We start from the raw sequence: 54,813 nt of genomic DNA, 5'->3' as shown, positions 1-54,813 counted from the left end.
GTGCTGCGTGCTGTCGGTCCGCGCCACGCGCTGCGCTTCTTCCAGAGCGCCGAGCGCATCGACGCCCGTCGCGCGCTCGAGATCGGGCTGGTGGGCGAAGTGGTGGCGGTGGACCGGCTCGATGCCGCCGTCGCCGCGCTGGCCGAAACCCTGATCGGCTGCGCACCGCAGGCCCAGAAAGCCGCCAAGGATCTGATCGCCGCGGTCGATGGCCGTCCCATCGACGCGACCCTCTGCGAGGAAACCGCCCAGCGCATCGCCCGCCGGCGCGCCACCGACGAAGCGAAGGACGGCGTCGCCGCCTTCCTCGAGAAACGCACGCCGGCCTGGCTTCTCTGACCGTTCCGACGGTCCAACCCCACAGGAGAGAGCACCATGTATACCCAATCCTTCAGCGTCTCGGACAAAGGCCCCAAGCCCACCGTCTCGACCACCGAAGACCCGGAACTGATGGCCCGCTTCGATGCCCGCATCGACGCCGACGGCCGCATCGAACCCCAGGACTGGATGCCCGAGGCCTACCGCCGCACCCTGGTCCGCCAGATCAGCCAGCACGCCCACAGCGAGATCGTCGGCATGCTGCCCGAAGGCAACTGGATTTCCCGCGCCCCCAGCCTCAAGCGCAAGGCCATCCTGATCGCCAAGGTGCAGGACGAGGGCGGCCACGGCCTCTACCTCTACTCCGCCGCCGAGACCCTCGGCACCAGCCGCGACCAGATGCTCGAAGGCCTGCACTCCGGCCGCGCCAAGTACAGCTCGATCTTCAACTACCCGACCCTCACCTGGGCCGACGTGGGCGTGATCGGCTGGCTGGTGGATGGCGCCGCGATCATGAACCAGATCCCGCTGTGCCGCTGCTCCTACGGCCCCTACGCCCGCGCGATGGTGCGCGTGTGCAAGGAGGAGTCCTTCCACCAGCGCCAGGGCTACGAGGCCCTGCTGGTGATGATGAAGGGCACTGACGAACAGAAGGCCATGGTGCAGGACGCGGTCAATCGCTGGTGGTGGAAGTGCCTCGCCATGTTCGGGCCGCCGGACGCCGACAGCCCCAACAGCGCGCAGGGCATGCGCTGGGGCATCAAGCGCATCAGCAACGACGACCTGCGTCAGAAGTTCATCGACGCCACGGTGCCCCAGGCCCAGGTGCTCGGCGTCACGCTGCCCGACCCCGACCTCAAGTGGAACGAGGAACGCCAGCACCACGACTACGGCCAGATCGACTGGCAGGAATTCTGGGACACCGTCGAAGGCAACGGCCCCTGCAACAAGGAACGCCTGTCCACCCGGGTCAAGGCCCACAACGACGGCCAGTGGGTCCGCGACGCGGCCCAGGCCTACGCACGCAAACAGCAAGAACGCGCCAACAAGGAGGCAGCATGACCACCCCCGCACTCAAGGAATGGCCCCTCTGGGAAGTTTTCGTCCGCAGCAAGCAGGGCCTCGAGCACAAGCACTGCGGCAGCCTGCACGCCGCCGACGCGTCCCAGGCGCTGCACATGGCGCGCGACGTCTACACCCGCCGCCAGGAAGGCGTGAGCATCTGGGTCGTGCCGTCCGCCGCGATCACCGCCAGCAACCCCGACGACAAGGGCGAGCTGTTCGACCCCGCGGCCGACAAGATCTACCGCCACCCGACCTTCTACGAGATCCCGGAAGAAGTGGGGCACATGTGATGAGCACGATCGTCGACTACCTGCTGCATCTGGCCGACAACGCGGTGATCCTCGGCCAGCGCGACGCCGAATGGTGCGGCCACGGCCCGATCCTCGAGGAAGACCTGGCGCTGGCCAACGTCAGCCTCGACCTCATCGGCCAGGCCCGGCTGCTCTACCAGCGCGCCGCCACGCTGAAGGGCGGCGGCGCCACCGAGGACAGCCTCGCCTACTTCCGCGACGCCGCCGAGTTTCGCAACTACACGCTGCTGGAGTTGCCGCACCACGGCCCGCTGGTGGGCTATGCCGCCTCCGACCGGGATTACGCCACCACCATCGTGCGCAACTTCCTGTACTCGGCGCTGATGGTGCACCTGTGGGACACGCTCACCCGGTCGTCCGACGGCGAGCTGGCCGCCATCGCCGCCAAGTCGCTGAAGGAGGCCACCTACCACCTGCACCATTCCCGCGACTGGCTGCTGCGCCTCGGCGACGGCACCGACGAATCCCACGCCCGGGCCCAGGCCGCGGTGGATCACCTGATGCCCTACACCGAGGAGTTCTGGCTCCCCAGCCCGGTCGAGACGGCAGCGGTGGAGGCGGGCGTCGGCGTGGACGTGCGCACGCTCCGCGCCGGCTGGGACGCGCTGGTGAACGACGCGCTGGCCGAGGCGACCCTGACCCGCCCGGCCTTCCGCGGCTACGTCACCCAGGGCAAGCTGGGCCTGCACTCCGAGCACCTGAGCTACCTGCTCGCCGAGATGCAGAGCCTCGCCCGCGCTCACCCCAATGGCTGCTGGTGACACAGTGAGCGCCGCGCCCGACGATGCCTGCGCCCGAGTCTGGGCCGCACTGGAAAGCCTGACCGACCCGGAGATTCCGGTCGTCACCCTGCGTGAGCTGGGCATCCTGCGCGCGGTGCGCGCCACGCCGGATGGCCTCGAGGTGGTCATCACGCCCACCTACAGCGGCTGTCCGGCGATGGGGCAGATCGAGGACGACGTGCGCGCCACGCTCGACGCCGCCGGCATTCCGGCGCGGGTCGTCACCCAGCTGGCGCCGGCCTGGACGACCGACTGGATGAGCGAGGCCGCCAAGGAAAAGCTGCGCGCCTACGGCATCGCGCCGCCGCACACCCGCCCGGCGCCGGACGTCAGCGTGATGCGCTTCATGCGGCGCCCGGTGGCCGACGCGGTGAGCTGCCCGCACTGCGGCTCCAGCCATACCGTCGTCTCCAGCCAGTTCGGCTCCACGGCCTGCAAGGCGCTCTACAAGTGCCTCGACTGTCAGGAGCCCTTTGATTACTTCAAGCCGTATTAGGCTTACCGGAGCCCACGAAAAATGTCAGCCCTCCGTTTTCACGATCTCACCGTCAAGCGCGTCAGCCCCGAAGCGGCCGGCGCGGTGGCGATCACCTTCGACATCCCCGCCGACGCGCGGGAGCGCTTCGCCTTCGAGCCCGGTCAGTTCCTGACCCTGCGCGCCACCATCGACGGCCAGGACGTGCGCCGCAGCTACTCGATCAGCTGCCCGCGCAGCCGCCTCGCCAAGGCCGGCGAGCTGGAGGTGGGCATCCGTCCGGTGGACGGCGGCCTGTTCTCCAACTGGGCGGCTCAGTCGGTCAAGGCCGGCGACACCATCCAGGTGATGCCGCCGGACGGCCGTTTCGTCGTCAAGAAGCAGCGCGCGATCCATCGCGTGGGCTTCGCCGCCGGTTCGGGCATCACCCCGATCCTGTCGATCGCCGCCACCACGCTCGAAGAGCAGCCGGAATCCAAGTTCACGCTGGTGTATGGCAACCGCCGCATGTCGTCGGTGATGTTCAACGAAGCCTTGCAGGACCTGAAGGACCGCTACCGCGACCGCCTCACCCTGATCCACGTGCTGTCCCGTCAGGCGCAGGAAGTAGACCTGCTCCAGGGCCGCATCGACGGCGACAAGGTCAAGGCCATCGTCGCCGCGCTGCTGCCCGCGGCGAGCATGGACGAAGTCTTCATCTGCGGCCCCGAGGCGATGATCGAGGCCACCGAGCAGGCGCTGCGTGAAGCCGGCGTGCGTGAGGACCGCATCTACACCGAGCGTTTCACCGCCAACACCCCGCTGCCCGCCGGCAAGGTGCCCACCGGGCCGCGCGACGCGGTGTCCGAGGCCGCCAGGACGGTGGCGCTCACCGTCGTGCTCGACGGCAAGGAGCACGAGATGGCGATGGCCCCCAACGAGCACGTGCTTGACGTGGCCCTCAACGCCGGGCTCGATCTGCCGTTCTCGTGCAAGGCCGGCGTGTGCTGCACCTGCCGCGCCAAGGTGCTCGAAGGCAGCGTCGAGATGGACAAGAACTTCACCCTCGAAGCCGCCGAGATGGCCCAGGGCTTCGTGCTCAGCTGCCAGGCCCGCCCCACCAGCGGCCGCCTGCTGGTGAGCTTCGACGAGCGCTGAAGCGGCCCGTCCTCCAGCGTGCGGCGCCCCGGCGGACGAGCCGGGGCGTTTTTTTCCGGCGGGCTCAGGCCCCCACGCGGAAGCGGCCGACCGCCTCGCTCATGCGGTGGGCGACGCGCTCGAGGGCTCTGGCCGCGGCCAGCGCCTCGCGGGCCGAGGCGTCGTTCTGCTCCGACAAGCGGCTGATCCGCTCCACTTCCTCGCCGATGCCGTTGCTGGCCGAGGCCTGCTCGCGCAGGGCCAGCGACATGTCGGCGGTAATCGTCGCCACGTCGCTGGCGCCGGCCTCGATCTCGACCATCGTGCGCCCCGACGCCTCCACCTTCACCGCGCCCTCGGCCACCCGCCCGCGGGCCGATGCCATGCCCTGGATCGCCTGGGCCGCCCCAGCCTGGATCGAATTCACCACTTCGGCGATCTCCTGGGTCGATGCGGCGGTGCGTTCGGCGAGCTTGCGCACCTCGTCCGCCACCACCGCGAAGCCGCGCCCCTGCTCGCCGGCGCGGGCGGCCTCGATGGCGGCGTTGAGGGCCAGCAGGTTGGTCTGGTCGGCCACCTCGCGGATCACCGACACCACCGTCGAGATCCGCTCCGACGCCTCGCCCAGGTGCTGGATGCGCGTCGCGGCATCGGCCACGGCATCCGCGATGGTGTTCATCTGGGCGATCGCCGCGTTCGCCGCCTCCCGGCCCAGCCCGGCCTGACGGCGCGTCTGGTGGGTGTAGTCGTCGGCACTGTGGGCGTTGTCGCTCACGTGGTTGATGCTGACCGCCATCTCTTCGACGCCGGCGGCCATGGCCGACGAGGCCTCGCTCTGGGTGGCGGCGGCGCTGGCCAGGGCGTCCGAGGTGCGAGAGAGGGCCGCCGCGGTGTGCTCCACCTCGACGGCGTGCTCGCGCAGTGCGCCGATCAGCGCGCCCATGTTGGCCGAGGAGGCGTCGATGCGGGCGGCGATGACGTCCAGTTCGTTGCGGGTGTCGGTGGGGTGGGGCGTGCTGCGGGTGCGGGCCTGAAGGTCGCCGGCACCGATGCGGTCGAGCACCTCGACGATGCCCCTCACCGGCCGCAGCTGGCGGGTGATGAACAGGTACAACAGCACCGCCAGCACCAGGGCCGCCGCCGCCGCCGCGCCCAGGATCATGTTGCGCAGCGTCGTGCTCTCGGCGGTGAAGTCCTCCTGGTAGCCGCTGCCCGCCACCACCAGGCCGCCCAGGCTGTCGGTCTGCTCGAAGAACGCGACCTTCACCCGCGCCGAGCCGTCGGCCTCCTTCCACGGGTAGTTGAGATGGCCGGACGGCGAGCGCAGCATCGCCTCCATCGGCCGGCCGCCATCGGCGTCGATCACGTCGGCGGCGTTGCGCCCCACCAGCAGCGGGTGGAACAGCATCAGCCCCTTCTCCTTGCCCGCCGAGCGGAACGCGAAGGCGTAGCCGGTGGTGCCGAACTTGATGTCGTCCAGCGTGGCCTTGAGGCTGGCGATCACCGGTGTCAGGTCGAAGCCGACGAACAGTGCCCCCACCACCCGGCCGTCCTTGTCCCGGGCCGGCGTGTACTTGGTCATGTACTGGCGTCCGAACAGCTTGGCGACGCCCAGGTAGGGCTCGCCCGCCAGCAGCCGCGCGCGCGCCGGGTGGTCGGCGTCGAGCTGCGTGCCGATGGCCCGCTCGCCCTTTTCGGTGGTCAGCGAGGTGGTCACCCGCACGAAGTCGTCGCCCTTGCGGGCGAACAGGGTCGCCACGCCACCGGTGGTGCGGGCGAAGGCGTCGGGCACGCTGAAGTCGAGGTTGAGCGGTTTGCCGTGGTATTCGAGCGTCGGCGTGTCCGCCGCGCCCACCCGGACCACGCGATCCGGCTGCAGCACGAAGGGCTCGGGAAACTGGGAGAGCAGGATCGACGACACCTTGTCGGTCAGCCCGACGCTGATCTCGTGGGTGGCATCCACCATCCGGCGCAGGCTGTGGATCTGGCCCGAGACCTCCCGGTTGGCGTGATCGAGGCTCAGGCGGTAGGTGTAGGTCGAGACGAAGATCGCCAGCCCGAGGATCACCAGCCCCCCGAGCAGGATCGACGCCCCGACGAACTGGTGACTCAGGGACATGCGCTTGATCGATTTCATGGTGTTCCCCTCGGGCGGCCGCCTGGGCTCGCCGATCTACTACTAAAGTTATAGGCAAGGGGATAGATCGGCGGCCGGGCGAAAACCTCTAGGTCGAGCCGATGCAGGGGAAGACCGACGAATGCGGGCGCACCGGCAGGGGGCGTGACGGGCCGGGCGGCCCTGCGCCAGGGATTCCTCCGCCGTGCTTCGGGCGGGGCCGGGGCGGATGGGGCTGTTGCTTTCGCAGCAGTGACGCCCGCAGCGCTGCTGCGAAAGCAACAGCCCGGCGCCGCGTCTTGCGCCTGACGCACTGATTTTCAAGGCTTTTTTTCGCTGGCACGAATTCTGCCAACGCTGTGGACGAAGCCATCCCATGCCGCCCCGGCGGCCGCCGAAGGATCTCAGCGCCAGTTCGCTCCTGTCGCCGGCCGCGCCGGCGCGGACGACGGCCCCCCGTATTTTTCCCATCCAGACGAAAGCGCATCCGATGAAAGCCTTTTTCAAGCGCGTCACCGCCACGCTGGCCGGCCTGCTGGCCGCCGCGGGCGTCGCCCATGGCGCCGACCATCCCAAGGAAATCCGCGTCGACTACGCCTACTACTCGCCGCCCAGCCTGGTGCTCAAGCGCTTCGGCTGGCTCGAGGAGGAGTTCAAGGCCGACGGCGTGCCGATCAAGTGGGTGCTGAGCCAGGGCAGCAACCGGGCGCTGGAGTTCCTCAACAGCGGCAGCGTGGATTTCGGCTCCAGCGCCGGCCTCGCCGCGGTGCTCTCCAAGGCCAACGGCAACCCGATCAAGAGCGTCTACGTGTTCTCGCGCCCGGAATGGACGGCGCTGCTGGTGGCGAAGGATTCGCCGATCAAGTCGCTCAAGGATCTGAAGGGCAAGAAGATCGCCGCCACCAAGGGCACCGATCCCTTCCTGTTCCTGCTGCGCAGCCTGCACCAGGAGGGGCTCGCCAAGAGCGACGTGGAAATCCTCGCGCTGCAGCACGCCGACGGCCGCGCCGCGCTGGAGCAGGGCCGGGTGGACGCCTGGGCCGGCCTCGATCCGCTGATGGCGGGCAGCGAGCTGCAGGCCGGCTCGCGCATCCTGCACCGCAACGTGGCCTTCAACACTTACGGCTTCCTGAGCACCACCGAGCGCTTCGCGACGCAGTATCCCGACGACGTGCGCCGGGTGATTGCCGCCTACGAGAAGGCCCGCAAGTGGATCATCGCCAACCCGGGCAAGACCGCCGAGCTGATCGCCGAGGAGGCCAGGCTGCCCCTCGACGTGGCGAAGCTGCAGCTCAAGCGCAACGACTTCAGCAACCCGGTGCCGGGCGCCGAGCACGTCGCCGCCCTCAAGGCCGCCGCGCCGATCCTGGTCGAGGAAGACCTGGTGCGCAAGAACACCAACGTCGTTGGCGTGATCGACGCGCTGGTCGAGCCGGGCTTTGCCAGGGCCGTGGTGAAGTGAGGCGGGGGCGGTCATGAGCAAGGCAATCGAGATGCCCGCGCCCCGTGGCGCGGCGCTCCCCCGGCCGGGGCGGGCGCTGGCGCTGGCCCGTTTCGCGGCTCCGGCTCGCGGCTGGGCGCTGCCGGTGGCGCTGCTGGTGCTGTGGGAGCTGGCGGTGCAGGCCGGCTGGGTGGCGCCCAACCTGCTGCCGCCGCCCTCCGAGCTGATCCACACCCTCGCCGATCTGGCGGCCGGCGGCGCGCTGCTCGGCCACATCGCCATCAGCAGCCTGCGGGTGCTGGCGGGCTTCGCGATCGGGGCCGGGCTGGCGCTGGCGGTGGGCGCCCTGGTGGGCCTGTCGCGCACGGCCGAGGCCTATCTCGACCCGACCTTCCAGGCCCTGCGGGCAATCCCGTCGCTGGCCTGGGTGCCGCTGCTGCTTCTGTGGCTGGGCATCGACGAGGCGCCGAAGATCACCCTGATCGCCATCGGCGCCTTCTTTCCGGTCTATCTCAACTTCGTCGCGGGCATCCAGAACGTGGACCGCAAGCTGGTGGAGGTGGGCGGCATCTTCGGCCTCAAGGGCTGGGCGCTGGTGCGGCGCATCTTCCTGCCGGCCACCTTGCCCAACCTGTTCACCGGTCTGCGCAGCGGCCTGTCGCTGGCGTGGATGTTCCTCGTCGCCGCCGAGCTGATCGCCGCCACCCGCGGCCTGGGCTACCTGCTCACCGACGGCCGCGAGACCGCGCGGGCCGATCTGGTGATCGTCGCGATCATCGTGCTGGCCCTGCTCGGCAAGCTCAGCGACACCGTGCTGCAGTCGGCCGAGCGGCGCCTGCTGGGCTGGCGCGACGTGTTCGACGGCCGCGCCAATTGAAGGAGCCCGCCATGACCCAATCCCTGCTCCGCCTGCGGGTGGACGAAAAACGTTTCCAGTCGCGCCGGGTCATCGACACCCTGGCGCTCGACATCCACGCCGGCGAGGCGGTCAGCCTGGTCGGCCCCAGCGGCTGCGGCAAGAGCACGCTGCTGCGCCTCGTCGCCGGGCTCGACGCCGACTACGCCGGTGAGGTGCGGGTGAAGGGCGCGGCGCCCCAGCTGCACTCGCCCGACGTGGGCTTCATCTTCCAGGAGCCGCGCCTGCTGCCCTGGCTCAGCGTGGCCGACAACGTCGGCTTCGAGCTGGGGCCGGGCGGCGGCGGCCACCCGCGGGTGCGCGCGCTGCTCGAGGAGGTCGGGCTGGCCGACTTTGCCGACGCCTGGCCCAAGCAGCTTTCCGGCGGCATGGCCCAGCGAGCGGCGATCGCCCGCGGGCTGTTCACCCAGCCGGCGCTGCTGCTCCTGGACGAGCCGTTCAGTGCGGTGGACGCCTTCACCCGGATGCGCCTGCAGGATCTGCTGCTGTCGGTGGCCGCCCGTCACGGCACCACACTGCTGCTGGTCACCCACGACATCGACGAAGCCGCCTACCTGAGCGACCGGGTGGTGGTGATGGGCAGCAACCCCGGCCGCATCGTCGGCGAGGCGCGCGTGCCGCTGTCCCGCCCGCGGGACCGCCGCGACCCGGCCCTGGCGCGGGTCGAGGCCGAGGTGCTGGGCCTGCTCAACGGCGGCCTGCCCGATCCGCTCGATCTCGCCCCCGACCTGGCCGCCGCGCCGCCGCCCCTCAAACCCATCGACTGGGCGTCGCTGCAGTTCGCCCTGTGACGTTCGCCCGGTGACGCCTTTCCTCCACCTGTTCAAAACACGGTCATGAGTCTCGACATCTTCTGGTTCCTGCCCACCTCGGGCGACACCCGCTACCTCGGCAAATCCAATTCCGGCCGCCCGGTCACCAGCGAATATCTGCAACAGATCGCGGTGGCCGCCGACACCCTGGGCTACGACGGCATCCTGATCCCCACCGGCAGCGGCTGCCTCGACCCGTGGGTCACCGCCTCCCGCATCGCCGGCGTGACCCGCCGCCTCAAGCTGCTGGTGGCCCTGCGCACCGCGCTCACCAAGCCCACCGCCGCCGCCCGCATGGCCGCCACCCTGGACCAGGCGACCCACGGCCGGCTGCTCCTCAACGTGGTGGCCGGTGGCGATTCCACCGAGCTGGCCGCCGACGGCATCTTCCTCGACCACGACGCCCGCTACGCCGAGGCCGCCGAGTTCCTGGCCATCTGGCGTCGCCTGCTGGCGGGCGAAAGTGTCGATTTCCACGGCGCGCACCACCGCGTCGAGGGCGCTCGCAACTTCTTTCCGTCGGTGCAGCGGCCGCACCCGCCGCTGTATTTTGGCGGCTCGTCGGAGGCCGCCCACGAACTCGCCGCCGAGCACGTGGATGCCTACCTCACCTGGGGCGAGCCGCCCGCCGCGGTGGCCGAGAAGATCGCCGACGTGCGCGCCCGCGCGGCCCGCCGGGGGCGCACGGTGCGCTTCGGGGTGCGCCTGCACGTGATCGTGCGCGAAACCAACAAAGAAGCCTGGGCCGCCGCCGACAAGCTCATCAGCCGCCTCGACGACGAGACCATCGCCAAGGTGCAGGCCCGCTATGCGGCGATGGATTCGGAGGGCCAGCGCCGCATGGCCGCGCTGCACGGCGGCCGCCGCGACCAACTCGAAGTCAGCCCCAACCTGTGGGCTGGCGTCGGGCTGGCCCGGGGCGGCTGCGGCACCGCGCTGGTGGGCGATGCCCGCACGGTGGCCGCGCGGCTCAAGGAATACGCCGACCTGGGCGTGGACAGCTTCGTGCTCTCCGGCTACCCGCACCTCGAAGAGGCCTACCGCTTCGCCGAGCTGGTGTTCCCGCTCTTGCCCGGCAAGCAGCCGGTGACGATCCAAGACCAGGTGATGACCGGCGGCCCCTTCGACGCCAGCACCGTGGCCGCCACCCCGCAAGCGAAGGAGGCCGCATGACCCGCGTCATCGACATGCGCTGCCGGCCGGCCTTCCTCCACGACTTCTTCGGCGCGACGCCGGGCTCCACCGCCAACGAGGCCGCCCGCTGGCTCAACCGCCGGGTCGGCACCCGGGGCGACGACGAGCACTACGCCCGCTCGCGCACCCAGGAGGGCTTTCTCGCCGAGGTGCGCGAGGCCGGGCTCGACAAAGCGGTGGTGGTGGGGCGCCACACCCCCGGCCAGCACCTGCCCATCGAGCTGATCCACCGCATCGTCAGCGGCCACGATTCGCTCCTCGGCATCGCCGGCGTCGACCCGCAATTGCAGGGCCACGCGGCGGTGGACGACGCCGAGCGGGCGATCCGCGAACTGGGCCTCGCCGGCATCGACATCGAGCCGGGCTTTGGCGTGCCGGCGCGCCACCCGGACGACCCGGCGTATTTCCCGATCTACGAGGTGTGCGCCCGGCTCGGGGTGCCGGTGTTCCTGATGAGCGGCCCCACCACGCCGGACCCGCGCTTCAACGACCCCGCCGGGCTGGCGCGGGTCGCCCAGGCGTTTCCGACGCTGCCCATCGTCTGCTACCACGGCTACTGGCCCAACGTGGCCCAGGCGGTGGGGGTGGCGTTCCGCTACGAGAACATCCACCTGGTGCCCGACATGTACCTGTTCGTCGCCGGCAGTCAGCCTTACGTGGAGGCGGCCAACGGCTTTCTGGCCGATCAGCTGCTGTTCGGCTCGTCCTACCCGTTCCGGCCGATCCGCCAGAGCATCGACGACTTCCTGCGGCTGGGTTTCCGGGAGGCAGTGCTGGACAAGCTGCTGTACGCCAACGCGGCGCGGCTGTTCGGGCTGGACTGAGCCGCCCGCCCCGCGCCGCCGGGGCGCTCAGAAAGCCACCCGCAGCCCCAGGCGCAGGGTGCGCGGCTCCAGCGGATGCACCAGGCGCCCGTCGATGCCGCCGCCGCAGGTGCCGGACGCGCTTTCGCCGCGGGTGCAGGCGCCGCCCCAGTATTCGATGTCGTTGGCCTTGCGGTCGAACAGGTTGAGCACGTCGAGGGTGATGCGCGTGCGCGCATCCACCCGGTAGCCGAGCTTGAGGTTGGCCATCAGGAAGGGCGTGGATTTCTCGCGCCCGGTTTCTTCCAGCGGATAGGCGCCCAGATAGCGCAGGCGCACCCCGCCAAACCAGCGCCCGCCCGGATCGACGGTGGCGCCCAGCGACGCGGTGAGCGGGATCGCGTTGGGCACCCGGGTGCCGCCGTTGTCGACGTTGGGGTGGGTGAAGCGGGCGTGGGCCAGGGCCAGGTCGCCGTCGACGATCAGACCGTGGGCGGCGGTGTAGTAGTTGGACCACTCCAGCCCGTGGCGGCGCGACGCGCCTTTGGGCTCGGTCACGCCCTCGTCGCCGACGAAGACCAGTTCCGACGCCAGATCCATGCGCCACAGGGCGAGGCTGCTGTGCCAGCCGGGCAAGGGCATCGCCCGCAGCCCGATCTCGCTGCCGCGGGCGCGCACCAGCAGCGGCAGGCGGTCGACCGCGCTGCCGTCCACCGGGTTGGCGGTGCTGGTGGCGCCGCGGGCGTCGTTGCTGTGGAAGCCGTGGCCCCAGTTGGCGTAGAACTCGCTCTGCCCGAGTGCCTCGAAGGGCCCCAGCACGATACCCAGCTTGGGGCTGGTCTGCCCGGCGCGGGCCTCGCCGCCGTTGCCCAGGTTGAAGGCGCCGCCGGTGGCGGTGACGCGGGCGTCCACCGCGTCCCGACGCAGGCCGACGGTGCTGCGCAGCCACGGCAACCAGTCGGTGCGCGCCTCGACGAACAGGCCGGCGGCGGTTTCGGTGATGCGATCCTGACGCACGGTGTCGCGGCGCTGGCGGTCCTCGGTGGCGTACAGGCCGACGCTGCGGATGCGGTCCTGGCGCAGCTGCACGCCGACGGTGAACAGGGTGTGGCGCAGGGCCGGGCCGGCGGACGCGCTGCGGCTGGCCTGGCCGCCCCACACCGTGCGGGCGTCGGCCTGCTCGTGCTGGTCGCCCTGCGGCCCGCCGATGAAACCCGACGGCGCCGAGAACAAGTTGAGCCCGTAGTCGATGACATAGGCGCTGGCCCGGCTGCTGCCCGCGCCGTCGCGCCGCGCCCATTCGCCGGACAGGCTGTAGCGGTGGGTGCGGCCCCCGTCGTTGGGGGAGAGCGCGCCGTAGCGGCCGATCTCGCCGCTGTCGATGGCCCGCTCGGGCACGTGCTCGGTGGCGGTCCAGCGGGCGTCGTAGGCCATGGCGGTGAGGGCGAAGCCGTGGCTGGCGCTGCCTTCCGACAGGCGCAGCACGGCGTTGTGCTTCTTGAGGTGCTCGGGCTGGTCCCACGGGCCGTCGTTGCCGGCGAGTTCGAGGGCGCCCAGCAGGGTGAGGCCGTCCAGGTCGCGGCTGCCGGCCAGCAGGGCGCGGCGGTAGCCGTTCTGTCCGATGCCCAGGTCGGCAAACGGCGCCGCGAGCTGGCGCAGGTAGTCGATGCGCGCCGCGCCGGCGGTGGCGAAGTCGCCGTCCTCGGCGCTGTAAACCCCTTTGCGGTATTGCACGGCGCCGATCAGCTCGGGGATCAGGAAGTTGAGGTCCATGTAGCCCTGGCCGTGGGCGTGGCTGGCCATGTTGGCGGGCATGCCCATGACGCTGGTGGCGAAGTCGCTGCCGTGGTCGAGGTTGAAGCCGCGCAGGAAATACTGGTTGGCCTTGCCGTCGCCGGAGTGCTGGGTGACCACCAGGCCGGGGATGGTCTCCATGACTTCGGCGGGCCGCAGCAGCGGCCGGTTGGCGAGCTGGCGGGCGGTGACCGTGCCTTCGGTGGCCGAGTCGGCGAGGCCGATCTCGCCCTGACCGCCGGCATTGACGGTGACTTCCTGCAGGGTGGGCACGCCCGCCGCAGGGGCGAGCGCGGGCAGCGCCGCGGCGAGCAGCGCGAGGGAAACGCGAGGGGGCATGGGCTCAGTCTCCGCTGGGGGCGTCGTCGGCCTGGTGGAAGACGTGGGCGTCCACCGGGCGGCCGCCGACCAGGTGCTCGGCGACGATGCGGTCCATCACGGCATCGGTGACGCCGTAGTACCAGGTGCCGTCGGGCTGCACGCAGAGGATCGGCCCGCCCTTGCAGGCGGCGAAGCAGGCGGCGCGGGTGCGCTTGACGCGCAGCGCGCCGGCGTCGAGCCCGGCGGCCTTGAACTTGGCGCCGAGGCTGTCGAACAGCGCCTGGGCCTGGCCGTCGGCGGTGCAGCGTGGGCCGGTGCACACCAGCAGGTGACGGCGGTAGCCGCCGATCTTCGGTTTGACGACGTCGCTCATGTGTCGGCCTCCGTGACCGGTTCAGCCAGCAGGGCGGCGATGTAGTCCTCGGGCAGGCGGTGCCGGGCGGCCAGCTCGGCGGCGCCGAGGCCGCTGGCGTGCAGGCCGGCGAGCCAGCCGTCGAGGCCGCTGGAGAGGGAGCGCCCGGCCTGCTCGCCGGCGCGGGTGGCGCCGCTGTCCACCTCGTACTTGTTGGCGTAGCCCCGCGGCGTGACCATCAGCCCGTGGCGCACGAAGGTGTTGGAGTTGCCGATGAGCACGGTCGACAACATGCCGATGTCGCAGTCGGTCATCTTCTCGAGGGTGGTGAACTCGATGCGCTGCTTGGGCCGGTAGGCCGACTTGACGATGGCCACCGGGGTGTCCGGGCGGCGGTGGCGCAGGAACAGGCGCCGCGCCTCGACGATCTGGCGCGTGCGGCGGCCGCTCTTGGGGTTGTACAGCGCGACTACGAAATCCGCGGCGGCCACCGCGTCGAGCCGTCGGGCGATGGTCGGCCACGGGGTCAGCAGGTCCGACAGGCTGATGGCGCAGAAGTCGTGGGTGAGCGGCGCGCCCACCAGCGCGGCGCAGGTGTTGAGCGCCGAGGCGCCGGGGATGATTTCCACATCGATGCCGCTGTCGGGCGTCCATCCGGCCTGGAACAGCACCTCGAAGGTGGGCCCGGCCATGCCATAGACGCCGGCGTCGCCGGACGAGATCAGCGCCACCTTCTTGCCCGCGCGGGCGCGCTCGAAGGCTTCGATGGCGCGGTCGAGCTCCTCGGTCATCGATTTCTTGATGACCTCCTTGCCCTCGACCAGGTCGGCCACCAGGCGGATGTAGGTGACGTAGCCGATCACCGTGTCGGCCTCGGCGATGGCGGCGCGGGCGCGGGCGGTGAGGTGGTCGTGGCTGCCGGGGCCGAGGCCGACCAGCATGATCTTGCCGGTGGCGGGCGTGGCGGGGGTGTCGCTCATTGGGGAATCCTCGCGATGGAAACGGTGGCGTTGCGGCCGTCGGGGCCGCGGTATTTGTGTTTTTCGACGAGCAGGTGGTCCATGCCGGCGCCGGCGGCGAGCAGGGCGGCGGCCTCGGATACCGACGGCGTGCCGGTGTACTTGCGCACGGTTTCCGACGGGTGCGGCACCGGCACCGCGGCCAGCTCGGCGGCCGGATAGAAGCGGATCGTCCAGCCCTGCCAGCGGGCCAGCTCGGCAAGGCCGGCCTCGTCGGCCTTGAGGTCGATGCTGGCCACCGCGCTCACGTCGCCGAGGCGCGCGCCGCAGCTGGCCAGCGCATCCACCACCGCCCACACCAGGGTGGCGGCGGGGGTGCCGCGGTCGCAGCCGAGGCCCAGGGCGATCGGGCGGTTCATGGCGCCACCGGCGGACGGTAGATGACGCGCTTGCCGGCCAGGGCGGGCGCCAGCGCGGCGGGCAGCGCGCGGTGGCTGACCCACAGCACGGCGCCGAAGCGCTCGGGTTCCACGTCCTCGAGGCGGGCGAAGCGGTGCAGGTTGGCGGGCAGCGGGCCGTTGCGGCCGTTGGCGTGGCGGGGCCACCAGTCGGGGCTGCCGGCTTCCTGGACGAAGGCCACCGGCTCGTCGTTCACCATCGCGGCGCTGGCGCGGACGATCTCGTCGTGGCTGGCATCGAAGGTCCAGCCCAGCTCGCGGCCGAGCAGATCGACGGCGAGGGTCTGGCGGGCGTCGGAGGCGGTGGTGAGCACCGGCGTGGCGTCGAGCGCCTGGGCCAGCATGCCGGCCAGGGCGTTGGCGCCGCCCAGGTGGCCGGAGAGCATCGGGATCACGAAGCGCCCGGCTTCGTCGATGACGACCACGCCGGGGTCGGATTCCTTGCGCACCAGGTAGGGCGCGACCAGCCGCACCATCGCGCCGAGGGACACGATGGCGACGATGCCGTCGAAGTTGGAGAACAGGATCGGGATCTGCTCGGCGGTCTTGCCGGCGTAGCAGCTGGCGGCGCCGGGCGCGGCGGCTTCGGCCTCGGCGGCGAACTTCTCGGGGGCGAACAGGCGGGCGCCGGGCAGCGAGGCGATCACGTGGCCGGCGAGCGCGATGCCGTGGCGGGTGATCGAGACGACGGCGATGCGCGCGTTGGGGAAGGGCAGGTGCTGGGTCATGGCGAAAATCGTGGCGAAGCGGTGGAAGGGGCGGGCCGGGGCGTCAGGCGGCGCTGGGTTCGGCGCGCTTGCGGCAGCCGCGGCGCAGCTCGCCACGGGCCCGTTTGGGGTTCTGGACGAGCAATAGGGAAAGGTAGTTGACCTTTTCTCCGGCGAGGCAGGCCACGTCGCGGACGATGCGCTCGTCCGGCGCGCCGACTTTTTCGACGAAGCAGCTGGTGGCGGTGAGGCCGCGCCGCTCGAGCAGCGCCAGCACCTCGTCGAGCAGCGGCTTGACCTTGAGCAGCACCAGGGTGTCGAACTCGTCGAGGAGGCGCTCGATCACCGGCACGCCGTAGGCGGCGGGGATCACCGCGAAGGTCTCGTCCTCTTCGGCCAGGGTGAGCCCGGTGCCGGCCGCGGCGGCGGCGAAGGACGACACGCCGGGGATGGTCTCCACCTCCACCTCGGGGGCGAGCTCGCGCACCACCCGGGCGAGGTGGCCGAAGGTGGAGAAGGTGGAGGCGTCGCCCTCGACGAGGAAGACCAGGTCGCGCCCTTCGCGCAGCAGCGCGACGGTGCGTTCGGCGGCGCGGGCCCAGGCCTTGGCGAGGGCGACCGGGTCGCGGGTCATCGGGAAGACCAGGGCTTCGGCGTCGGCGGGGATGGCGAGGCCGCCGCGCTCGACGATGCCGAGGGCGTAGGAAGATTCCTCGGCCTTCTTGACCGGGTAGAGCCAGCGGGCGTCGCCGTTGAGGCAGGCCCAGGCGCGGCGCGTGATGAGCGCCGGATCGCCGGGGCCGAGGGAGGCGCCGATCAGGCGGCCACAGGTGGGTGCAGTCATGGGGCGTCCTTGCGAGTGGAGACGATCCACACCGGGTTGTGGGCGGCGAGGCGGTGCATGTCGAGGATGGGCTGGCTGCGGGAGGCCTGGAGCTGGATCACGTCCCAGGCGGCGCCGGCCTCGGCGAGGGTGGCGGTGGCGGTGGCGAGGTTTTCGAGGGTCACGAAGTTCATCACCAGCCGGCCGCCGGGGCGCAGTCGGGCGAGGACGAGGCGGATCAGCGCGGCCAGCTCGCCGCCCGACCCGCCGACGAACACCGCGTCGGGGTCGGGCCAGGCGTCGAGGCCGTCGGGCGCCTTGCCCTCGACCAGGGTGTAGTTGGTGGCCTTGAGGCGGTGGGCGTTGGTGCGGGCGTTGGCGGCGTCGCCGGGGTTCTTCTCGATGGCCCAGACGTGGCCGGCGTGGGCGAGGCGGGCGGCTTCGAGGCCCACCGAGCCGGCGCCGGCGCCGATGTCCCACACCAGGCTGTCGGGCCGCAGGCCGAGCCGCGCCAGCGACAGGGCGCGGGCCTCCTGCTTGGTGATGAGGCCCTTCTCGGGGGCGCGCTGGATGTAGTCGGCGTCGTCGAAGCCGAAGATCGCGTGGGTGTCCGGCGGGGCGATGCGTTCGAGCACGACGATGTTGGGGTCGGCGAAGTGCATCCCGGCGGCGTTGGTCAGGGCCAGGGCGGTGTCGAGGCGTTCGTCGGGCAGGCCCAGGCGGGCGGCGACCGAGAGACGGAAGTCGTCCCCGTGGCCCGCCGCGACCAGCGCCCGGGCGATGCGGTCGGGGCTGTTGGCGGGGCTGGTGAAGGCGCCGATCGGCGCCGGCCCGGCGGCGGCGCGCAGGAGCGGGTAGAGGCCGTGTTCGGGCGGTGCGCCGTCGAACCATTCACCGCTGTCGCGCCCGTGCACCGAGACGATGCGCGCGCCCTGCCAGCTCAGCTTGAGGCGGGCGAAGGCGAGCTGCAGCGTGGAGGGGGCGGGGAGCACGTCGATGGCGTCCGCCCCGAGCTTGCCGGCGAGGAAGCCGCCGATGCCGTGGCACAGCGGATCGCCGGTGGCGAGCACGGCGCAGGATTGGCCGGCGCCGCGCGCCGCACGGACCCATTCCGGGACACGGCCGAGGAGGCCGTCCATCGCCCGTTGTTCCACCCGGGAGGGAAGGTGGGGGGCAACGAGCTCCAGCGTGCGGCGGGCGCCGATGACCAGGTCGCAGCCGGCGAGGCGGGCGCGGGCAAGTTCGCCCAGGCCGGCCCAGCCGTCGTCGAGGATGCCGATGAGTCGGCAGGGTTCAGGCGAGTTCATGTTCTTCCACGGTGACGATGGGCACGCCCTCGAAATTGCAGGCGAGCACGGTGAGGCGGTGGGGGCCGGGGTAGCGGGCGCGCAGGCTGCGGATGGCGCGCTCGGCCAGGGCCCGGTGAAAGGCGACGGTGAGGTCGAGTTCGGCGAGGCGTTCGGCGGCGAAGCGGGCGGTTTCGGCGGCGCGGATCTCGTCCACCAGATCGGGCGGCGCGCCCACCTCGGCTGCGGCGGCGGCGATCAGTTCGCGGTCCACCTCCTCGCGCCAGGCGTGGGTGACCGACAGCCCTTGGGCGATCTTGGTGAGCTTTCCGACCATCGCGCCGACAACGATGTGCTGCATCTGCTGCTTCACCGCGGTCTGGAAGGCGGCCTTGACGAAGTCGCCCATCTGCACGAAGCAGGCTTCGTCGAGCTCGGGGAAGCAGCGCATCGCGCATTTTTCGGTGCGCCCGCCGGTGGTGAACACCACGCTGGTCTGGCCCTGGTTGGCGGCCACGTCCACCGCCTGCACCACGCTGGCCCGGAAGGCGGCGGTGGAGTAGGGGCGCACGATGCCGGTGGTGCCGAGGATGGAGATGCCGCCGAGGATGCCGAGGCGGGCGTTGAGGGTTTTCTTGGCCATCTCGTCGCCGCCGGGCACCGAGATGGTGACGGCGAGGCCGTCGCCGGCTTCGAGGATGGGGCTGCCGACGCTGCGCACGTTTTCGGTGATGCTCCGGCGCGGCACCGGATTGATCGCCGGGCCGCCGACGTCGAGACCGAGCCCCGGCTTGGTGACGATGCCGACCCCCGGCCCGCCGCGCAGCACGATCTCGCCGCCGCCGCCGGGCTGGCGCTCGACGTAGGCGGTGAGGTGGGCGCCGTTGGTGGCGTCCGGGTCGTCGCCGGCGTCCTTGATGCTGACGGCGCGGGCGCGCCGGCCGTCGGTCCAGCCGTCGGTGATCGTGAAGCGGACTCGCTGGGTGTTGGGCAGCACGCAGTCGACGAACTCGGGCACCCGGCCGTGGACGAGGCCCAGCGTGGCGGCGGCCGCGGCGGCGGCGGCGTTGGCGCCGGTGGAAAAGCCCGTGCGGCTGCCGCGATCGCGCTTGGGGTCGCCCTTGCGGACTTTTTCGGGGAGGGCGTGGCCTGCTGCCATGGGGTGCCTCAGGCGGCGTCGCGCTGGTGGGCCTCGGCGAGGCCGAGGAGGGCGTGCACGGCGGCGACGACCAGCGTTGAGCCGCCCTTGCGGCCGCGGATGGCGACCCACGGCACCTCGTCCAAGGCCATCAGCAGGTCCTTGGATTCCGCTGCCGAGACGAAGCCGACCGGCATGCCGACGACCAGCGCCGGGCGCACACCCTCGTCGCGGATCAGGCGAACCACCTCGATCAGCGCGGTGGGGGCGTTGCCGATGCCGACGATGGCGCCATCGAGCAGGCCCAGCCGGTGGGCCTTGCGCATGGCCTGCACGGCGCGGGTGGTGTCGTCGCGGCGGGCGGCGTCGATCACGTCCGGGTCGGAGATGAACTGGTGGGTGGCGATGCCGAAGTGCGCGAGGCGCGGCCGCGAGAGGCCCACGCAGATCATTTCCACGTCGGCCACCAGCGGGGTGCCGCCAGCCAGGATGCGGGCGAGGCCGGCCTGCATCGCGCGGGGGTGGAAGGCGGTGAGGCCGTTGAACTCGAAGTCGGCGTTGGCGTGGATCATGCGGCGCACCAGCGGCCATTCGTCGGGGGCGTAGGCGTGGGGGCCGGCCTCGGCGTCGATGATGGCGAAGGAGTCGTGCTCGATGGCGCGGCCGGCGGCGGTGAGCTGCTCGGTGACGGTGTTGGCGTGCATGACGGGCTCAGGCGGGGGCGTGGTCGTGATGGGGGTGGTCGTGGTCGTGGCCGTGGTGATGGCTGGTGGCGGTGTGGCTGTGGTCGTGCAGGTGCTCGGCCTCGGCGGCCTGGCGGTATTTGCAGCCATCGCATTCGAGCAGCGCGCCTTCGGGGAGCTCGTGGCCGCCGACCTTGGCGTCGAGCAGCGCGAAGATGCCCGGGTCGAAGCCGAAGTGGCTGCCCAGCGCGAAGGCGACCTGCGGGTACTGGCCGCGCAGGCGGGCGAGCTGGGCCTGGATGCGGTCCATCAGCACGCCGCTGAAGAGATACACCGGCACCACGGCGATCTGCGTCATGCCCAGGCGCACCTGGCGCTGGACGACGCTTTCGAGGCGCGGCCAGGTGACGCCGGTGAAGGCCAGGTCCACCAGTTCGAAGTCGTTGTCCTCGAACAGCCAGCGGGCCATCTTGGCCAGTTCGCCGTTGGCGCCGGCGTCGGACGAGCCGCGGCCGAGGAGGATCACGCCGGTGGTCCGCGGGTCGGGCACGTCGAGGGCCTTCATCAGGCGGTCGAGCTGACCTTGCAGCACCGTGAGAATCTCGCGGCCCATGCCCAGGTGGCGGACGCAGCCGAAATCCACCGTCGGGTGGCGCGCGCGGGCGGCCTCGATGGCGGCCGGCAGCTCCATCTTCACGTGGCCGGCGGCGTTGAGGATGAAGGGGATCACCCGCACCCGGCGGGCGCCGGCTGCGGCGCGGTCGAGGCCTTCGTCGAGGAGCACGTCGGCGTGTTCGATGAAGCAGGTCTCGATGCGCCAGGTGGGGTGGCGGTCGCGCCACTGGGCGGCGAACTGGAGGATTTCGGTGTTGCCCTCGCGGTTGCGGGAGCCGTGGCCGACCAGGAGGATGGCGGTGTCGTTCATGCGGGGTTCTCCGGGGCGCGGACCGTCGCCTTGCGGAAACGGTGCGTGAAGGCGGGGTCGTAGAGCTTGGAGCGGACGAGGGTTGGCCAGTCGGCGGCGCCCAGGGCGGGGCTGGCGACGATCATCGCCTGGCTGGCGATCTTCTCGGCCTGGCAGCGCTGCTTGATGTCGGCGAGGGTGCCGCGGACGATCTTTTCCTCGCCGGGCCAGCTGGCCTTCTGGACCACCAGGATCGGCGCGTCCTCGGGCCAGCCGGCGGCGCGCAGGGCGCGCTGGACTTCGTGGAGCAGGGTGATCGACAGGAAGATGCACAGGGTCGTGCGGTGGGCGGCGAGGGTTGCGAGCTCCTCGCCCGGCGGCATCGGGGTGCGCCCGGCCACGCGGGTGAGGATCACCGTCTGGGTGACTTCCGGCAGGGTCAGGGTCTCGCCGGCGGCCGCGGCCGAGGCGAAGGCCGAGGACACGCCGGGCACCACCGCCCAGTCGACGCCGGCGGCGGTGAGGGGCCGGGTCATCTCGACCAGCGCGCCGTACAGGCCGGGGTCGCCGGTCTGCAGGCGTACCACAGTGGCGTGGCGGGCGCTCTGTTCAACGAGCCAGGCGGTCATTTCCTCGAGGGTCATGTCCTTCGAGTCGCGGATCTCGCAGCCGGGCGGTGCGAACAGCGTGGCCGCCCGATCCACCAGCGAACCGGCGAACAGGATCGCGCCGGCCGTCTCAAGCAGCCGGCGGCCCTTCACGGTGAGCAGTTCGGGGTCGCCGGGGCCGGCGCCGACGAACCAGACCTTGCCGGCCATCGCTCAGACCGCCTGGGGCTGGAAGCAGAAGCGCACCGCGGCGCGGTGCTGGCCGCGGGCGATGGCGGCGAGCGCCAGCAGCGTGACGAGCGGTTCGAAGGCCACGACAGCGGCGTAGGACGAGGCGAAGGCCAGCCATGCGGAAAGCGGCGTGGCCGTCTCGCCGATGGCGAGCCAGAAGCCGACCATCAGGGTGACGCCGGTGTAGAAGACGGCGTCGAGCGCGAGGATGCGGCGCACGTCGAGCCGCGCCCGGGCGGCCAGCATCCGCTTGCCGAGGGTGGCGTGCACGGCGATCAGCGGCAGCGCGAGGGAGAGCGTATTGACACCCAGGTGGAGCAGATCGGCGGGCTCGAACAGCAGCCCCTGGGCGAAGAGGCCGATGGCGAAGCCGAACAGCGCCGGCACGAAGCCGAGGGCCAGGTAGATCGGCATCGCGCCGAGGAAGTGCAGTTCGGAGGGGCCGACCGGCAGGTGGAAGGCTTGCATGAACAGCGTGAAGAACACGCCGGCGATCAGGCTGCGGACGATCAGTGTGGGCTGCTTGAGGAGCTGGACGGACTGGCTGCCGAGGAGCGCCACGGCGGCGGCGTTGGCGGCGAGGACTTTAACGGTGGCGATGTGCCCGGGTTCGATGTGCATGATGCTTTCCTTCGTGCTGGATGGACGAAGTGCGGCAGGACATCGGGGGCGCGCAGAAACCGCGTGAAACGAGAGGACGGACCGGTGACGGGGCAGGCGTCGATCAGAGGCGCGGACGGTTCCGGGGATACGGCGATGGCGGCGGAACGGACGTCAGTGGTCGGGCAAGCCCATCGGTCGGCTCTGCCCACACCCCGGGGCCAATACCACACCATAACGTCACAGGCCGGTCTTCTGGCTCGCCTTCATCCTCTTCTGCCGACCTTCCCACGTGCAGGGCACGCAGTGGCGTTGGACAGATTCGTCTGGCTTACAGCAGCGGGGGCTGCGCCGGAATGGTCGGGGAGCGCGTGCTCCCGACGTCACCGGACTTCCCGTTTCACCTTCCCCGCAGACGCGGGGTCGGCACCCGTAACGGCGCGCAGTCTAACTGCATGTCGGCGACGGATGCAAGCGGCGTAGCACAGGCCGCCCCTGTCCGCGTCGCCGCGCGATGGTGCGGCGCTGGCGGTGGCCGGAGAGCGGGCGACGGCGCGGATCAAACGGAAAAGGGAGCCTGTCGGCTCCCTTTCCGGGGTGTCGCGGGGTGTGGTCGGATGGGGCTTACCAGTGGGTCTCCCGGTCCGGCGTCGCGGTGATCTTGTGGATCGTCAGGTCGGCGCCGTCGAACTCCTCTTCCGGATCGAGTCGGATGCCGACGAGCTGCTTGAGCGTGCCATACACGATGGTACCGCCCGCCAGCGCGATCGCGATGCCGGCCAGGGTGCCCACCAGCTGGGCGACGAAGCTCACCCCGCCGATGCCGCCCAGCGCGGTGCTGCCGAAGATGCCCGCGGCGATCCCGCCCCAGGCGCCGCACAGGCCGTGCAGCGGCCACACGCCGAGCACGTCGTCGATCTTCCAGCGGTTCTGGGTGATGGTGAAGAGCTGCACGAACAGCACGCCGGCGACGGTGCCGGTGGCCAGCGCGCCGATCGGGTGCATCAGGTCGGAGCCCGCGCAGACCGCGACGAGGCCGGCGAGGGGGCCGTTGTGGATGAAGCCCGGGTCGTTCTTGCCGAGGATCATCGCGGCGAGGGTGCCGCCGACCATCGCCATCAGCGAGTTGAGGGCGACGAGGCCGCTCACCTTGTCGAGGGTCTGGGCCGACATCACGTTGAAGCCGAACCAGCCGACGGTGAGGATCCAGGCGCCCAGCGCCAGGAACGGGATGTTGGAGGGCGGATGGGCGGCGACGTTGCCTTCCTTGGTGTAGCGGCCGCGGCGGGCGCCGAGCAGCAGCACCGCGGGCAAGGCGATCCAGCCGCCGACGGCATGGACCACCACCGAGCCGGCGAAGTCGTGGAACTTGGCGCCCAGGGCGGCTTCGAGCCAGGGCTGGATGCCGAAGTTGTCGTTCCAGGCGATGCCCTCGAAAAACGGATAGACGAAGCCGACCAGCATGAAGGTGGCGATGCTCTGGGGGTGGAACTTGGCGCGCTCGGCGATGCCGCCGGAGATGATCGCCGGGATGGCCGCCGCGAACGTGAGCAGGAAGAAGAACTTCACCATCTCGTAACCGCTCTTCTGGGCCAGCACGTCGGCGCTGGTGAAGAAATTGACGCCGTAGGCGACGGTGTAGCCGATGAAGAAGTAGGCGATGGCCGAGACGCAGAAGTCGGTCAGGATCTTGACCAGCGCGTTGACCTGGTTCTTCTTGCGCACGGTGCCGACTTCGAGGAACGCGAAGCCGGCGTGCATCGCCAGCACCATGATGGCGCCGAGCAGGACGAAGAGGACGTTACTGGCGTTGCTTGTTTGCTCCATTTTGGGCTCCAAATCTGATGCGGGGCACCAAGCAGGTGCTGTGCCAGTTCTGTGGAGATCGAAAAATGTGTCGATTCATCCACTTGACACAAAGCTTGCATCAGCCTGTCGCACACGATTCGTGCATCGCTGACGGCGACGCACCAAAAATGGGCGCAAAGCGCCGGTCAGCGGCCCGGCGCCGGTGCTTCACCACGCGTTTTCGACGGCGATGTGCCCCGGCGCGGCCAGTCGGCTGAGGCGGAAACCGCGCGCCATCAAGGCCTTGTGGGTGTCGCGCACCATGTCGGGGCTGCCGCAGATCATGAATCGGGAGGCCGCGTCGGTGAACGGGATGTCCAGCGCCGCTTCGAGGCCGCCGTCGCCGATCAGCTCGGGAATTCGCGCCTGCAGTGCGCCGGGTACGGCTTCGCGGGTGGCGACGGGCTGGTAGATCAGCTTGTGGCCGTGCTCGGCCCACAGGGGGTGATGGCGCAGCGCGGCGATCTCGTCCCGGTAGGCCAGGTCGGCGCCGACACGGGCGCCGTGGACCAGGATCAGGCGTTCGAAGCGCTGCCAGGTGGTCTCGTCCTGCAGGATCGACAGGTAGGGCGCGAGGCCGGTGCCGGTGCCGAACATCCACAGGTCGCGGCCGTCGGCGAAGCGGTTGGTGGTGAAGAAGCCGTTGGCGGCCTTTTCGATCATCAGCGTGTCGCCCACGCCGAGTTTCTCGAGACGCGAGGTGAATTCGCCATCGGGCACGACGATCGAGTAGAACTCGAGGAAGTCGTCCCAGCTGGCGGAGGTCATCGAGTAGGCGCGCCATACCGGGGCGCCGTTTTCCTTGAGCAGCCCGAGGCGGGCGAACTGGCCCGGCACGAAGCGGAAGCCCGGATCGCGTTCGATCCGGAACGACAGCAGGCGAGGGCTCCAGCGGTGCATCCAGGTGATCGTGGCGCGGCGCGTGCGCGCGTTCAGGTCGTCGTCCATGCCGGTCTCCTTGTGTGCGGCGGGCGGCCCGCCCTTGCTGGTCGAGACCACCGCCCGCCGGCTTTGTTCCGGCGGGAGCGGGATCAGCCGGCCTGCAGGTTGCCCAGCGCGTGGTGGGCAGCCAGACGGACCACGTAGCCGAGTTTGAACACCGCCGCCGACACCGGCAGCGCCAGGTGTCCGGCGATCTGCATGGCGAGGCTGAAGCGCTCGGCCAGCGGGTAGGCCACCAGCGTCGAGCCGAGCATCCCCGCCGCGGCGACGACCATCATCGCGCGGCCGGCGTAGAGGATGCGCTGCGGGTTGGGGTCACGCGACGTCATGACGTTCTCCTTCGGGGGTGGGGACGGGGATGGGGCCGGCGGTGAGCACGATGCGGCAGATGTGCTCGAGGCGCTCGACGTGTTCGAACGCTTCCCACGGGCTGCGGCCGACCGCGACCACGCCGTGCCGGTCGAGCCCGACGACGTGGGGCATCGGCCCGAGTGCCGGACGGAATGCCGCCTCACAGGCGATGGCGAGTTCCTCGCTGGTTGCCGGCAGCGCCGGCACGTCGGCGCCGACCCGGGTGTAGCGCGTCACCTCCGGGAAGCCGCCCGACAGCGTGGACAGCCGATGGCCGGCGTACAACGCGGCGACGATGTGGGTCGGATGCAGGTGGAGCACCGTCAGCGGCCCACTGGTGACCAGCGCCTGGACGCGCCGGTGCAGTTCCAGCTCGCCGGAGGGGCGGCGTCCACCGCTTTCGGTGCTGCCGTCGGTGGGAACGAAGACGAACTGGCTGGGGGCCAGGCTGTGCTTGACGACGCCGCTGGCCGAGATCAGAAAGCCGCGGCGGTCGCTCATCGCCACCGAGACGTTGCCGTCGCGGGTGCTGATCCAGCCGAGCTCGTAAGCCTTGCGCATCACCGTCGCAGCGTCGGCGAGGCGCGGGTTTTCGAACGGGAAGGGCGTCGTGAGAGGCGTGGTATCGGTTTGGGTCATGGGGAGGCTCCGGGTGGGGTTGGGCTGTGCTTTAAGATGAATATAAAAAGCATCTTTAAAAGAGTCAACAGAAATGAATCTTTTGGCGATGTCCCTTATACTTGAAGGGTCAAAGCACCCGGATGCACCGCCATGCACATCACCCATCACACCGACTACGCCCTGCGCGTGCTGATCTTCCTGGCCGCCAACGCCCATCGCCTGGCCACCATTCAGGAAATCTCGGAGCGCTTCGAGGTCTCGCGCACGCATTTGATGAAGGTGGTCAACCAGTTGATCCGCAACGGTTTTGTCGAAGGTCTGCGGGGAAAGGGCGGCGGTCTGCGGCTGGCTCAGCCGGCGCGGTCGATCTTCCTGGGCGAAGTGGTGCGCAAGATGGAAAGCGATCTCGCCCTGGTTGAATGCTTCACCACCGACAGCGGCTGCCTGCTCACCGGCAGTTGTCGCCTCAAGGGCGCGCTGGCCGGCGCCCTCGAGGCGTTTCTCGCCAGCCTCGACCGGGTCTCGCTCGCCGACATGCTCGGCCCCGAGCAGCAGCGCATCCTGTTCGTGTCACAGCGGGCGACGACATGACGCGCGGTTGACGGATTGCGGCAGCGGGGTGACGAAAAATGTCACACCGGCCGTGGGGATAATCTCACGCTGAGCCTGCGGTACGGTCTAAGCCACTGATCTGGAAGAAGACATCTTTTTTTCAATGTGTGGCACGGGCTTTGCCTTGTATGAAGCGTCGGGCATCCGGCCCGTTTCGATTCAAACCAACAAGCGGAGATACGCATATGAAGAAGCAAGGCGGTTTTACCCTGATCGAACTGATGATCGTCGTGGCCATCATCGGCATCCTGGCGGCGATCGCTGTTCCGCAGTACCAGACCTACACCAAGAAGGCCAAGTTCTCTGAGGTGGTTCAATCGACTCAGCCGTTCAAGCTGGGCGTCGAGCTGTGCTTCCAGAACAACAACAACGATCTGACCGTCTGCAAGCCGAGTGCTGCCGCGACCACCGCTTCCGATCTGCCCGCCAATACGACCAAGGCTGCAGGTTTTGTGTCGTCGGTCGCTATTTCCGATGATGGCAAGGCTGTCATCACTGCGACTGCTGTCTCCGCCAACGGTTTGTCGGGCGAAACTTATATCCTTACCCCGACGGCTGCTGCCTCGGGCGGTGCGAATGCCCTGTCCTGGGGTATTTCCGGCACCTGCAAGACCGCGGGTATCTGCTGATGCGGGCCTGACCGGTTCGTTGAATTTTGCGTAGTGAGCCCGGAAGGCGTTAGCCTTCCGGGCTTTTTCATTTGGTTGACGCGCGGAAATGGCTGCTTCATCCAGTCGGCGCGCGCGTGGGGAATTCGCGCGCAGTGTTCGGGTGCCCTGGTTTTCTTCCGGGGGCGTCAGTGCGCTATAAAGGCAATGAACGGCGGCTTTGCCGCGGGAGAGAATGGACGGAATGAGCGAGTTGCCTTCTGAGCGTGTTCCCCTTATGTCCCCCAACCACGACGCCCGCCCGCCCGGCACGGCGGTATCCCTCGTCGTCATCCACGCCATCAGCCTGCCGCCCGACCGCTTCGGCGGGGACGGGGTCGCGCAGCTCTTCACCAACCGCCTCGATCCGCTGGCTCACCCGTATTACGCGGGGATTCATCACTTGCGCGTGTCGGCCCATTACTTCATCCGTCGCGATGGCGAGCTGGTCGAGTTCGTGCCGCCGGCGCTGCGCGCGTGGCACGCCGGGGTGTCGTCGTGGCGAGGGCGCGAGCGCTGCAACGATTTCTCGATCGGCATCGAACTTGAGGGCTGCGACACGCTGCCCTTCGAACCGGCCCAGTACGCCGCGCTGGCAACGCTGCTGGTCGAGCTCGGCGGACGGTTTCCGATCGAAGGCATCGCCGGGCATTCGGACGTCGCCCCGGGCCGCAAGACCGACCCGGGGCCGTATTTTTCGTGGAGCCGCCTGCGTCGCGAACTGATGGTTTTGGGACGCGCCGACGTCGCCGCGTGGATCGAACCCGACGGGGCGCCGGAGGCGGACGATGCCGCCCGACATCGCTGGCCGTTCCCGCTTAGCGCGCGGCCCGACTGAGCGACTTCCGCAGCCCCGCGAAGCCGCCTCGCGACTGGTTTTTGCGCCCGGCACGCTTTTGGCGCCGTGTCGTGGCGCGATTCCGGAATACCCTAAATGAATGCTTCCGGAGGTCGTCTCGGACGAGGCGGATTGACAAAAGTCAGTGGAATCAATACAATGCAGTTTGTGTGCAATGCAGCACACATTTTTTCGCGTCGTTTTTTGTTAAACGTCGGTGCCGAAACTCTCGCATGACCGGGCTTTTTCCTCCGCTTCGCGCCCCGGTTACTGACCGTCCTTCGGTCTGGTTTTGGCGCCATTTTTTGGCACGCTGTCTGGTTGCGTCAGCGTGTTTGGATCAACCCCTGGCGACCTAGTCTTGCGAATGCCGTTGGCCGGTTTTTCGGGCTGACGAGTGGAACCCGGTCCTGCTTCTTCGAGGACCATCGGGTGAAACAAACCGAGTGTCGATTCCCTTTTGTCCATGGGAGCGATTTTCGTGCGCGTTCGACGGACTGTGGCCACAGAAAGGAGAGCCCATGTTCGCAACTCGTATCACGAAGTACGCACGTCACGCGGCTTCATTCATGCTTCACTTCGCCCACGGCGGTCTTCTCGTCGCTGGCCTCATCGTCACCCTGTTTGTTGCATCGCGGATCGCCAATCATGGCGTTCAGGGTCTTTCGCTCGGCAGTCTCATGGGTGGTTCGTCCACCAGCGTGGCGGTAGAAGAGGTCGAGCCCGAGGTGGTGGATGTCACCGACACCGCTCCGACCAAACTGAGCCCCGACCTGCAGCGCGTCAAGACCTACATCGCCAAGCGCTACCAGGTTTCCGCCGTGGCCCTCGAGCCCCTGCTCGCCGCTGCCCAGCAGACCGGTCGCAGCGTCGGCGTCGACCCGTTGCTGCTGGTGGCGGTGATGGCCATCGAGTCGCGTTTCAACCCCTTCGCGGAGAGCCCGATGGGCGCCCAGGGGCTGATGCAGGTGATTCCCAAGTGGCATCCGGACAAAGTGGATGTCAAGACCGACAAGGGCGCGATGTTCGATCCGGATACCAACATCCGCGTCGGCGCGCTGGTGCTGAAGGAATACATCCAGAGCACCGGCTCGGTCGAGCGGGCGCTGCAGCAGTACAACGGCTCCAGCGATCCGGCGGCCCCGTACGCCAACAAGGTGATGGCCGTGAAAGCGCAGCTCAGCCAGGCGGCGCGTAGCGGCGGCAAGTTTCTCGGCGTCTGATTTCGTCGCCGGTCCGCCTCCGGGAGCGGGATACCCGGCGTCGCATCTTCCTTTCCTGTGGTGTCGTCGCAACGATCCGCACGTGCCTGCCGGCGGCGTGCCGTTGCGATGCTGCTTACAGCACCTTGCGGATGCGTTCCGCGGCCTCGACCAGACGCGCCTCGGCGGTGGTGTAAGCGATGCGCAGGTGGCGTTCGGGGGCGTTGTCGCCGAAGTCGATACCCGGCGTGGTCGCCACGCCGGCCCGCTCGATGAGGCGTTGGGCGAGCTCTTCGCTGCTGTCGGCGAAGTCCCCGATATCGGCATACAGGTAGAACGCGCCCTGGGGTTCGGTCGCAAAGCGGAAACCGATCTCGCGTAGCGCCGGCAGCAGGGCGTTGCGGCGGTCTGCGAAGGCGTGGCGGCGTTCCTCGAGGATGGCCAGCGTGTCCGGTGCAAAGGCCGCGAGGGCTGCGTGCTGGGCAGGGGTGGATGGCGAAATGAAGAAATGCTGGGCGAGCTTTTCGATCTCGCGCACGTAGGCTTCCGGTACCACCATCCAGCCGAGCCGCCAGCCGGTCATGCCGAAGTACTTCGAGAAGCTGTTGACCACGAAGACGTCGTTCACACGGCTGAGGGCGGTGCTGGCCTCGAGGCCGTAATTCAGGCCCTGATAGATCTCGTCGACGATCAATACGCCGTTGCGGGCGGCAACCACGTCCCGCAAGGCGGCGATCTCGTCGAGGGTCAGCAGGGTGCCCGTCGGATTGGCCGGCGAGGCCACCATCAGACCGCGGGTGCGCGGCGTCCAGGCCGCGGCGACCTGCGCCGGCGTGGGCTGGAAGCGGGTGGTGGCGTCCACCGGCAGGGCTTTCGGGACGCCTTCGAAGCTGCGGGCGAGGTGGCGATTGGACGGATAGCCCGGATCGGGCAGCAGCCATTCGTCACCCGGATCGGTGAGGACGCCGAGGGCGAGCATCAGCGCGCCGGAGGCGCCGGGGGTGACGACGATGCGTTCGGGTGCCACGTCGGCGCCGAAGCGGTCGTGGTAGAAGCGGGCGATGGCCTCGCGCAGGGCGGTGAGGCCGAGGGCTGGGGTGTAATGCACGTGGCCGCCTGCCAGGAACTGGCGTGCGGCCTCGACGATGGGCGCCGGGCTCGGAAAATCCGGTTCGCCGACTTCCAGATGAATGATGTCGCGTCCCTCGGCCGCCAGGGCGTGGGCGCGCTTGAGGATTTCCATCACGTGGAAAGGCTGGATGTCGGCCATGCGGCGGGCGAGTCGGGTCATCGCGAAGTCCTGGTGTGCGGTTCTGATCGAACCGGCATTGTAGGACAGGCGGCGGTGGCGAGGCGCCCGACCGGCGCGGACGTTCAGGTGAAGTCGGGCCAGGCGGCGGGGCGTCGGTGCCAGGCGAGCTGGCGGCGGGCCAGATCGAAGTCGGCCAGTACGCTGAGCGGACCGCCGATTTCGGCGGCCACGTAATGCATCAGGCTGACCCGGTCGACGCGGCAGCGCAGCGTGGGCGCCGGGAACGCGTCGAGGCGTGCCTGGACGGCTGACGTGGGCCAGACGCCGGCGTACAGCCCGACGGTGACGTGAGGCGTGTACGGGCCGCTGGCGTCGTCGCGGGGCGGACCGGCGAGGGCCTGGTGCAGCTGCCCGATGGCGTTCTGGGGGTCGGTTACGGCCAGGAAGGGCGCCGAGCTGAAGCTGGCGAGCTGGCCGATGGCGATCTCGAAGGGCGCCGGGGCAAGGGTCGTCAGAGCGTCGAGCTGGGTGGCGAAGGCGCGTGGCCCGAAGTCGTCGGGGTGCTGCGGTGGATCGGTCGGAAAGCCGCACAGGCCGAGGGTGATGTGCGGCTGGCGCGTGTAGCCGTCGAGGAGCAGATCGGCCAGATGGTGGCTGGCCGCAGCAACGGCGCTACGCACATCGGCCAGATCCACGTCGAGGGCCCACAGGGCGTAGTGGGGCCGGCCTCGGTGCCACTCGGGAAAATCGCGACGCACGTTGGCGAGCGTCTGCCCCGCGGCGGCAAAGGCGGCGCGGGTGTGGGCGAGGACCGCCGTGTCGGTCACGCGGTGGTCGCCGCCGAACGTGATCGCGGTGCGGCGAGCCAGCGGCCGATGAGTGCGGCGAGGCGGGGCTTCTGCTGCTCGGTGACGTGGCCGACGGCAACCGCGACGGCGAGACAGAGCGCCATCACGAGCAGGCTGTTGTCGCTATAGCCGGCCAGGAACAGCAGGACCGGCGAGTGGAAGAGGTATAGCGCGAAGGTGTGCGAGGCAGATTTCTGAATCGCTTTCTGGGCGCGCGACAGCACGGGCCACAGCTGAGCGCGAAGGATGTGCAGACCCGCGAACAGGGTGACGAACAGCACGGCGATGACAAAATCGGGCAGAAAGCGCTTGCTGAAATGCAGGCTCGCGTTGATCGCTTGCTCGCCGCCAAAGTAATGGGCGGTGAAGATGAAGAGCCGGTCGTCGAAATTGGTGACGCGCATCCAGAGGTAGGCACCGAGGGCGCCGGCGACGAGCAGGGTGCCGACCAGCGGGCTGCGGGGAAGCCTGTGTTGATGGCGGTAGCAGGCGAAGCCGAGCAGCCAGATGGGCATGAGCAGCAGGATGTTGAAACCGGCCACCAGCGCCGCAACCGCGACGACGAGCAGGCGCTGCAGGCCCTTGAGGTAGAAGGCCGCGCCGAACAGCACGTAATACCAGGCTTCGTAGCAGATCGACCAGTAAGGCGCGTTGGTCGGGATGCCCTCCTGATAGTCGAGGAAGCGGTTGAGGAAGAAGGTGCTGGTGAGCAGGGTTTCGCCCCAGGTGAGGTTGTCAGGGATCGCATAATGCCCCGGCAGCAGCCGGCTGCCAACCTCGAAAAGGCCGTAGGCCAGCAGCAGCGAGGGCAGGGTGACGGAGTACAGCCGCGCGAGCCGGGCGGTGGCGTAGCCGGCAAGGGTTTTCTCCTTGTGCTCGGTGACGTAGGCGATGACGAAGCCCGAGAGGATGAAGAAGAAGATCACCGCGTCGTGGCCAAACGAGGCGAGCGCCGACAGGCGCGGGTCTTTCAGGTGTTGCTCGGCGTGGTGGAAGAAGACCAGTAGTGCCGCGAGGAAGCGGGACAGGTCGAGGATCAGGGAAAACGGCTTGTCCATGGCGTGCCACGCGAGCGGCTAATGCGGAGAAATTCAATTGACGTAGTTTATCGCGGCAAAATGCCCACTTTGGGTTGTTTGGTGTTTAATGTTGTTGACAAAAGATTAAATCTTGATTCTTTTTGATTGATTGTTTCCTGCTGTGTGGAGTTCGGTTTAAGGAGCGACGGCGTTAGAAACAGTGGCATGAGGTATCCGTCATGGCCGTGGCGCATGACGATGTGTATGATCGGGCCTCCGTCTGCTGTGCCGCGCTGGCGGGCCAGCGCCCGATGAACCCTTCAAACGGCTTGCGACTCCGTCGCCGGCCGTGTGAAACGATTCGACCATGTTAGGCAAGAACAAGGCTCCTTTCCTGCTCGCCCTCTGCGCGACCGCGCTGCTGGGCCTCACTCCGCGTCCGGCCCAGGCGGCCGACGTCACGATCACCCCGGTCGAATGGTTGGCGCTGCCCGATTTCTGCCGCGCGGGCATCCTCGGTTCGATCTACATCCACCGGGTGCCCTTCGAGTTGCGCGGCCAGGGCGACATTCCCGCCGCCTACGACGCCAAGACGATCGGGATTCCCGGGCCGCACCACTTCTGCTTTGGTCTTGTGCACCTCAACCGTGCCCGGCGTGGCGCCGAGAAGTTCGATCTGGCGATCGGCGAGATGAGTTACTCCTACGACCAGATGAACCGCAACTCGCCGATGTTCTCGTACGTCAGTGCCAACCTTGGCACGGCGATGTACCTGGGTCGCAAACGCGACCAGGCGACGCGGGTGTGGACGGAAGCGATCAACATGCAGCCGCAGCGCCGCGAGTCCTACCTGGCGCTGGCGGATGCCCTGCTTGGTGAGAACCGGCCCCAGGAAGCGCTGAAGGTGCTGCAGCGGTACGAGGAGAAAAAGGAGACCGATTACCCGGACGCCGAGCATTTCCTCGCCCAGACCTACTTCGACCTGAAGCAGTACGGCGAGGCCAAGACCCACGCCGAGCGCGCTTACGCGCTGGGCTACCCGGTGTTCGGCCTGCGCGAAAAGCTCAAGCGGCTCGGCAAGTGGTGAGCCCGACGGCACGCTGAGGGGGCATTCAAACAAAAAACGGCAACAATGAGGTGTTCATTGTTGCCGTTTTTGCATTGAGTCGGGGTGTCAGCGGGGGCGCAGGCTCTCGGGGATGGGGCGGGGGGCGAGCTTTTCGGCGGCGATCTCGAGGGCGTAGAGGGTGCCGCCGGTGACCAGCCAGGCGCTGACCCAGTCGGGCATTGCGCCGACGCCCGACCAGGTGAGGGCGCGATTTGAGGGGTGCATGTAACGTACTACGGTGGCGGCCTGGGCGGCCCGCTCGGCTTCCGCGCGGGCGACGCGTTCGGCCGTTTCCCGGGCTGCGGTCTCGGCGGCTTCGCGGCGTGCCGCTTCGGCGGCGGCTTCCTCGATGGCGCGCTGGGCCCGCTCTTCCTCTTCGCGCTCCCGCTTGGCGATTTCGGCCTTGATCCGTTCGGCGAGGGCTTCCAGCTCAGGGAGATCGTAGGACTTCAGTTCGGTCATGGATGCGGTGCGGCGGGCGAGGTTGCTGGCTGCGAAACGGGGTGGTCGATCGGGAAAATAGCAGTCCGAGGCCCGGACGGGGCGCAATATTATGCAGCATCTGCCTGATCCTTCACGACGAAAATCAGGTGATGCGGGCCACGGGCAGCGTGCTGAAAAACAAAACCCCCGCGGGCACGAGGCCGGGCGGGGGTGGGTGAGGTGGCGGCGGGCTGCGCTTATTCGGCTTCCGGCCGCATCTGCGGGAACAGGATCACGTCGCGGATCGCCGGGCTGTCGGTGAGCAGCATGACCAGGCGGTCGATGCCGATGCCGCAGCCGCCGGTGGGGGGCAGGCCGTACTCCAGCGCGCGGATGTAGTCGGCGTCGTAGTACATGGCTTCTTCGTCGCCGGCGTCCTTGGCCTGGGCTTGCGCCTGGAAGCGGGCTGCCTGGTCTTCGGGGTCGTTGAGCTCGGAGAAGCCGTTGGCGATCTCGCGGCCGACGATGAAGAGCTCGAAGCGCTCGGTGATCTCGGGGTTGCTATCCGATGCGCGGGCCAGCGGGCTGACCTCGACCGGGTAGTCGATGATGAAGGTCGGCTCCCAGGTCTCGGCTTCGGCGCAGGCTTCGAAGAGTTGCAGCTGCAGGCTGCCGAGGCCGCCGGGCTTCACCTTCTCGCCGAAGTCCTTGATCTTCTGGGCGAGCCACGCCGGGTCGGCGAGCTGGGCGTCGCTGAAGCCGGGGTGGTGCTTGCGGATCGCCTCGACGATGGTCAGGCGGTGGAAGGGCTTGGAGAGGTCGAGCTCGCGGCCCTGGTAGGTGAAGACTTCGGTGCCCAGCGCCTCGCGGGCGGCGTGGCGCAGCAGGCCTTCGGTGAAGTCCATGAGGGTGCGGTAGTTCGCGTAGGCCTCGTAGAACTCCATCATCGTGAATTCGGGGTTGTGGCGGGGCGAGAGGCCTTCGTTGCGGAAGTTGCGGTTGACCTCGAAGACCTTCTCGAAGCCGCCCACCACCAGGCGCTTGAGGTAGAGCTCCGGCGCGATGCGCAGGAACTGCTGCATGTCCAGCGCGTTGTGGTGGGTGACGAAGGGCTTGGCCGCGGCGCCGCCGGGGATGGGGTGCATCATCGGCGTCTCGACTTCGAGGAAGCCGTGGCCGGTCATGTAGTTGCGGATCGACTGCACGAGGCGGCTGCGGGCCACGAAGGTGTGGCGCGACTCGTCGCTCATGATGAGGTCCACATACCGTTGACGGTACTTGGTCTCGGTGTCGGTGAGGCCGTGGAACTTGTCGGGCAGCGGGCGCAGGCTCTTGGTGAGGAGGCGGATCTCGCTGCTCTTGACCGACAGCTCGCCGGTCTTGGTGCGGAACAGGGTGCCGACGGTGCCGACGATGTCGCCGATGTCCCAGTGCTTGAAGTCGGCATACACGTCCTCGCCGACGCCGTCGCGGGTGACGTAGAGCTGGATGCGGCCGGACAGATCCTGCACGGTGATGAAGCTGGCCTTGCCCATCACGCGCTTGAGCATGATGCGGCCGGCGACCTTGACCTCGACCGGCAGCGCTTCGAGTTCTTCGGCGGATTTTTCGCCGTAAAGCTCGTCGAGTTTGCCGGCGGTGTTCTCCCGGGAGAAATCGTTCGGATACGCCTTGCCGGTGGCGCGCCATTCGGCGAGCTTCTGACGGCGTTCGGCGATCAGGTGGTTTTCGTCCTGGGCGGGCGTGTTGGTCTGGTCGGACATTTTGGGCTCTTCAATCAACGGAATCGGGGCGCGGCGGCATCGCAAAAGGCCGCAAAGCCCTGAATTTTGACACATCCGCGCCCGCTCGTCGCGCGCCGGCCGCTGGCCGGGGCTGTGTCACAGGAAGATTTCGTCGATGTCGGACTGGATCTGGGCCTGACCGGCCGGGCTGACGATGCGCAGCTTGCCGCTCATCACCAGCTCGTCGAAGCCGTTTACCTGATTGCGCCCGTGCTCCTTGGAGTAGTAGAGGGCCTCGTCTGCGCGGCCGAGCAGCTCGGCCGGCGACAGGCGCGGGTCGATCCGCGAGAAGCCGAGGGAGCAGGCCACGTGGCCGACGCGGGGGAACTCGAAGCGTTCGACGGCGCGCCGGAAGCGGTCGAAGATGCTGTGCACGTGGTCTTCGGCGACGTTGCGCAGCATGACCACGAACTCCTCTCCGCCGAAGCGGAACAGCTTGTCGTTGCTGCGAAAGCTCTGGCGCATCAGGTCGGCGACACGCAGCAGCACTTCGTCGCCGAAGAGGTGGCCGAAGTTGTCGTTGATTTTCTTGAAGTGGTCGATATCCACGACGCCGAGCCAGCAGGGCTGGGTGAAGGGCTGGATCTGCTCGCGGCGTTCGAGGGGCGCCTTGCGGGCCTGCTCGGCGAGTTCGGCGGCGGCGATCAGGCGTTCGAAGTCGTCGTCGAAGGTCTTGCGGTTGAGCAGGCGGGTGAGGGTGTCGAGGTTGGCGTATTCCCACTGCTGGTGCTGGTTGTCGAAGCAGCGCAGAAACAGCTTCAGGGCCTCGCAGTCGGCCTCGCTGGGGGCCTGGGGGGTGTGGATCTCGAGCACCCAGCGGGCCTGCCCGAGCGCGCCGATGGCGAAGGCCAGGCGCCAGGTGTCGCCTTCCTGGCTCACCGCGTGGCCGAAGTCGGTTTCGAGGCTGCCGCCGAGCAGCGGATCGACGGGGAGCCAGGAGTTGCCGTCGCAGACGTCTTCCCAGTAAGTGTCGGTGCCGTCGGAGACACAGCAGCCGAGCAGGCCGACGGTGAGGTCGGGTGGGGTGAAGCGCACCGCGAAAAGCAGCCCGAAGCGGCCGTCGAGGAAGCGCATCGCGCATTCGGCGGCGTTGCGGAAGATGGTGCGCAGATCCCGCGTCCGCGACAGCGCCTCGGCGCCGGACAGGAGCGTCAGCAGGCGCGGGGACGGCGGCGTTGGGGCGGTGAGCGGGGACATGGCGCAACCGGAGCGGTTTCGGATGCGTGGAATAACGTCACCGCGATCAAAAACTGAACGGTGCGGTCGGATGTTAAAGGAGTGCTTCCTGCTCGCCTTTTTCGCGTCGCGTGCGCATCCAGCCGACCAGCGCGTCGAGCGGTGCCGGCAGGGCCGGCCCGTCGGCGAGGCGGGCCAGGAGGCATTCGTCCCGTTCGCTCAGCGGCCGTCGCGCCGGGAGACGCTCCAGATCGGCGGGCGACATTTTCCAGGCCTGCCAGCCGAGCCCCCGCTGCGTCCACAACGCGCCGGCGTGGAGCGCGATGGCGACGCCGTCGGGGTCGGGGTCGCAGGCGATCCAGGCGGGCGCGGGCAGGTGGTGCAGAAGCTGGCCCACCGCGAGGCGCCACCACGACGGCGGATAGCCGGGCAGCCACAGCACGGCGTCGTCGGGTGCGGCGGTACGTGCGAGCCGTTCGAAGCTCGTGCGGTTCTCGACGAGGCGCCAGCAGCGGGGGGGCGGTGTCGCGGCGGTGAGGGCGGCGACGGTGGCGGGCGTGAGCGCCGCGAAATCGGGTGCGGCGTCGAGGGCGAGCTGACGGGCGCCGAGGGCGAGGGTGGCGGGCAGGCGCACCAGGAGCAGCGGGGTGTGGCCGCTGATGCGGAAGTCGGCGAGGGTGAGGGCGCCCTCGAGCCAGCTGCGCTCCGCGTCGCTGAGCTGCTTGGTGTCGCCGCGGGCGAACTGGGCGAAATCCCGCCAGGTGCCGCTGCGGCCGTCGGCCTGCCAGGCTTCGAGGGCCACGAGCAGGGCGAGGCGGGCCAGGGCGCGGGCCGGCGGCAGGTCGTCGAGGCCTTGCGCGGCCTGGTCGAGTTCGGGGTGATCGAAGCGGCGCTGGCTGGCGCTGCGCCAGGCTTGCCGGTCGGCGTCGGGCTCGGGCAGGTCGAGCTGACGGCGCAGGGGGGCGGGATCGAGGAAGCGCACGCTGCGCAGCTTCCAGTAGCCGCGCTCCTGAGCTTCCTCGACTTCCACCGCGCCGGCGCCGAGCAGGCGCTGGACGAGACGGTCGGCGAGGCTGGCACGGGCGGGGCCGGCCTTGCGCAGCAGCGCGTCGTGGCGGAGCGGGCGGGCATCGGCGCGGCGCAGCCAGTCCGCCAGGAGCTGGCGTTCGTCGGTGGGCCACACGTCCAGTTCGAGGGGCCGCGGTGTGCCGCAGCGCAACCGCCGCTGGCCCTTGAGGCTGGCCCGCAGCGGGTCGTCGAGGCGGCAGCTGCGGATGCCCTGGGCGTCCGGCGGGCCCCAGGGCGGCACCGCGGGGCTCATGCCGAGTCGGCGCGCTGGATGAGCCCGATGGGTGGGGCCCAGTCGTCGCCGGGTTTCTTCTTGCGGGTGACCAGGGTGAGCTGGGCTGGGGCGAAGACGTTGGCGTTGTGGGTGACCGGGGTGGTGATGAGGTATTGGGCACGGGTGGCGCGCAGGAAGCTGCCGACCCGGTCGATGTTGGCGATGTCCAGGTGGGCGAAGGGCTCGTCGATGAACACGAAGCCGCCGGGGCGGGCCTCGTCCATCAGCAGGGCGATGAGCAGGATCAGGGATTTCATGACCTGCTGGCCGCCGGAGGCTTCGCCATCGTTGAGGCCGACGGCGCCCTTGCGGTCGAAGTCGAAGCGCACCTCGAGGCCGGCGGCGGACAGGGCGCGGTCGTCGTTCTCGAGATGCGGGATCGGGCAGTCCACGTCCACGTTGGCGAGCTCGCCGAGGGCGCGCAGGTTCTTGCCGTACTGGCGCACGGTGGCGCGCAGCTTGGCGATGTAGGCGGCACGGGCTTCGGTGGTGATCTGGCGGGCGGCGTTGCAGTGGCGCTCGCGTTCCTGGTACTGGCGTTCGCGCTCGGCCACGTCGGCGCGCAGGCGGGCGGCGAGGGTGAGCACGGTGTCGTCGGTGATCCAGTCGCCGTCGGCGAGGCGGACCTTGAGGCGTTCGAGTTCGGCGCGGGCGCCGCGGGCGTCGCCGTAGCGCTCGGCGAGCAGGGTGTTGGCGTCGGTGTCGCGCCAGGCGGCGGGCATGCCGCGGCGCAGCCGGCGCAGGCGCAGGATGCGGCGGGCCTGTTCGCCGCGGCCGGGGCGGCGGCGTCGGCGAGCTCCTTGACGCGGCGGGCGAGGCCGCCGATGTCGCGCTTGCGGCGGTCGAGTTCGATGTCGATGCCGCGCAGGCGCTCGTTGAGCTTTTCGACCGCGCCCTTGGCGTCGGCGCGTTCGCCGATGGCGGCGGTGAGGCGCGCACGGGCGGCGGGCAGGCCGGCTTCGGCGGCGGAGAAGGCGTCGGCGCGGGCGCTGAGGAGCTGGGCCGCCTCGATGCCGTGCAGCCGGGCGCGCAGGGCGTCGGCTTCCTCCTTGGCGGCGTCGAGCTGCGGGCGCAGTTCGCGCAGGCGGGCGTCGATGCTGTGCATGTCGGCCTCGCATTGCTTCATGCGCGCCTTGCGGGCGAGTTCGCCGAAGTGGAACTCGGCGGGCTTGCCGAGGTGACGGGCGCCGCGGCGTTCGCGGTGGTAGCCGTCGCGGGTGATCCACTCGGTTTCGCGAGGCAGGCGGCGGGCGGCGTCGGCGTCCTCGACGCGCTGGATGCGGCCGAGCAGGTCGGTGAGCCAGCGTGGCACGGCGTCGGCGAAGCGGATCACTTCGGCGAGCGAGCCGGCGGGGGCGGGCGGCGCGAGCTCCAGTTCGGGGACGATGAAATGGCGGAAGCGCTCGGCCTCACCCAGCGCCCAGGCGGCGTGGCGGTCCTGCTCCCGTTCTAGGAGCAGCACGTGGCGATAGGGGCGCAGCACCGCTTCGACGGCGCCCTGCCAGCCGGCGTCGGTGACTTCGACGATTTCGGCGAGCGCTCGGTGGGCGATGCCGGCGTCCTTGAGGCGGGCACGAAAGCGCAGGACTTCCGGGTCGGTGGGCGAGCCGCGACTGTCGCGGGCGGCGCGTAGCTGGGCGGTTTTTTCTTCGAAGGTGGCGATGGCCTCGCGTTCCTGGCGCTGCAGGTGGAGCAGCCGGGCGTCGGCCTTGGCGTAGGCCGCTTCGAGGTCCACGGCGGCGTCGCCGGCTTCGCGGGCGAGGCGCGCGCGCAGGGCGTTGCGCTCGGCGATGAGCTTGTCGGCGTCGCGCACTTCGTCGTGGGCGGCGAGGTGGGCCTTCTCGGCTTCCAGTTCAGCGTTGCGCGCGCTCTTGCGCTCGCGCTCGGCGGCATCGCGTTCGCGCTCGACGGCGGCGCTGCGTTGCTGCTGCGTTTCGAGTTCGTCGCGGGCGCGTTGCAGTTCGCTGCTGTCGCGGGCCAGGGCGTCGCGGGTGAGGGCGATCTCGCGGGTGAGTTCGGTGGCTTCGAGGCGTGGCACGATCTCGGTGGCCAGGGCGCGGGCCTCGTCGTCGAGCTGCTTCCATTCGAGGAAGCGGTCGGCTTCGAGGCGCTTGGCTTCGGCCTGGGCGCGCAGGCGGTCGAGATCGAGGCCGAGGGCGCCGAGTTCCCGTTCGGCGTTGTTCTGCTCCTCGCGGGCGAGGGCGTAGTTGTCGAGCACCTCCTTGTCGCCGAAGACGTCGAAGACGAGCTCGAGCAGCGCTTTTGGCGAGTATTCGCAGAGCTTGTCGGTGTCGCCCTGCTCCAGCGCCAGCACCTTGGCGATGGCCGGGGTGAGGCCGCCCCAGGCGAGGCGGGCCTGATAGTCGCGGTAGCCGACCCATTCGATGGATTTGTCTTCGCGGGCTTCGAGGGCTTCGATCGGCACGTCGCCGTCGGCGATGGCGTAGTCGCGGGTCCAGTCGCCGCCGGCGCGGCGGATGCGGCAGGCGAGGGTGACTTCGTCCTTGAGGCACGGGAAGAACGGCCGCTTGCCGGCGCTGCCGGGGCGGTTGGCGACCACCGCGCGAATCCACGCAAAGCTGCGGTTGGCGCGGCGTACGTAGCGGCGGAAGTCGCGCTTGCCGGAACAGCGCAGGCCGAACAGCGTGCGCAGGGCGTCGAGCAGGGTGGTCTTGCCGGAGCCGTTGGGGCCGACGATGGTGATGATCTGGGCGTCGAGCGGCAGGCTGAAACGGCGCCAGTAATCCCAGTGGACCAGTTCGAGTTGCTTGATGTGGAACATGGGCGTCAGTCGGTCGGGTCGTCGTCGGGATCGGGTTCGGAGGCGGCGAAGGCGTCGTGCTCGGGGGGCGGGTGGCCGGCTTCGGCGAGCACTTCGCCGAGGGTGCCGTAGATGATGCGGTCGGCGAGGATGCGGTAGTCGAGCAGCACGTCGAGCAGCGGGCCTTCGTGGATGAGGCCGCCGCGGCGTTCGATGAAACCGAGCTGGGCGAGGCGCGACAGGAGTTTGCCCTGGACGTAGGTCTTGTGGCCGAGCACTGGCGCGAAGTCGGCCAGCAGCGAGGCTTCCACGATGCTGCCGGCGACTTCCTCGCCGTGTTCCAGGGGGGCGTCCTGGCCGAACATGTCTTCCTGGCCGTCGTCGGCGAGCTTCTGGCGGTTGATCTGGCGCTCGCGCTTGGGCAGCACGATGAGCGCCCAGATGACCACCAGCAGGGCGAGCTGGTCGCGGGTGAGGCCGGCGTTGCTGGCGGCGTATTCGCGGCTGGCGCCGAACACGGGTTCGTGCACGTCGGGGGCGAGGGCGACGGCCACGTGCTCGGCGTAGGGGTTGTCGATGAGCTGCAGGCCGACAGCGCCGAGGCGGGCGTCGAGATCGACCCGGAAGGCTTCATCCACCAGCGCGCGGCGCACCTGCGGGTCGGTGCGCGGCAGGCTGCGGTGGGCCAGCAGGCGGGCGGTGAGGGTGCGGATCTGGTGTTCCATCAGGCGGCGGGCGATTGGGTTGCGTCGAAGTCCGCGTCGGCGGGCAGGGCGTCGAGTTGCGGCACGGTTTCGGGGGCGGGCAGGCTGCCGCGGGCGCCGACGAGGCCGGCGGACATGCGCGCGATCTCGTCTTCGCCGACGGCTTCGGTGGCGGCGTCGAACAGCACGTCGAGGGGCAGGCGCATGAATTCGCCGATCGGGCCGTCGGTGGGGCCGCCGTCGCCGCCGTCGGCCAGCAGGGCGAGCAGCGAGAGCCGGTAGCTCGCCGACGGGAAGCCGCCGCCGGCGACCATCCGGGCCAGCGTGGCGGGTTCGGCGCCGGGCTCGGTGAGGCGCGCGAGGCGTTGGCTGAAGTGTTGCAGCAGGCGCAGGTCTTCCTGCTCGGGCGCGCGGTTGGCGGGGGCGTCCTCGGCGGGCGGCAGCGCGGTGTCGGCCTCCATCCGGCGGGCGTCCTCGGACATGGCGAGTTCGGCACGGTCGAGCAGTTCGTGGCCGCCGGCGAGGAAGACGGTCTCGGGGGCCGGGGCGAGGGCGTCGCCGACGAGGCCGGCGAGGGCGCGGGCATCGAGTCCGCGCAGCCAGCGGGCCACGTCGCTGGACGAAATGCCGGAGCCGCCAAGGGTGACGCGCTGGGCCTCGATCTTGTTGAGGGCGCGCTGGAAGGCGGCGTCGACCCGGGCCAGGCGAGATTGGGCGAGGCCGATGCGCTGGGCGACACGGGCGAGCTCGAAGGGCACTTCGGGGTCGGCGAGCAGGGCGCGCAGGACCTGGGTGCCCTTCTCGATCCAGCGCATGTTGGCGGAGAGCTTGCGGCGGGCGTCGGCGATGCGAAATTCGGAGCCGGAGGCGATGGCGTCCTCGAAGTGCCAGGCGAGGTCGTTGAGCTTGCCCAGCAGGTGGCCCAGCGCCTCGGGGGTGACGCTGCCGACCGCCTGCAGGCCGGCCAGCTGGGCGGTGAGGAAACCCAGCTCCAGGTCGTCCTCGGTGCCGAAGCTGAGGAGCATGCCGATCGCGGCGACGGCGTTGCGGCCGATGTCGGACAGGGCGTAGTGGCTGTCGTCGCCGATCTCGAGCAGGCCGTTGCCGCGCAGCCGGCGCAGGGCGGTTTCGAGCTTGACCGGGTCGAGGAAGGCGAAGCGCTGGCGCAACTGTTCGGGGCTCCAGCGCGGCGATTCGCTCTCGCGGCCGATCTCGCGCAGCACCATCAGACGCATCAGCACTTCGGCTTCGCTGCCATGGAAGAGGGTGCTGAAGGCGGCCAGCAGCGGGCGGGCGGCGAGCAGCGGGGCGAGCTCGGGCACGTCGTCGGCGGCGACGCCGGGGGCGAGCAGTTCGTCGAGGCGGGCGTCGGTCATGGGGTCAGCGGAACAGGGCGAGCGCGGCGATGCGGCGGTCGATCTCGTCGCGCATCTGGCGATAGGCCGGGGCGTCCACACCGCCGAAGCGGGCCTGGAATTCGTCGGCCTGCATGTTCTCGGGCAGCCCGTCGATGGGCGGCAGCAGGGCCGCGTCGCCGATCCCGGCGGCTAGCGCAGCGGCGAGGCGTTCGGGATCGCGCGCGGCGAGCTGGCCGAGGCGGGTGCCGGCGCGGTCGGCGGCGAGATCGACGAAGGAGAAGCCGCTGCCGCCGTTCGCGTCGGCGATTTCCTTTTCGAGGCCGGCGGCCTGGGCCAGCGGTTCGCCGGCGGCGGCGGCGATGGCGGCGGAGATCACGAAGTGCTGGGCGAGGTCGCCGCGCTCGCGCAGGGTCAGGGTGAGCGGGCGGGGACGCGGCCAGCGCGCGGCTTCGGGAATCAGCACGGCGATGTTCTTGCCCGACAGGTGCAGTGCGGTGGCGAACAGCGCGTCGCGGTAGGCCTGGCTGCGCTCGCCGGGGCGGGCGGCGTTGCCGGCGTCGCGCAGCAGCGGGCCGAGCACGGCGGCGAGGGGCGCGCTGCGGCTGCCCGGTGCGACGTGGGCGGTGGCGTCGACGAGTCGCTGCCAGGCGGCGGCGAGGCGCTGGCGTTCGGCCGGGCCGATGGCCAGGGCGCGCGCCGAGTCGAGCAGTTCCGGTCGCCAGACATAGGTGATGGCGACGTCGCGAGGGGTTACCGCGACCTGCGCGATGCTCTGGCGCAGCAGGGCGACACCGGGCGCGAGGTCGGTGTGGCGCACGTACTGGTCGAGCAGCAGCTGGAACAGCGCGCCCGGCAGGGGCACGCGGCCGACGCGGACCTGTTCGATGGCGAGCTGGCGGCCGCTGACGCCGAGCTGGGCGCTGACGTTGAGGTAGCGCCCGAGGCTGGCGATGCCCGGCAGGGCGGGCAGCGCGGCGGTGTACTGCACGTCGGCGCCGCCTTCGCGAAGCTGCAGCGCGGCGCTGCCACGGATGCCGCGGCGCGCCGCGAAGTTGAGCAGGGTTTCGAGATCCGGCCCGGCGATGCGTACTTCGCGGGTGGCGTTGGGCGTCAACCGGCGTGGGTCGTTGCGGCGCAGGAGATCCTTGGCGCGGGCGATGGCGGCGGGCGAGAGAGCCTCGCCGCCCTGCACGAGGGGTTGGGCCTCGAGGGCGCGAACGGCGACGAACAGGGCGCCGCCGGCCAGCAGCAGGACGACTGCGCAGAGCCAGGCGAGGAGACGCGACATGGGGGAATCCGGAGGAGGTGAGGCGCCCGGGCGACCGGACGGGGAGAGGGCCGACGGCCCCCTCCGCCGGGATCAGACGCCCTGTTTGAGGCTGGCCTGGATGAAGCCGTCCAGGTCGCCGTCGAGCACGGCCTGGGTGTTGCCGACTTCGTAGTTGGTGCGCAGATCCTTGATGCGCGACTGGTCGAGCACGTAGGAGCGGATCTGGTGGCCCCAGCCGATGTCGCTCTTGGAGTCTTCGAGCTTCTGCTGCTCGCTCTGGCGCTTGCGCAGCTCGAGTTCGTAGAGCCGGGCGCGCAGCATCGACCAGGCTTCGTCCTTGTTGCGGTGCTGGGAACGGTCGTTCTGGCACTGCACGACGATGCCGGTGGGGATGTGGGTCAGGCGCACCGCCGAGTCGGTCTTGTTGATGTGCTGGCCGCCGGCGCCGGAAGCGCGGTAGGTGTCGGTGCGCACGTCGGCCGGGTTGATCTCGATCTCGATGGAGTCGTCGACCTCGGGGTAGACGAACACCGAGGTGAAGCTGGTGTGGCGGCGGGCGTTGGAGTCGAAGGGGCTCTTGCGGACGAGGCGGTGGATGCCGGTCTCGGTGCGCAGGAAGCCGTAGGCGTATTCGCCACCGACCTTGATCGTGGCGCTCTTGATGCCGGCCACTTCGCCTTCGGACTCTTCGAGCAGTTCGACCTGGAAGCCCTTGCGCTCGCAGTAGCGCAGGTACATGCGCTCGAGCATGCCGGCCCAGTCCTGGGCTTCGGTGCCGCCGGCGCCGGACTGGATTTCGATGAAGCAGGCGTTGCCGTCCATCGGGTTGTTGAACATGCGGCGGAATTCGAGCTCGCCGACACGGCCTTCGAGGGTCGCGACGTCGGCTTCGACCGACTGCATGGTGTCCTCGTCCTCTTCCATCGAGGCGAGTTCGAACAGATCCTTGCCGTCGGCGAGGCCTTGTTCGATTTCCTGCAGGTTGACGACGACCGCTTCGAGGGTTTTCTTTTCCTTGCCCAGCTCCTGGGCGCGGGCGGCGTCGTTCCAGATGTCCGGGTCTTCGAGTTGCTTGCTGACTTCGATCAGCTTTTCAGCCTTGGAATCGTAGTCAAAGATACCTCCGAAGTTCGAGCTCCCGGGCTTTCAGGTCGGCGAGCTTGTTGGAGATGGCGTTGAGGCGTTCTGCTTCCATGATCGGGGCCCTGGCGGTGCGGGAAAACTTCACATTATATCATCAGCTTCCGGCGCGGGCCCGGCGGGCGATGTGCCCCGCCGGGCCCGCGCCGGCGTGCTAGGCTTCTGGAATGGACCGACGGGGTTGAACATGAGCGGAACATCTATCGAGCAGCGGCCTGCCGGCGGGCGGGCGGGTCGCCTGTGGATCGCCCGGGTGCGGTCGATCGCCCTGCTGGCGGTGCTGCTCGGCCTGGCGGCGACCGGCGCGACGACCTTCGCCATCGAGCGTTTTCTCGGCGAGGAGCGTGCCCGGGCCGACCTCGCCCGCGACCTGGAGCGCATGACCCGCGTGCTGGCGCTCACGATGCAGGGGCAGCTGTGGGATTACGCCCGCGACAGCGCCGAGGGGATCGTCGAGGCGCTTGCCGCCGACGATCCCCGCATCGTCGCGGTGACGGTGACCGACGAGGCGAGCGGTCGTCCGTTTGTCGAGTACGCGCGGGGCGACGCGGTGGCGCCGGGGGCGGTGCTGCATCGGGTCGAGAACATCGAGGCCAACGGCGCGATGATCGGTCGGGTGACGGTGGCGATGACGGTGTCGCCCTACCTGGCGCTGGCCGGTGACGCGGTGCGTCGGACCTTGCTCATCACGGTGGCGATGCTGCTGCTGGGCGGGGCGCTGATGATGTTCTTCCTGCAGCGCCGCCTGTTGCAGCCGATGGAGGCGCTGGCCGCGGCGGCGCGGGGGCTGTCCACCGGCGACCTGAGCCGCGCGATCCGTCCGCTGCGCGACGACGAGCTGGGTGGCGTGGCGACGGCACTGGAAAACATGCGGGTGGCGCTGCTGGGGGCCTTCGAGGACCTGCAGGGCAAGAACCGCGAACTGCAGGCCCAGTCGGCCCTGCTCGAGCAGCGGGTGGCCGAGCGCACCGAGGCGCTCTCGAAAGCCAACGACGAGCTGCGCGGCGCGCTGGAGGCGTTGAAGAAGACCCAGAGCGGGCTGATCGAGGCTGAGAAGCTGGCCTCGCTCGGCAGTCTGGTGGCGGGCGTCGCCCACGAGTTGAACACGCCGCTGGGCAACGCGATGACGGTGGTGACGACCCTCGAGGATCTGCTTGCCGAACTGGAGCGGCGGGTGGCCGGCAACACCCTGCGGCGCTCGGACCTGGAGCGCCACCTGAACGAGGCGCGCGAGGGGCAGGACATCCTGCAGCGCAACGTGACCAAGGCGGCCGATCTGGTGCGCGGCCTCAAGCAGCTGGCGGTGGATCAGACCACCGACATGCGGCGCAACTTCGCCCTGGCGGAGGTGGTGGGCGAGGTGATGATCATGGTACGGCCGCGCTTCAACCACACGCCTTTCCAGATCGAGACCGACGTGGCCGAGGTGAGCATGGACAGTTTTCCGGGGCCGCTCGGGCAGGTGCTCACCAACCTGGTGCTCAACGCGCTGACCCACGGTTTTGCCGGTCGGGAGGCGGGCTGCGTGACGATCTCGGCCCGCCCCGGCGAGGACGGGTTGGTGGTGCTGGCGGTGCGCGACGACGGCGTCGGCATGGCGGCGGAAGTGCGCCGGCGCATCTTCGAGCCCTTCTTCACGACCCGCTTGGGGCAGGGTGGGTCGGGGCTGGGGCTGCACATCGCGCGCAACATCGTGATGGGGCTGCTTGGCGGACACATCGAGGTGAGCAGCGAAGTGGGGCAGGGGACGGTATTCACCGTGACGATTCCGCGGCTGGCGCCGCAGCGGCCGGCATCCTGAGCGCGGCTAGGGGCTTTCGGGGTAGTAGCCGGAATCGCGCATCTGTTTGTAGGTCGCCTGCTGGGCCCGGCGCAGGGCCTGGGCGGCGCTCTGGCCGCCTTTCAGGGCGAGGGCGATCTCCTGGCCGACCTGGTTGCCGATGGCCGGAAACTCGGGAATCGACAGCACCTGGATGCCGGTGTAGGGCACCGGCTTTGCGGTGGGTGCGCGTGGGTCGGCGCTGACCAGGGCGTCGAGCACGAAGTCGGCGAATGGCGCGGCGGTCTTGTAATCGGGATTGGCGTAGGTGGATCGGCGGGTGCCCGGTGGCGCCGCGACCCAGCCCTCGGTGGCCGCGACGAGGCGGATGTAGTCCTTCGAGGTGGCCCAGGCAACGAAGGCCTGGGCAGCTTGCTGGCGGGGGGTGGAGGCGGGGATGGCAAGCGCCCAGGTCCACAGCCAGTGGGCGCCCTTCGGGGTTTCGGCGATGGGCGCGGCGGCGTAGCCCAGGTGGGTGGCAACCTTCGATTCGCGCCGGTTGTAGAGGCTGCCGGCGGCGACGGTGGCGTCGATCCAGATGGCGCAGTGGCCATCGGCGAAGAGCCGGAGCGATTCGTTGAAGCCGTTCTGTTCGGGCTTGGGCGGGCCGAAGCTGCGCAGCACGTCCAGATACCAGCCGATCGCCCGGCTCCATTCGGGGGAGTCGATCTCGGGCGTCCAGTCGGGCCGCAGCCAGCGGCCGCCGAAGGTATTGACCAGGGTGCCGACGATGGCCAGGTTCTCGCCCCAGCCCGGCCGGCCGCGCAGGCAGATGCCGTATTGCCGGCGCTCGGGGCGGTGCAGGGCGTGGGCGAAGCGCTGGATGTCCTGCACCGTGGGCTGCGCCGGCATGACCAGGCCGGCCTCGCGGAACAGGTCGGTGCGGTAGTAGGTCATCGAGCTTTCGGCGTAGAACGGCAGCGCGTAGAGGGTGCCGTCGACGGTGAGCAGCTCGCGCACGCTGGGCAGGACGTCGGCGAGGTCGTAGCCGCCGGGCAGCGGACCGATCGGGGCGAGCCAGCCGCGGTGCCAGGTCTGCGCTTCGTTGGGACCGATGGTGACCACGTCGAACTGGCCGTCTCCGATGGCGAGGTCGCTGAGGGTGCGGCGGCGCAGGATGTTCTCCTCGAGCACCCGCCATTCGAGGGTGATGCCCGGATGGCTCTGCTCGAAGCGCTTCGACAGGCGCTGCATGACCTGCATCTCGCGGTTGTTGACGGTGCCGATGGTCAGTCGGACGCCGTTGCCCCGGGGCGCGGCGGGCGTGGCGAGGCCGTGGCGGGCGAGGATGCGGGCGAGGCTGCCGTCCTTCTCGAGGGCGGCGAGGCCGGCGTCGAAGGCCTTGCGCAGCCCGGCCTGGTCGGGGCGCGAGGAGGCGAAGGCGACGTGGAAGGGCGCCGGGAACAGCGCTGGCGACAGGAATTCGAGCTTGCCGATGTACTGGGGCCGCTGCAGCGCCATGAGATCGGCGGCCATGTACTTGTCGATGACGACGAGGTCGATGCGACGGTTGGCGAGCTTGTCGAGGTTCTGCAGATCGCGGGCGACGAGCTCCTTCTGCAGTGGCGCGACGGCGTCGGCGGCTGCGCCGGAGAGGCTGCCGCGGGTGAGGCCGAAGCGATGTCCGCCCAGTTCGAGCAGCGCCGCGGCGGGCTGGCGGGCGGCGTCCGCACGCAGGCGGATCGGCGTCTCCTTGCGCTTGAGCAGGCCGACGTGGTCGCCCGGGAAGGGGGCGGAGAGGGCGAAGGCGTCGCGCATGGCGCTGTCGGCATGCACCGGCATCCAGCCGTCCACCTCGCCGTCGAGGGCCATGCGGCGGGCGCGGTCGGGGGGGTAGAAGGTGATGTGGACGCGGTAGCCGCTGCGGGCGAAGGCGGCGGTGACGAGTTCGGGCACGTAGCCCTGATCGGGCAGGTTGGCGGCGGCGTAGGGTTCGCGTTCGACGGCGGCGAGGCGGACGGTGCGGCTGTCGTCGGCCCGCGCGGCGGTGGCGCCGACGACGAGGGCGATCAGGAGCAGGCCGAGGCGTGCCGCGTGGCGGCCGGCGCGCTCAGGCCGCGGGCGGGATGCCGTCGGCACGCTGCTGCGCCAGCCAGGCGGCCAGGTCGGCGCTCTCCATCGGGCGGGCGAACAGGTAGCCCTGGGCTTCGTGGCAGCCCATCGCGCGCAGGCTGTGGGCCTGGGCATCGGTCTCGACGCCTTCGGCGATGACGGCGAGCCCGAGGTTGCGGCCGAGCTGGACGACGGTCTGGGCGATGCTTTCGCCGGGGTTGCCGGCGGCCTGGAGCGCGGTGACGAAGGCCCGGTCGATCTTCAGCCGATCGACGTCGAGGCGCTGCAGGTAGGACAGGGACGAGAAGCCGGTGCCGAAGTCGTCCACCGCCACGCTGACGCCCAGGGCCTTGATGTCGCGGATCACGCCGGCGATGTAGTCGGGTTCGAGCATCGCCATGGATTCGGTGATCTCGAGTTCGAGCAGGGTCGGGTCGATGCCGGTGTCGGCGATGGCTTCCTGCAGCACCTGCAGGAAACGCGGGTGGCGGAACTGCGCCAGCGACACATTGACCGCCATGCGGAAGCCGGTAAAGCCGGCGGCGGCCAGGCTGGTCTGGCGGTGGCAGGCGTTGCGCAGCACCCATTGCCCGATGTTGATGATGAGGCCGGAGTATTCGGCGATGGCGATGAAGCGCTCGGGCGGGATCAGCTCGCCGCTTTCGGCCTTCCAGCGCAGCAGGGCCTCGGCGCCGATGACGCGGCCGCTGGCCAGGTCGATCTGGGGCTGGTAGCACAGGAACAGGCGATCGTGCTGGAAGGCGTTGCGCAGGTTGCGCAGCAGGCGCACGCGCTCCTGCACCTCGATGCCCATCTCCCGGTCGTAGTAGCAGTAACTGCCGCGGCCGACGGCCTTGGCGCGCTTGAGGGCGATGCTGGCGTTCTTGATGGTCTCGAGGCCGTCGCCGGGCACGTCGGCCAGGGCGACGCAGCCGAGGCTGGCCGAGAGCATCTGCTCGGTGTGGTCGATTTCGAAGGGGTCGTCGAACAGCGCGATGACGGCCTCGGGCTGCAGCAGGCGGGCCGCGCCGAGCAGGCCGAAGGTGTCGCCGTGAACCCGTGCGACGAGCACGCGGCTGGCGCTGTGTTCGAGCAGGCGGTCGGCCACGGCGCGCAGGATGCGGTCGCCGTAGGGGTGGCCCAGGGCTTCGTTGGTCTCGGAGAAGTGGTCCAGGTTGAGCAGGACCAGCAGGTCGTCGGTGTTGCCGTGACGGCGGCGGTGGTCGATTTCCTGGACCAGCCGGGTGCGGTTGGGGAGCTTGAGCTGCGGGTCGACGAAAGCCGAGGCGTTGAGTTGGGCGAGCAGGTCGAGGTTGTCCAGGCACACCGCCATGTTGGCGCAGAAGACCTCGATGAGCTGGTGGTCGGTGTCGTCGATGGGGGCCGCGGTGTCGATGTAGGCGGCCATCTGCATGCCGGAGTGGGCTCCCAGCAGCAACACCGTGCGCCGCTCGTTGAACAGGCTGACTTCGGTATCCAGGCTGCGCAGCAACATGTCGCGCGCCTCGTCGTCGTCGAGGCGGTTGAGCGGCTGGCCGAGCAGACCGGCGTAACGTCCGGCGGCGGCGACCACCCGCAGCCCGCTCGCGCTGATCGGCTCGCTGTCCTGGCGTCGGGTGATGATCAGGCCTTCCGGCGGCAGGCCCAGCAGACCGGTGATTTGGGTGATGACGCCGGCGGCGAAGTCGCCGATGCTGTGCTCCGCCAGCAGACGGGCGCTGCCGCGCACGATCAGGTCGAGGCCACGCCGGCTCGCCGAGATCACGTGGAGCTGGTTGTACGAGCGGATCGCCGCGGTGAGCGTGGTGTACAGCTTGATGCGGGTCAGCTCGGCCTTGGTCTTGTAGTCGTTGATGTCGTAGTCGCGGACGACTTCCATCTCGGGGGCGTAACCGGGCTGGCCGGTGCGCAGGATGATGCGCACTTCCAGCAGGTTGAGGCGGTCGCGGATGTCACGCACCAGTTCGAGGCCGGCGTCGACCTTTTCCATCACCACGTCGAGCAGCACCACCGCGATGCCGGTTTCGTTGGCGAGCAGCGTGCGGGCTTCGGCGGCGCTGTGGGCGTGCAGGAATTCGAGGGGCCGGCCGGCAACCAGGAGGTTGCGCATCGCGAAGACGGTGGCGCGGTGGACGTCGTCCTCGTCGTCGACGATCAGCACCTTCCAGCCGGGCAGGCTGGCCTGGGTTTCGTTGTCCTCGCTGCAGAACAGGATGTCGTCTTGTTCCTCGACCACCGGGCCTCCTGATGCATGATGAGTGACTGCGAAAGACGTTGACGGCCGCGCGGGCGGGGACTTTAGCTTGTCAGGGCGTGGCGGCTTTCTTGCAGGCCCTGTACTTGCTGCGGCAGCGGTTCGAACAGAGGAATTCGGTGTTGTAGTCGCCCTGCGGGCAGGCCAGCAGGCAGCGGCTGTTGGCGTTGATGCAATCGGTGACCGAGGTGGTGATGACGGCCGGGCGCGGGCCGTCCTGCTTGTCCTCGTCCTTGTCGGGCTCCTTGCTCATCAGGCGGAAACTGCCGCGTCCGCCGGCATCGCGGCGGCCGAGCAGGTAGTACTTGCCATCGAAGGCGGCGGTCTTGCAGTTGCCCACGAAGCGCATCACCGTGCTGGCGTTGAAGGGCACGGTGAAGTCGCAGCGGTCGCCCTGCATCTCGCCGGTGCTGACCGATGCCACGCCCGAAATGGGCGAGCCCGCCTTGACCCGGCCGACCAGCACGCCGTGCAGATCGCGCAGTTCGATGGTGACCGAGATCGGCCCGGCGAAGTCCTCGGGCAGCAGGAGGCCTTCGTAGCGCTTGTCGTCGTCGGCCCAGACGCTGCCGGCGGCGAGGCCGAGCAGTGCCGGGAGGACGATTCGACGGAGGATCGGCAGCAGGCGCATGGGAGCTTCGATTGAATGACGGGCGCCTAGAATACTTCGTTTGCGCCCAGGTAGCGCCATTGTCCGGGGGGCAGGTTACCAAGCATGACACGTCCGATGCGGACGCGCTTGAGACCGACCACCTTGAGACCGACGAGTTCGCACATGCGGCGGATCTGGCGCTTCTTGCCTTCGCGCAGCACGAAGCGCAGCTGGTCCTCGTTGAGCCAGCTGACCTTGGCCGGGCGCAGGGCGTCGCCATCGAGGGTCAGGCCGTGGTTGAGGAGCTTGAGCCCGTCCTCCGACAGCGTGCCCTCGACGCGCACGTGGTATTCCTTCTCGATGCTGGAGTCGTCGCCGATCAGGGCGCGGGCGACGCGACCGTCTTGGGTGAACACCAGCAGGCCGATGGAGTCGATGTCGAGCCGACCGGCCGGGGCGAGGCCGCGGTGGTGGCTGTTGAGATAGCGGTTCTCCGACGGGTCCTCGGCCCAGCGGTTCTCGGCGGTGATCAGCACGCTGGCGGGCTGGTAGCCATCCTCGGCCTGGCCGGAGACGTAGCCGACCGGCTTGTTGAGGAGGATCGTCACGCGGCTGTCCTGAGCGGTCTGGCCGCGGCGGTCGAGCTCGACCGCCTGACCCGGCTGGACCCGGGCGCCCAGCTCGCTGACGACGCGGCCATCCACGCGGACCCAGCCCTTTTCGATGTACTCGTCGGCCTCGCGGCGGGAGCACAGGCCCAGCTCGGTCATGCGCTTGGAGAGACGAATCGAGCCGTCGTCACGCAGCGGCGAAGGCTGGGGCGCGGGGCGCGGCTCGCCGGTCCATGGCTTGCGCTCGTGGCGCGGCGGGCGGTCGGTGGCCGGACGCTCGCCTTCGCGGCGCGGGCCGCGGTCGTCGGCACTGCGCTCGCCGTAGGGGCGGGACGGACGGTCGTCGTCGCGCCGGGGCGGACGGTCGCCGAACGGACGCGGCGGACGATCCTCGCGGGGCGGACGGGCGTCGTCGGCGCGGTTGCGGCGGGGCGATTCGGCGTTCGTCTGATCGGGGTAGGAGGCCTTGCCGCGCTTGCGCCAGGCCGGCGGTGTGGCGGGCGTGGCGGCGTTGTCGGCAGGGGTGTCGCCGGCGGGGGCGCGGGTCTTGAGCTTGAGCGTGCCTTCGCGGGTCGGCAGGGGCGGGCGGCGGCGGGGCGTATCGGTCATGGCGGGCCCTTTCAGGCAGCGGGATGCAGTTGTTGGAGGTCGGCCGCTTCGAGGTAGACCCATTCGCCTTCGGCCAGGCCGGCGAGGACGCCTTCGCCCAGCGCGAGGCCGCCGAAGCCGTGACGGTGGAGTGTGTCCACGTGGTTGCCGGCGGCGGCGATCATGCGCTTGACGACGTGGTACTTGCCCAGGTCGACGGACATTTCGAGGGTGCGCGGCGCGAGCAGACGGGCGGACAGCGCGCACACCGGCTGCGGCTCGTCGATCAGGCTGACGCCGGCCAGCAGGCGCTCGACGAGCGCGTCGGTGCCGTCCTCGGCGAGTTCGGCGCGGTAGATCTTGGGGACGTGCTTCTTGGGCGACGACAGGTTGTGGATGAAGGCACCGTCATCGGAAAACAGCAGCAGTCCGGTGGTATCCACGTCGAGCCGGCCGACGCTCTGGACGTTGCGGGCGACGAGCTGGTGGGGCAGCAGCGAATAGACGCCGCGGTGGTGCTTGGGCTCGTGGGAGCACTCGAAGCCGGCGGGCTTGTGGAGGGCGAGGTAGGTCTTCTCGCGATAGGCCCAGGCTTCGCCTTCGACTTCGAAGACGAGGCCGGCGGTGGGGATTTCGCGGCCGGGGTCGTCGACGACTTCGCCGGCGATGCGGACTTCGCCCAATTCGACGAGCTGCCGGCACTGGCGCCGGCTGCCGAAGCCCTGGTTCTGGAGGATGCGTTCGAGTTTCACGACGGTGGGTAAGGCTTGAGTAACCCTATATTGTCGTCGTGAAGGGCGGGATCGGCAACCGCCGATGCCTCAGCGACCGCGCAGGAACAGTTTGTCCAGGTCGGCCATCGACAGCTGGGTCCAGGTCGGGCGGCCGTGGTTGCACTGGTCGGCGCGCTCGGTGGCTTCCATCTCGCGCAGCAGGGCGTTCATCTCGGGCAGGGTGAGGCTGCGGTTGGCGCGCACCGCGCCGTGGCAGGCCATGGTGGCGAGGAGTTCGTTGCGGCGGGCGGTGACGACCTCGCTGGCCGGGTAGTCGCGCAGTTCGGTGAGGAGGGCGCGGATCAGCTCGGCCACCGGGGCGCGGGCGAGCAGGGCCGGCACGCTGCGCACGGCCAGTTCCGACGGGCCGGCGGGGCCGATCTCGAAGCCCATGCGTTCGAGCAGCGCCGCGTGTTCCTCGGCGGTGGCCATGTCCTTGGCGCCGACGCCGAACACCGCGGGGATCAACAGGCGCTGCACGCCGGGGGTGCCGTCGAGCACGGTTTTGAGGCGTTCGTAGAGGATGCGTTCGTGGGCCGCGTGCATGTCCACGACGATCAGGCCGGTTTCGTTCTGGGCCAGGATGTACACGCCGTGGAGCTGGGCCACCGCGTAGCCCAGGGGCGGGGCGAGGTCGCCGGCGGGCAGGGTCGGCGTGGCGGGCT

The 54,813-nt window shown here is 69.7% G+C and carries 52 protein-coding genes, 1 pseudogene and 1 riboswitch (1 of these 54 only partly in view); of the genes and pseudogenes, 17 read left to right on the top strand and 36 right to left on the bottom strand.

What is annotated here, in order from left to right:
* The 6 genes in view from ACE3P2_RS04960 to paaE are tightly spaced (at most 36 nt apart) and all read left to right on the top strand, a layout consistent with a single transcriptional unit that may run on beyond the window.
* Window positions 1–339, top strand: partial view of an enoyl-CoA hydratase/isomerase family protein gene (locus tag ACE3P2_RS04960; protein WP_374261696.1) — the final stretch only. 450 nt of this gene lie to the left of the window's left edge; the window shows 339 of its 789 coding nt (coding positions 451–789); its start codon lies off the left edge, out of view; it ends in the stop codon at window positions 337–339.
* 36 nt (window positions 340–375) lie between these two features.
* Window positions 376–1,380 carry a 1,2-phenylacetyl-CoA epoxidase subunit PaaA gene (gene paaA / locus ACE3P2_RS04955; protein WP_374261694.1) on the top strand — a complete coding sequence of 335 codons (1,005 nt, stop codon included), beginning with the start codon at window positions 376–378 and terminating at the stop codon, window positions 1,378–1,380.
* Window positions 1,377–1,673 (top strand): 1,2-phenylacetyl-CoA epoxidase subunit PaaB, encoded by a 297-nt coding sequence (gene paaB, locus ACE3P2_RS04950; RefSeq protein WP_374261692.1) that lies wholly within the window; start codon window positions 1,377–1,379, stop codon window positions 1,671–1,673. The genes paaA and paaB overlap by 4 nt, the downstream gene beginning before the upstream one ends.
* Window positions 1,673–2,455, top strand: coding sequence for a 1,2-phenylacetyl-CoA epoxidase subunit PaaC (paaC, locus tag ACE3P2_RS04945; RefSeq protein WP_374261690.1), 783 nt, complete (start codon window positions 1,673–1,675; stop codon window positions 2,453–2,455). Before paaB ends, paaC begins: the two co-directional genes overlap by 1 nt.
* Before the next feature lie 4 nt (window positions 2,456–2,459).
* Window positions 2,460–2,972: a 1,2-phenylacetyl-CoA epoxidase subunit PaaD gene (gene paaD, locus ACE3P2_RS04940; protein WP_374261688.1), complete on the top strand. Its 513-nt coding sequence runs from the start codon at window positions 2,460–2,462 to the stop codon at window positions 2,970–2,972.
* A gap of 21 nt (window positions 2,973–2,993) precedes the next feature.
* Window positions 2,994–4,088, top strand: a complete 1,095-nt coding sequence (paaE, locus tag ACE3P2_RS04935; protein ID WP_374261686.1) for a 1,2-phenylacetyl-CoA epoxidase subunit PaaE — start codon at window positions 2,994–2,996, stop codon at window positions 4,086–4,088.
* Window positions 4,089–4,152: 64 nt separating this feature from the next.
* Here the strand turns inward: paaE and ACE3P2_RS04930 are convergent, their stop codons facing one another.
* Window positions 4,153–6,204: a methyl-accepting chemotaxis protein gene (locus tag ACE3P2_RS04930; RefSeq protein WP_374261684.1), complete on the bottom strand. Its 2,052-nt coding sequence runs from the start codon at window positions 6,202–6,204 to the stop codon at window positions 4,153–4,155.
* 469 nt (window positions 6,205–6,673) lie between these two features.
* Here ACE3P2_RS04930 and ACE3P2_RS04925 point away from each other — a divergent pair, with 469 nt between their 5' ends.
* The 5 genes from ACE3P2_RS04925 to ACE3P2_RS04905 are packed head-to-tail and all read left to right on the top strand — an operon-like array spanning window position 6,674 to window position 11,370.
* Window positions 6,674–7,645, top strand: a complete 972-nt coding sequence (locus ACE3P2_RS04925; RefSeq protein WP_374261682.1) for an aliphatic sulfonate ABC transporter substrate-binding protein — start codon at window positions 6,674–6,676, stop codon at window positions 7,643–7,645.
* A 13-nt stretch (window positions 7,646–7,658) separates the two neighbouring features.
* Complete coding sequence (locus ACE3P2_RS04920; RefSeq protein ID WP_374261680.1) at window positions 7,659–8,501, top strand: ABC transporter permease; 843 nt, start codon at window positions 7,659–7,661, stop codon at window positions 8,499–8,501.
* Window positions 8,502–8,512: 11 nt separating this feature from the next.
* Window positions 8,513–9,331, top strand: coding sequence for an ABC transporter ATP-binding protein (locus ACE3P2_RS04915; protein WP_374261678.1), 819 nt, complete (start codon window positions 8,513–8,515; stop codon window positions 9,329–9,331).
* A 45-nt stretch (window positions 9,332–9,376) separates the two neighbouring features.
* Window positions 9,377–10,525 carry an FMNH2-dependent alkanesulfonate monooxygenase gene (gene ssuD / locus ACE3P2_RS04910; RefSeq protein WP_374261676.1) on the top strand — a complete coding sequence of 383 codons (1,149 nt, stop codon included), beginning with the start codon at window positions 9,377–9,379 and terminating at the stop codon, window positions 10,523–10,525.
* A complete protein-coding gene (locus ACE3P2_RS04905; RefSeq protein ID WP_374261674.1) occupies window positions 10,522–11,370 on the top strand; it encodes an amidohydrolase family protein in 849 nt (282 codons plus the stop codon). The genes ssuD and ACE3P2_RS04905 overlap by 4 nt, the downstream gene beginning before the upstream one ends.
* Before the next feature lie 27 nt (window positions 11,371–11,397).
* On the opposite strand, the gene ACE3P2_RS04900 is transcribed toward ACE3P2_RS04905, so the two are convergent.
* The 16 genes from ACE3P2_RS04900 to ACE3P2_RS04825 all read right to left on the bottom strand — a co-directional run bounded on the left by ACE3P2_RS04900 (window position 11,398) and on the right by ACE3P2_RS04825 (window position 25,993).
* A complete protein-coding gene (locus ACE3P2_RS04900; RefSeq protein ID WP_374261672.1) occupies window positions 11,398–13,482 on the bottom strand; it encodes a TonB-dependent receptor in 2,085 nt (694 codons plus the stop codon).
* Window positions 13,483–13,486: 4 nt separating this feature from the next.
* Entirely contained in the window at window positions 13,487–13,837 is a 351-nt protein-coding gene (locus ACE3P2_RS04895; RefSeq protein ID WP_374261670.1) for a ferredoxin, read from the bottom strand.
* On the bottom strand, window positions 13,834–14,796 hold the full coding sequence (gene cobJ / locus ACE3P2_RS04890; protein WP_374261668.1) for a precorrin-3B C(17)-methyltransferase: 963 nt from the start codon (window positions 14,794–14,796) through the stop codon (window positions 13,834–13,836). The genes ACE3P2_RS04895 and cobJ overlap by 4 nt, the downstream gene beginning before the upstream one ends.
* Window positions 14,793–15,194 carry a cobalamin biosynthesis protein gene (locus ACE3P2_RS04885; protein ID WP_374261666.1) on the bottom strand — a complete coding sequence of 134 codons (402 nt, stop codon included), beginning with the start codon at window positions 15,192–15,194 and terminating at the stop codon, window positions 14,793–14,795. The genes cobJ and ACE3P2_RS04885 overlap by 4 nt, the downstream gene beginning before the upstream one ends.
* Entirely contained in the window at window positions 15,191–15,961 is a 771-nt protein-coding gene (locus ACE3P2_RS04880; RefSeq protein ID WP_374261664.1) for a cobalamin biosynthesis central domain-containing protein, read from the bottom strand. The genes ACE3P2_RS04885 and ACE3P2_RS04880 overlap by 4 nt, the downstream gene beginning before the upstream one ends.
* Before the next feature lie 43 nt (window positions 15,962–16,004).
* Entirely contained in the window at window positions 16,005–16,784 is a 780-nt protein-coding gene (cobI, locus tag ACE3P2_RS04875; RefSeq protein WP_374261662.1) for a precorrin-2 C(20)-methyltransferase, read from the bottom strand.
* Window positions 16,781–18,070 carry a precorrin-6y C5,15-methyltransferase (decarboxylating) subunit CbiE gene (cbiE, locus tag ACE3P2_RS04870; protein ID WP_374261660.1) on the bottom strand — a complete coding sequence of 430 codons (1,290 nt, stop codon included), beginning with the start codon at window positions 18,068–18,070 and terminating at the stop codon, window positions 16,781–16,783. The genes cobI and cbiE overlap by 4 nt, the downstream gene beginning before the upstream one ends.
* On the bottom strand, window positions 18,057–19,208 hold the full coding sequence (locus ACE3P2_RS04865) for a cobalt-precorrin-5B (C(1))-methyltransferase (RefSeq protein ID WP_374261658.1): 1,152 nt from the start codon (window positions 19,206–19,208) through the stop codon (window positions 18,057–18,059). The genes cbiE and ACE3P2_RS04865 overlap by 14 nt, the downstream gene beginning before the upstream one ends.
* Window positions 19,209–19,216: 8 nt before the next feature.
* Window positions 19,217–19,891 carry a precorrin-8X methylmutase gene (locus tag ACE3P2_RS04860; RefSeq protein WP_374261657.1) on the bottom strand — a complete coding sequence of 225 codons (675 nt, stop codon included), beginning with the start codon at window positions 19,889–19,891 and terminating at the stop codon, window positions 19,217–19,219.
* A gap of 7 nt (window positions 19,892–19,898) precedes the next feature.
* Window positions 19,899–20,795, bottom strand: coding sequence for a sirohydrochlorin chelatase (locus ACE3P2_RS04855; protein ID WP_374261655.1), 897 nt, complete (start codon window positions 20,793–20,795; stop codon window positions 19,899–19,901).
* Window positions 20,792–21,592, bottom strand: a complete 801-nt coding sequence (gene cobM / locus ACE3P2_RS04850) for a precorrin-4 C(11)-methyltransferase (RefSeq protein WP_374261653.1) — start codon at window positions 21,590–21,592, stop codon at window positions 20,792–20,794. Before cobM ends, ACE3P2_RS04855 begins: the two co-directional genes overlap by 4 nt.
* 3 nt (window positions 21,593–21,595) lie before the next feature.
* Complete coding sequence (locus ACE3P2_RS04845) at window positions 21,596–22,234, bottom strand: energy-coupling factor ABC transporter permease (protein WP_374261651.1); 639 nt, start codon at window positions 22,232–22,234, stop codon at window positions 21,596–21,598.
* A gap of 206 nt (window positions 22,235–22,440) precedes the next feature.
* A riboswitch (cobalamin riboswitch) is annotated at window positions 22,441–22,662 on the bottom strand.
* Between the two features lie 175 nt (window positions 22,663–22,837).
* Complete coding sequence (locus ACE3P2_RS04840; RefSeq protein ID WP_374261649.1) at window positions 22,838–24,040, bottom strand: ammonium transporter; 1,203 nt, start codon at window positions 24,038–24,040, stop codon at window positions 22,838–22,840.
* Between the two features lie 189 nt (window positions 24,041–24,229).
* A complete protein-coding gene (locus tag ACE3P2_RS04835; protein WP_374261647.1) occupies window positions 24,230–25,009 on the bottom strand; it encodes a ferredoxin--NADP reductase in 780 nt (259 codons plus the stop codon).
* A gap of 83 nt (window positions 25,010–25,092) precedes the next feature.
* On the bottom strand, window positions 25,093–25,332 hold the full coding sequence (locus ACE3P2_RS04830) for a hypothetical protein (RefSeq protein ID WP_374261645.1): 240 nt from the start codon (window positions 25,330–25,332) through the stop codon (window positions 25,093–25,095).
* Window positions 25,319–25,993 carry a class II aldolase/adducin family protein gene (locus tag ACE3P2_RS04825; protein ID WP_374261643.1) on the bottom strand — a complete coding sequence of 225 codons (675 nt, stop codon included), beginning with the start codon at window positions 25,991–25,993 and terminating at the stop codon, window positions 25,319–25,321. The genes ACE3P2_RS04830 and ACE3P2_RS04825 overlap by 14 nt, the downstream gene beginning before the upstream one ends.
* Before the next feature lie 132 nt (window positions 25,994–26,125).
* On the opposite strand from ACE3P2_RS04825, the gene ACE3P2_RS04820 reads away from it, so the two are divergent.
* From ACE3P2_RS04820 to ACE3P2_RS04805, 4 genes are all read left to right on the top strand, one after another.
* Window positions 26,126–26,566, top strand: coding sequence for an Rrf2 family transcriptional regulator (locus ACE3P2_RS04820; protein WP_374261641.1), 441 nt, complete (start codon window positions 26,126–26,128; stop codon window positions 26,564–26,566).
* Window positions 26,567–26,772: 206 nt separating this feature from the next.
* Entirely contained in the window at window positions 26,773–27,216 is a 444-nt protein-coding gene (locus ACE3P2_RS04815; protein ID WP_374261639.1) for a prepilin-type N-terminal cleavage/methylation domain-containing protein, read from the top strand.
* Window positions 27,217–27,439: 223 nt separating this feature from the next.
* On the top strand, window positions 27,440–28,072 hold the full coding sequence (gene ampD, locus ACE3P2_RS04810; protein ID WP_374261637.1) for a 1,6-anhydro-N-acetylmuramyl-L-alanine amidase AmpD: 633 nt from the start codon (window positions 27,440–27,442) through the stop codon (window positions 28,070–28,072).
* 569 nt (window positions 28,073–28,641) lie between these two features.
* Entirely contained in the window at window positions 28,642–29,295 is a 654-nt protein-coding gene (locus ACE3P2_RS04805; RefSeq protein WP_374261635.1) for a lytic transglycosylase domain-containing protein, read from the top strand.
* A gap of 115 nt (window positions 29,296–29,410) precedes the next feature.
* On the opposite strand, the gene ACE3P2_RS04800 is transcribed toward ACE3P2_RS04805, so the two are convergent.
* The 3 genes from ACE3P2_RS04800 to ACE3P2_RS04790 form a co-directional block, all read right to left on the bottom strand.
* The gene (locus tag ACE3P2_RS04800) at window positions 29,411–30,565 is read right to left on the bottom strand and encodes a pyridoxal phosphate-dependent aminotransferase (protein WP_374261633.1); all 1,155 of its coding nucleotides are present in this window, start codon (window positions 30,563–30,565) and stop codon (window positions 29,411–29,413) included.
* Window positions 30,566–30,648: 83 nt separating this feature from the next.
* Complete coding sequence (locus ACE3P2_RS04795) at window positions 30,649–31,353, bottom strand: 2'-5' RNA ligase family protein (protein ID WP_374261631.1); 705 nt, start codon at window positions 31,351–31,353, stop codon at window positions 30,649–30,651.
* Window positions 31,350–32,432: an acyltransferase family protein gene (locus tag ACE3P2_RS04790; RefSeq protein ID WP_374261629.1), complete on the bottom strand. Its 1,083-nt coding sequence runs from the start codon at window positions 32,430–32,432 to the stop codon at window positions 31,350–31,352. The genes ACE3P2_RS04795 and ACE3P2_RS04790 overlap by 4 nt, the downstream gene beginning before the upstream one ends.
* Window positions 32,433–32,760: 328 nt before the next feature.
* On the opposite strand from ACE3P2_RS04790, the gene ACE3P2_RS04785 reads away from it, so the two are divergent.
* Complete coding sequence (locus ACE3P2_RS04785) at window positions 32,761–33,480, top strand: tetratricopeptide repeat protein (RefSeq protein WP_374261627.1); 720 nt, start codon at window positions 32,761–32,763, stop codon at window positions 33,478–33,480.
* An 87-nt stretch (window positions 33,481–33,567) separates the two neighbouring features.
* On the opposite strand, the gene ACE3P2_RS04780 is transcribed toward ACE3P2_RS04785, so the two are convergent.
* From ACE3P2_RS04780 to prfB, 10 genes are all read right to left on the bottom strand, one after another.
* Entirely contained in the window at window positions 33,568–33,963 is a 396-nt protein-coding gene (locus tag ACE3P2_RS04780) for an H-NS family nucleoid-associated regulatory protein (protein ID WP_374261625.1), read from the bottom strand.
* Between the two features lie 218 nt (window positions 33,964–34,181).
* Window positions 34,182–35,687: a lysine--tRNA ligase gene (lysS, locus tag ACE3P2_RS04775; RefSeq protein ID WP_374261623.1), complete on the bottom strand. Its 1,506-nt coding sequence runs from the start codon at window positions 35,685–35,687 to the stop codon at window positions 34,182–34,184.
* Between the two features lie 117 nt (window positions 35,688–35,804).
* Complete coding sequence (locus ACE3P2_RS04770) at window positions 35,805–36,905, bottom strand: GGDEF domain-containing protein (protein ID WP_374261620.1); 1,101 nt, start codon at window positions 36,903–36,905, stop codon at window positions 35,805–35,807.
* Window positions 36,906–36,978: 73 nt separating this feature from the next.
* Window positions 36,979–38,205: a hypothetical protein gene (locus ACE3P2_RS04765; protein ID WP_374261618.1), complete on the bottom strand. Its 1,227-nt coding sequence runs from the start codon at window positions 38,203–38,205 to the stop codon at window positions 36,979–36,981.
* Entirely contained in the window at window positions 38,202–38,483 is a 282-nt protein-coding gene (locus ACE3P2_RS04760; protein ID WP_374261616.1) for a hypothetical protein, read from the bottom strand. The genes ACE3P2_RS04765 and ACE3P2_RS04760 overlap by 4 nt, the downstream gene beginning before the upstream one ends.
* Window positions 38,480–41,008 (bottom strand): ATP-binding protein, encoded by a 2,529-nt coding sequence (locus ACE3P2_RS04755; protein WP_374261615.1) that lies wholly within the window; start codon window positions 41,006–41,008, stop codon window positions 38,480–38,482. Before ACE3P2_RS04755 ends, ACE3P2_RS04760 begins: the two co-directional genes overlap by 4 nt.
* A gap of 5 nt (window positions 41,009–41,013) precedes the next feature.
* Complete coding sequence (locus ACE3P2_RS04750; RefSeq protein ID WP_374261613.1) at window positions 41,014–41,712, bottom strand: hypothetical protein; 699 nt, start codon at window positions 41,710–41,712, stop codon at window positions 41,014–41,016.
* Entirely contained in the window at window positions 41,712–43,067 is a 1,356-nt protein-coding gene (locus tag ACE3P2_RS04745; protein WP_374261611.1) for a hypothetical protein, read from the bottom strand. Before ACE3P2_RS04745 ends, ACE3P2_RS04750 begins: the two co-directional genes overlap by 1 nt.
* Before the next feature lie 4 nt (window positions 43,068–43,071).
* A complete protein-coding gene (locus ACE3P2_RS04740) occupies window positions 43,072–44,337 on the bottom strand; it encodes a hypothetical protein (RefSeq protein ID WP_374261609.1) in 1,266 nt (421 codons plus the stop codon).
* A 72-nt stretch (window positions 44,338–44,409) separates the two neighbouring features.
* Window positions 44,410–45,514 (bottom strand): peptide chain release factor 2 gene (gene prfB, locus ACE3P2_RS04735; RefSeq protein WP_374261608.1). Its coding sequence is split into 2 segments (ribosomal slippage): window positions 44,410–45,432 and window positions 45,434–45,514, totalling 1,104 coding nucleotides; the frame shifts between segments, so codons are not numbered across the junction.
* A gap of 132 nt (window positions 45,515–45,646) precedes the next feature.
* On the opposite strand from prfB, the gene ACE3P2_RS04730 reads away from it, so the two are divergent.
* A complete protein-coding gene (locus tag ACE3P2_RS04730) occupies window positions 45,647–47,260 on the top strand; it encodes a sensor histidine kinase (RefSeq protein ID WP_374261606.1) in 1,614 nt (537 codons plus the stop codon).
* A 6-nt stretch (window positions 47,261–47,266) separates the two neighbouring features.
* Here the strand turns inward: ACE3P2_RS04730 and ACE3P2_RS04725 are convergent, their stop codons facing one another.
* The 6 genes and pseudogenes from ACE3P2_RS04725 to mutL form a co-directional block, all read right to left on the bottom strand.
* Window positions 47,267–49,357, bottom strand: a complete 2,091-nt coding sequence (locus ACE3P2_RS04725; RefSeq protein WP_374261604.1) for an extracellular solute-binding protein — start codon at window positions 49,355–49,357, stop codon at window positions 47,267–47,269.
* Entirely contained in the window at window positions 49,329–51,566 is a 2,238-nt protein-coding gene (locus ACE3P2_RS04720; protein ID WP_374261602.1) for an EAL domain-containing protein, read from the bottom strand. Before ACE3P2_RS04720 ends, ACE3P2_RS04725 begins: the two co-directional genes overlap by 29 nt.
* 70 nt (window positions 51,567–51,636) lie before the next feature.
* Complete coding sequence (locus ACE3P2_RS04715) at window positions 51,637–52,215, bottom strand: hypothetical protein (RefSeq protein ID WP_374261600.1); 579 nt, start codon at window positions 52,213–52,215, stop codon at window positions 51,637–51,639.
* Window positions 52,216–52,241: 26 nt separating this feature from the next.
* Window positions 52,242–53,396 (bottom strand): pseudouridine synthase, encoded by a 1,155-nt coding sequence (locus ACE3P2_RS04710; RefSeq protein WP_374261598.1) that lies wholly within the window; start codon window positions 53,394–53,396, stop codon window positions 52,242–52,244.
* An 11-nt stretch (window positions 53,397–53,407) separates the two neighbouring features.
* A complete protein-coding gene (locus ACE3P2_RS04705) occupies window positions 53,408–54,127 on the bottom strand; it encodes a pseudouridine synthase (RefSeq protein WP_374261595.1) in 720 nt (239 codons plus the stop codon).
* A gap of 69 nt (window positions 54,128–54,196) precedes the next feature.
* Window positions 54,197–54,813, bottom strand: a pseudogene (gene mutL, locus ACE3P2_RS04700) (DNA mismatch repair protein MutL); the annotation flags it as partial.

Origin of the sequence: Zoogloea sp., assembly GCF_041911615.1 — a bacterium.
Classification (GTDB): domain Bacteria; phylum Pseudomonadota; class Gammaproteobacteria; order Burkholderiales; family Rhodocyclaceae; genus Zoogloea.
The sequence above is the reverse complement of the archived record's forward strand: the minus strand, read 5'-3'. Positions and strand labels throughout refer to the sequence as shown.

Excerpts from the sequence above, each read along its gene's own strand:
- paaA (WP_374261694.1), top strand. The coding sequence starts at position 376 with ATGTATACCCAATCCTTCAGCGTCTCGGACAAAGGCCCCAAGCCCACC.
- ACE3P2_RS04925 (WP_374261682.1), top strand. The coding sequence starts at position 6,674 with ATGAAAGCCTTTTTCAAGCGCGTCACCGCCACGCTGGCCGGCCTGCTG.
- cobI (WP_374261662.1), bottom strand. The coding sequence starts at position 16,784 with ATGACTGCACCCACCTGTGGCCGCCTGATCGGCGCCTCCCTCGGCCCC.
- cbiE (WP_374261660.1), bottom strand. The coding sequence starts at position 18,070 with ATGAACTCGCCTGAACCCTGCCGACTCATCGGCATCCTCGACGACGGC.
- ACE3P2_RS04915 (WP_374261678.1), top strand. The coding sequence starts at position 8,513 with ATGACCCAATCCCTGCTCCGCCTGCGGGTGGACGAAAAACGTTTCCAG.
- paaE (WP_374261686.1), top strand. The coding sequence starts at position 2,994 with ATGTCAGCCCTCCGTTTTCACGATCTCACCGTCAAGCGCGTCAGCCCC.
- ACE3P2_RS04760 (WP_374261616.1), bottom strand. The coding sequence starts at position 38,483 with ATGAAATCCCTGATCCTGCTCATCGCCCTGCTGATGGACGAGGCCCGC.
- ACE3P2_RS04885 (WP_374261666.1), bottom strand. The coding sequence starts at position 15,194 with ATGAACCGCCCGATCGCCCTGGGCCTCGGCTGCGACCGCGGCACCCCC.
- ACE3P2_RS04860 (WP_374261657.1), bottom strand. The coding sequence starts at position 19,891 with ATGCACGCCAACACCGTCACCGAGCAGCTCACCGCCGCCGGCCGCGCC.
- ACE3P2_RS04845 (WP_374261651.1), bottom strand. The coding sequence starts at position 22,234 with ATGCACATCGAACCCGGGCACATCGCCACCGTTAAAGTCCTCGCCGCC.
- ACE3P2_RS04785 (WP_374261627.1), top strand. The coding sequence starts at position 32,761 with ATGTTAGGCAAGAACAAGGCTCCTTTCCTGCTCGCCCTCTGCGCGACC.
- ACE3P2_RS04825 (WP_374261643.1), bottom strand. The coding sequence starts at position 25,993 with ATGACCCAAACCGATACCACGCCTCTCACGACGCCCTTCCCGTTCGAA.
- ACE3P2_RS04790 (WP_374261629.1), bottom strand. The coding sequence starts at position 32,432 with ATGGACAAGCCGTTTTCCCTGATCCTCGACCTGTCCCGCTTCCTCGCG.
- lysS (WP_374261623.1), bottom strand. The coding sequence starts at position 35,687 with ATGTCCGACCAGACCAACACGCCCGCCCAGGACGAAAACCACCTGATC.
- ACE3P2_RS04930 (WP_374261684.1), bottom strand. The coding sequence starts at position 6,204 with ATGAAATCGATCAAGCGCATGTCCCTGAGTCACCAGTTCGTCGGGGCG.
- ACE3P2_RS04745 (WP_374261611.1), bottom strand. The coding sequence starts at position 43,067 with ATGACCGACGCCCGCCTCGACGAACTGCTCGCCCCCGGCGTCGCCGCC.
- ACE3P2_RS04840 (WP_374261649.1), bottom strand. The coding sequence starts at position 24,040 with ATGGAGCAAACAAGCAACGCCAGTAACGTCCTCTTCGTCCTGCTCGGC.
- cobM (WP_374261653.1), bottom strand. The coding sequence starts at position 21,592 with ATGGCCGGCAAGGTCTGGTTCGTCGGCGCCGGCCCCGGCGACCCCGAA.
- ACE3P2_RS04865 (WP_374261658.1), bottom strand. The coding sequence starts at position 19,208 with ATGGCAGCAGGCCACGCCCTCCCCGAAAAAGTCCGCAAGGGCGACCCC.
- paaC (WP_374261690.1), top strand. The coding sequence starts at position 1,673 with ATGAGCACGATCGTCGACTACCTGCTGCATCTGGCCGACAACGCGGTG.
- ACE3P2_RS04830 (WP_374261645.1), bottom strand. The coding sequence starts at position 25,332 with ATGACGTCGCGTGACCCCAACCCGCAGCGCATCCTCTACGCCGGCCGC.
- ACE3P2_RS04740 (WP_374261609.1), bottom strand. The coding sequence starts at position 44,337 with ATGTCGCGTCTCCTCGCCTGGCTCTGCGCAGTCGTCCTGCTGCTGGCC.
- ACE3P2_RS04820 (WP_374261641.1), top strand. The coding sequence starts at position 26,126 with ATGCACATCACCCATCACACCGACTACGCCCTGCGCGTGCTGATCTTC.
- ampD (WP_374261637.1), top strand. The coding sequence starts at position 27,440 with ATGAGCGAGTTGCCTTCTGAGCGTGTTCCCCTTATGTCCCCCAACCAC.
- ACE3P2_RS04815 (WP_374261639.1), top strand. The coding sequence starts at position 26,773 with ATGAAGAAGCAAGGCGGTTTTACCCTGATCGAACTGATGATCGTCGTG.
- ACE3P2_RS04755 (WP_374261615.1), bottom strand. The coding sequence starts at position 41,008 with ATGTTCCACATCAAGCAACTCGAACTGGTCCACTGGGATTACTGGCGC.
- paaB (WP_374261692.1), top strand. The coding sequence starts at position 1,377 with ATGACCACCCCCGCACTCAAGGAATGGCCCCTCTGGGAAGTTTTCGTC.
- ACE3P2_RS04800 (WP_374261633.1), bottom strand. The coding sequence starts at position 30,565 with ATGACCCGACTCGCCCGCCGCATGGCCGACATCCAGCCTTTCCACGTG.
- ACE3P2_RS04730 (WP_374261606.1), top strand. The coding sequence starts at position 45,647 with ATGAGCGGAACATCTATCGAGCAGCGGCCTGCCGGCGGGCGGGCGGGT.
- ACE3P2_RS04780 (WP_374261625.1), bottom strand. The coding sequence starts at position 33,963 with ATGACCGAACTGAAGTCCTACGATCTCCCTGAGCTGGAAGCCCTCGCC.
- ACE3P2_RS04765 (WP_374261618.1), bottom strand. The coding sequence starts at position 38,205 with ATGAGCCCCGCGGTGCCGCCCTGGGGCCCGCCGGACGCCCAGGGCATC.
- ACE3P2_RS04805 (WP_374261635.1), top strand. The coding sequence starts at position 28,642 with ATGCTTCACTTCGCCCACGGCGGTCTTCTCGTCGCTGGCCTCATCGTC.
- ACE3P2_RS04770 (WP_374261620.1), bottom strand. The coding sequence starts at position 36,905 with ATGTCCCCGCTCACCGCCCCAACGCCGCCGTCCCCGCGCCTGCTGACG.
- ACE3P2_RS04750 (WP_374261613.1), bottom strand. The coding sequence starts at position 41,712 with ATGGAACACCAGATCCGCACCCTCACCGCCCGCCTGCTGGCCCACCGC.
- ACE3P2_RS04900 (WP_374261672.1), bottom strand. The coding sequence starts at position 13,482 with ATGCCCCCTCGCGTTTCCCTCGCGCTGCTCGCCGCGGCGCTGCCCGCG.
- ACE3P2_RS04855 (WP_374261655.1), bottom strand. The coding sequence starts at position 20,795 with ATGAACGACACCGCCATCCTCCTGGTCGGCCACGGCTCCCGCAACCGC.
- ssuD (WP_374261676.1), top strand. The coding sequence starts at position 9,377 with ATGAGTCTCGACATCTTCTGGTTCCTGCCCACCTCGGGCGACACCCGC.
- ACE3P2_RS04880 (WP_374261664.1), bottom strand. The coding sequence starts at position 15,961 with ATGACCCAGCACCTGCCCTTCCCCAACGCGCGCATCGCCGTCGTCTCG.
- ACE3P2_RS04895 (WP_374261670.1), bottom strand. The coding sequence starts at position 13,837 with ATGAGCGACGTCGTCAAACCGAAGATCGGCGGCTACCGCCGTCACCTG.
- ACE3P2_RS04920 (WP_374261680.1), top strand. The coding sequence starts at position 7,659 with ATGAGCAAGGCAATCGAGATGCCCGCGCCCCGTGGCGCGGCGCTCCCC.
- ACE3P2_RS04715 (WP_374261600.1), bottom strand. The coding sequence starts at position 52,215 with ATGCGCCTGCTGCCGATCCTCCGTCGAATCGTCCTCCCGGCACTGCTC.
- ACE3P2_RS04905 (WP_374261674.1), top strand. The coding sequence starts at position 10,522 with ATGACCCGCGTCATCGACATGCGCTGCCGGCCGGCCTTCCTCCACGAC.
- ACE3P2_RS04835 (WP_374261647.1), bottom strand. The coding sequence starts at position 25,009 with ATGGACGACGACCTGAACGCGCGCACGCGCCGCGCCACGATCACCTGG.
- cobJ (WP_374261668.1), bottom strand. The coding sequence starts at position 14,796 with ATGAGCGACACCCCCGCCACGCCCGCCACCGGCAAGATCATGCTGGTC.
- ACE3P2_RS04710 (WP_374261598.1), bottom strand. The coding sequence starts at position 53,396 with ATGACCGATACGCCCCGCCGCCGCCCGCCCCTGCCGACCCGCGAAGGC.